Source organism: Pseudarthrobacter phenanthrenivorans (assembly GCF_036455295.1).
GTDB lineage: Bacteria > Actinomycetota > Actinomycetes > Actinomycetales > Micrococcaceae > Arthrobacter > Arthrobacter phenanthrenivorans_C.
Window position 1 is genome coordinate 1 of sequence record NZ_JAYXNX010000012.1, and the last position, 57,671, is coordinate 57,671.

At 63.6% G+C, this 57,671-nt stretch carries 52 protein-coding genes and 3 tRNA genes (1 of these 55 running past the window's edge); 25 read left to right on the top strand and 30 right to left on the bottom strand.

Going from position 1 to position 57,671, the window contains the following annotated elements:
• Positions 1–122 precede the first annotated feature (122 nt).
• Positions 123–908 (bottom strand): LysR family substrate-binding domain-containing protein, encoded by a 786-nt coding sequence (locus VXJ37_RS15300; RefSeq protein WP_440589825.1) that lies wholly within the window; start codon positions 906–908, stop codon positions 123–125.
• Between VXJ37_RS15300 and VXJ37_RS15305 the strand changes: the two genes are divergently transcribed.
• A complete protein-coding gene (locus tag VXJ37_RS15305) occupies positions 907–1,308 on the top strand; it encodes a DUF5997 family protein (RefSeq protein WP_141944755.1) in 402 nt (133 codons plus the stop codon). The two genes, VXJ37_RS15300 and VXJ37_RS15305, sit on opposite strands and share 2 nt — an antisense overlap.
• Before the next feature lie 89 nt (positions 1,309–1,397).
• Here VXJ37_RS15305 and VXJ37_RS15310 read toward each other — a convergent pair whose 3' ends face one another.
• Together VXJ37_RS15310 and VXJ37_RS15315 are read right to left on the bottom strand one after the other, a co-directional pair.
• A complete protein-coding gene (locus VXJ37_RS15310; protein ID WP_331323891.1) occupies positions 1,398–1,778 on the bottom strand; it encodes a VOC family protein in 381 nt (126 codons plus the stop codon).
• A 16-nt stretch (positions 1,779–1,794) separates the two neighbouring features.
• Positions 1,795–2,352, bottom strand: a complete 558-nt coding sequence (locus tag VXJ37_RS15315; RefSeq protein ID WP_331323892.1) for an NADPH-dependent FMN reductase — start codon at positions 2,350–2,352, stop codon at positions 1,795–1,797.
• A gap of 200 nt (positions 2,353–2,552) precedes the next feature.
• Here VXJ37_RS15315 and VXJ37_RS15320 point away from each other — a divergent pair, with 200 nt between their 5' ends.
• Entirely contained in the window at positions 2,553–3,179 is a 627-nt protein-coding gene (locus VXJ37_RS15320; protein ID WP_331323893.1) for a hypothetical protein, read from the top strand.
• Between the two features lie 60 nt (positions 3,180–3,239).
• The gene (locus VXJ37_RS15325) at positions 3,240–3,848 is read left to right on the top strand and encodes a DUF6919 domain-containing protein (RefSeq protein ID WP_331323894.1); all 609 of its coding nucleotides are present in this window, start codon (positions 3,240–3,242) and stop codon (positions 3,846–3,848) included.
• A 22-nt stretch (positions 3,849–3,870) separates the two neighbouring features.
• On the opposite strand, the gene VXJ37_RS15330 is transcribed toward VXJ37_RS15325, so the two are convergent.
• Positions 3,871–4,353 carry a pyridoxamine 5'-phosphate oxidase family protein gene (locus tag VXJ37_RS15330; protein ID WP_331323895.1) on the bottom strand — a complete coding sequence of 161 codons (483 nt, stop codon included), beginning with the start codon at positions 4,351–4,353 and terminating at the stop codon, positions 3,871–3,873.
• Positions 4,354–4,419: 66 nt separating this feature from the next.
• Complete coding sequence (locus VXJ37_RS15335) at positions 4,420–5,865, bottom strand: flavin monoamine oxidase family protein (protein WP_331323896.1); 1,446 nt, start codon at positions 5,863–5,865, stop codon at positions 4,420–4,422.
• Between the two features lie 81 nt (positions 5,866–5,946).
• Between VXJ37_RS15335 and VXJ37_RS15340 the strand changes: the two genes are divergently transcribed.
• A complete protein-coding gene (locus tag VXJ37_RS15340; protein ID WP_331323897.1) occupies positions 5,947–6,678 on the top strand; it encodes a TetR/AcrR family transcriptional regulator in 732 nt (243 codons plus the stop codon).
• A 4-nt stretch (positions 6,679–6,682) separates the two neighbouring features.
• Here the strand turns inward: VXJ37_RS15340 and rlmN are convergent, their stop codons facing one another.
• Together rlmN and VXJ37_RS15350 are read right to left on the bottom strand one after the other, a co-directional pair.
• Positions 6,683–7,915, bottom strand: coding sequence for a 23S rRNA (adenine(2503)-C(2))-methyltransferase RlmN (rlmN, locus tag VXJ37_RS15345; protein ID WP_331323898.1), 1,233 nt, complete (start codon positions 7,913–7,915; stop codon positions 6,683–6,685).
• A 184-nt stretch (positions 7,916–8,099) separates the two neighbouring features.
• Positions 8,100–8,182, bottom strand: a tRNA-Leu gene (locus VXJ37_RS15350).
• A 394-nt stretch (positions 8,183–8,576) separates the two neighbouring features.
• Between VXJ37_RS15350 and VXJ37_RS15355 the strand changes: the two genes are divergently transcribed.
• Genes VXJ37_RS15355 through pknB form a run of 7 tightly spaced genes read left to right on the top strand, consistent with a single transcriptional unit; the run spans position 8,577 to position 18,048 of the window.
• The gene (locus VXJ37_RS15355) at positions 8,577–9,317 is read left to right on the top strand and encodes a DUF3662 and FHA domain-containing protein (protein WP_331323899.1); all 741 of its coding nucleotides are present in this window, start codon (positions 8,577–8,579) and stop codon (positions 9,315–9,317) included.
• The gene (locus tag VXJ37_RS15360; protein ID WP_331323900.1) at positions 9,314–9,796 is read left to right on the top strand and encodes an FHA domain-containing protein FhaB/FipA; all 483 of its coding nucleotides are present in this window, start codon (positions 9,314–9,316) and stop codon (positions 9,794–9,796) included. The genes VXJ37_RS15355 and VXJ37_RS15360 overlap by 4 nt, the downstream gene beginning before the upstream one ends.
• A gap of 2 nt (positions 9,797–9,798) precedes the next feature.
• On the top strand, positions 9,799–11,502 hold the full coding sequence (locus VXJ37_RS15365) for a PP2C family protein-serine/threonine phosphatase (RefSeq protein ID WP_331323901.1): 1,704 nt from the start codon (positions 9,799–9,801) through the stop codon (positions 11,500–11,502).
• A complete protein-coding gene (locus VXJ37_RS15370) occupies positions 11,499–12,887 on the top strand; it encodes an FtsW/RodA/SpoVE family cell cycle protein (RefSeq protein WP_331323902.1) in 1,389 nt (462 codons plus the stop codon). Before VXJ37_RS15365 ends, VXJ37_RS15370 begins: the two co-directional genes overlap by 4 nt.
• Complete coding sequence (locus VXJ37_RS15375; protein WP_307305063.1) at positions 12,884–14,344, top strand: penicillin-binding protein 2; 1,461 nt, start codon at positions 12,884–12,886, stop codon at positions 14,342–14,344. The genes VXJ37_RS15370 and VXJ37_RS15375 overlap by 4 nt, the downstream gene beginning before the upstream one ends.
• Entirely contained in the window at positions 14,341–16,074 is a 1,734-nt protein-coding gene (locus VXJ37_RS15380; RefSeq protein ID WP_331323903.1) for a protein kinase domain-containing protein, read from the top strand. Before VXJ37_RS15375 ends, VXJ37_RS15380 begins: the two co-directional genes overlap by 4 nt.
• A gap of 15 nt (positions 16,075–16,089) precedes the next feature.
• Entirely contained in the window at positions 16,090–18,048 is a 1,959-nt protein-coding gene (pknB, locus tag VXJ37_RS15385) for a Stk1 family PASTA domain-containing Ser/Thr kinase (RefSeq protein WP_331323904.1), read from the top strand.
• Between the two features lie 27 nt (positions 18,049–18,075).
• Here the strand turns inward: pknB and VXJ37_RS15390 are convergent, their stop codons facing one another.
• Genes VXJ37_RS15390 through VXJ37_RS15400 form a run of 3 tightly spaced genes read right to left on the bottom strand, consistent with a single transcriptional unit; the run spans position 18,076 to position 19,678 of the window.
• The gene (locus tag VXJ37_RS15390; protein WP_331323905.1) at positions 18,076–18,717 is read right to left on the bottom strand and encodes an aminodeoxychorismate/anthranilate synthase component II; all 642 of its coding nucleotides are present in this window, start codon (positions 18,715–18,717) and stop codon (positions 18,076–18,078) included.
• Positions 18,714–18,884 carry a hypothetical protein gene (locus VXJ37_RS15395; RefSeq protein WP_331323906.1) on the bottom strand — a complete coding sequence of 57 codons (171 nt, stop codon included), beginning with the start codon at positions 18,882–18,884 and terminating at the stop codon, positions 18,714–18,716. Before VXJ37_RS15395 ends, VXJ37_RS15390 begins: the two co-directional genes overlap by 4 nt.
• A gap of 2 nt (positions 18,885–18,886) precedes the next feature.
• Complete coding sequence (locus VXJ37_RS15400; protein ID WP_331323907.1) at positions 18,887–19,678, bottom strand: class E sortase; 792 nt, start codon at positions 19,676–19,678, stop codon at positions 18,887–18,889.
• A 173-nt stretch (positions 19,679–19,851) separates the two neighbouring features.
• Here VXJ37_RS15400 and VXJ37_RS15405 point away from each other — a divergent pair, with 173 nt between their 5' ends.
• Complete coding sequence (locus tag VXJ37_RS15405; protein WP_331323908.1) at positions 19,852–20,103, top strand: cell division protein CrgA; 252 nt, start codon at positions 19,852–19,854, stop codon at positions 20,101–20,103.
• A gap of 53 nt (positions 20,104–20,156) precedes the next feature.
• Complete coding sequence (locus tag VXJ37_RS15410; protein ID WP_440589822.1) at positions 20,157–20,741, top strand: DNA-3-methyladenine glycosylase I; 585 nt, start codon at positions 20,157–20,159, stop codon at positions 20,739–20,741.
• Positions 20,742–20,960: 219 nt separating this feature from the next.
• Here VXJ37_RS15410 and VXJ37_RS15415 read toward each other — a convergent pair whose 3' ends face one another.
• From VXJ37_RS15415 to VXJ37_RS15425, 3 genes are all read right to left on the bottom strand, one after another.
• Positions 20,961–21,428, bottom strand: a complete 468-nt coding sequence (locus tag VXJ37_RS15415) for a carboxymuconolactone decarboxylase family protein (protein ID WP_331323909.1) — start codon at positions 21,426–21,428, stop codon at positions 20,961–20,963.
• Between the two features lie 545 nt (positions 21,429–21,973).
• Entirely contained in the window at positions 21,974–22,852 is an 879-nt protein-coding gene (locus VXJ37_RS15420) for a rhomboid family intramembrane serine protease (protein ID WP_331323910.1), read from the bottom strand.
• Positions 22,853–22,861: 9 nt separating this feature from the next.
• Positions 22,862–23,407: a peptidylprolyl isomerase gene (locus VXJ37_RS15425; protein ID WP_331323911.1), complete on the bottom strand. Its 546-nt coding sequence runs from the start codon at positions 23,405–23,407 to the stop codon at positions 22,862–22,864.
• A 155-nt stretch (positions 23,408–23,562) separates the two neighbouring features.
• Between VXJ37_RS15425 and VXJ37_RS15430 the strand changes: the two genes are divergently transcribed.
• Positions 23,563–24,492: a hypothetical protein gene (locus VXJ37_RS15430; RefSeq protein WP_331323912.1), complete on the top strand. Its 930-nt coding sequence runs from the start codon at positions 23,563–23,565 to the stop codon at positions 24,490–24,492.
• A 135-nt stretch (positions 24,493–24,627) separates the two neighbouring features.
• Positions 24,628–25,473, top strand: coding sequence for a glycosyltransferase (locus tag VXJ37_RS15435; RefSeq protein ID WP_307305042.1), 846 nt, complete (start codon positions 24,628–24,630; stop codon positions 25,471–25,473).
• A gap of 42 nt (positions 25,474–25,515) precedes the next feature.
• On the opposite strand, the gene VXJ37_RS15440 is transcribed toward VXJ37_RS15435, so the two are convergent.
• The 12 genes from VXJ37_RS15440 to dnaA form a co-directional block, all read right to left on the bottom strand.
• On the bottom strand, positions 25,516–26,454 hold the full coding sequence (locus VXJ37_RS15440; protein ID WP_331323913.1) for a DMT family transporter: 939 nt from the start codon (positions 26,452–26,454) through the stop codon (positions 25,516–25,518).
• Between the two features lie 85 nt (positions 26,455–26,539).
• Positions 26,540–26,615, bottom strand: a tRNA-Ala gene (locus VXJ37_RS15445).
• Between the two features lie 71 nt (positions 26,616–26,686).
• A complete protein-coding gene (locus VXJ37_RS15450; protein ID WP_440589823.1) occupies positions 26,687–26,836 on the bottom strand; it encodes a DLW-39 family protein in 150 nt (49 codons plus the stop codon).
• Positions 26,837–26,874: 38 nt separating this feature from the next.
• Positions 26,875–26,948: transfer RNA gene (locus VXJ37_RS15455), tRNA-Ile, on the bottom strand.
• Positions 26,949–27,045: 97 nt separating this feature from the next.
• Positions 27,046–27,696 carry a DUF3566 domain-containing protein gene (locus tag VXJ37_RS15460; RefSeq protein WP_331323915.1) on the bottom strand — a complete coding sequence of 217 codons (651 nt, stop codon included), beginning with the start codon at positions 27,694–27,696 and terminating at the stop codon, positions 27,046–27,048.
• The gene (gene gyrA, locus VXJ37_RS15465) at positions 27,689–30,367 is read right to left on the bottom strand and encodes a DNA gyrase subunit A (RefSeq protein ID WP_331323916.1); all 2,679 of its coding nucleotides are present in this window, start codon (positions 30,365–30,367) and stop codon (positions 27,689–27,691) included. The genes VXJ37_RS15460 and gyrA overlap by 8 nt, the downstream gene beginning before the upstream one ends.
• A 55-nt stretch (positions 30,368–30,422) precedes the next feature.
• Positions 30,423–32,510: a DNA topoisomerase (ATP-hydrolyzing) subunit B gene (gene gyrB / locus VXJ37_RS15470; RefSeq protein ID WP_331323918.1), complete on the bottom strand. Its 2,088-nt coding sequence runs from the start codon at positions 32,508–32,510 to the stop codon at positions 30,423–30,425.
• A gap of 378 nt (positions 32,511–32,888) precedes the next feature.
• Complete coding sequence (locus VXJ37_RS15475; RefSeq protein ID WP_141944805.1) at positions 32,889–33,443, bottom strand: DUF721 domain-containing protein; 555 nt, start codon at positions 33,441–33,443, stop codon at positions 32,889–32,891.
• Positions 33,433–34,638, bottom strand: a complete 1,206-nt coding sequence (gene recF / locus VXJ37_RS15480) for a DNA replication/repair protein RecF (RefSeq protein ID WP_331323919.1) — start codon at positions 34,636–34,638, stop codon at positions 33,433–33,435. The genes VXJ37_RS15475 and recF overlap by 11 nt, the downstream gene beginning before the upstream one ends.
• 45 nt (positions 34,639–34,683) lie before the next feature.
• Positions 34,684–35,568 (bottom strand): phosphogluconate dehydrogenase (NAD(+)-dependent, decarboxylating), encoded by an 885-nt coding sequence (gnd, locus tag VXJ37_RS15485; RefSeq protein ID WP_331323920.1) that lies wholly within the window; start codon positions 35,566–35,568, stop codon positions 34,684–34,686.
• Between the two features lie 117 nt (positions 35,569–35,685).
• Positions 35,686–36,810, bottom strand: a complete 1,125-nt coding sequence (gene dnaN, locus VXJ37_RS15490) for a DNA polymerase III subunit beta (protein WP_141944811.1) — start codon at positions 36,808–36,810, stop codon at positions 35,686–35,688.
• A 535-nt stretch (positions 36,811–37,345) separates the two neighbouring features.
• Positions 37,346–38,767, bottom strand: coding sequence for a chromosomal replication initiator protein DnaA (gene dnaA / locus VXJ37_RS15495; protein WP_331323921.1), 1,422 nt, complete (start codon positions 38,765–38,767; stop codon positions 37,346–37,348).
• Between the two features lie 468 nt (positions 38,768–39,235).
• Between dnaA and rpmH the strand changes: the two genes are divergently transcribed.
• The 8 genes from rpmH (at position 39,236) to VXJ37_RS15535 (ending at position 44,948) form a co-directional block, all read left to right on the top strand.
• Positions 39,236–39,373, top strand: a complete 138-nt coding sequence (rpmH, locus tag VXJ37_RS15500) for a 50S ribosomal protein L34 (protein WP_003800212.1) — start codon at positions 39,236–39,238, stop codon at positions 39,371–39,373.
• Between the two features lie 40 nt (positions 39,374–39,413).
• Positions 39,414–39,824, top strand: a complete 411-nt coding sequence (rnpA, locus tag VXJ37_RS15505) for a ribonuclease P protein component (RefSeq protein ID WP_331323922.1) — start codon at positions 39,414–39,416, stop codon at positions 39,822–39,824.
• Positions 39,817–40,209, top strand: a complete 393-nt coding sequence (gene yidD, locus VXJ37_RS15510) for a membrane protein insertion efficiency factor YidD (protein WP_331323923.1) — start codon at positions 39,817–39,819, stop codon at positions 40,207–40,209. The genes rnpA and yidD overlap by 8 nt, the downstream gene beginning before the upstream one ends.
• A gap of 15 nt (positions 40,210–40,224) precedes the next feature.
• Positions 40,225–41,190 carry a membrane protein insertase YidC gene (gene yidC / locus VXJ37_RS15515; protein WP_331323924.1) on the top strand — a complete coding sequence of 322 codons (966 nt, stop codon included), beginning with the start codon at positions 40,225–40,227 and terminating at the stop codon, positions 41,188–41,190.
• The gene (locus tag VXJ37_RS15520) at positions 41,190–41,753 is read left to right on the top strand and encodes a Jag family protein (protein WP_331323925.1); all 564 of its coding nucleotides are present in this window, start codon (positions 41,190–41,192) and stop codon (positions 41,751–41,753) included. Before yidC ends, VXJ37_RS15520 begins: the two co-directional genes overlap by 1 nt.
• A gap of 16 nt (positions 41,754–41,769) precedes the next feature.
• Complete coding sequence (gene rsmG, locus VXJ37_RS15525) at positions 41,770–42,420, top strand: 16S rRNA (guanine(527)-N(7))-methyltransferase RsmG (protein WP_141944819.1); 651 nt, start codon at positions 41,770–41,772, stop codon at positions 42,418–42,420.
• Positions 42,421–42,509: 89 nt separating this feature from the next.
• Positions 42,510–43,592: a ParA family protein gene (locus tag VXJ37_RS15530; protein ID WP_331323926.1), complete on the top strand. Its 1,083-nt coding sequence runs from the start codon at positions 42,510–42,512 to the stop codon at positions 43,590–43,592.
• 66 nt (positions 43,593–43,658) lie between these two features.
• Positions 43,659–44,948, top strand: a complete 1,290-nt coding sequence (locus tag VXJ37_RS15535; protein ID WP_331323927.1) for a ParB/RepB/Spo0J family partition protein — start codon at positions 43,659–43,661, stop codon at positions 44,946–44,948.
• Between the two features lie 4,316 nt (positions 44,949–49,264).
• On the opposite strand, the gene trxA is transcribed toward VXJ37_RS15535, so the two are convergent.
• From trxA to VXJ37_RS15560, 5 genes are all read right to left on the bottom strand, one after another.
• Positions 49,265–49,591 carry a thioredoxin gene (gene trxA, locus VXJ37_RS15540; RefSeq protein ID WP_331323928.1) on the bottom strand — a complete coding sequence of 109 codons (327 nt, stop codon included), beginning with the start codon at positions 49,589–49,591 and terminating at the stop codon, positions 49,265–49,267.
• A gap of 40 nt (positions 49,592–49,631) precedes the next feature.
• On the bottom strand, positions 49,632–50,588 hold the full coding sequence (gene trxB / locus VXJ37_RS15545; RefSeq protein ID WP_331323929.1) for a thioredoxin-disulfide reductase: 957 nt from the start codon (positions 50,586–50,588) through the stop codon (positions 49,632–49,634).
• A gap of 223 nt (positions 50,589–50,811) precedes the next feature.
• Positions 50,812–52,533, bottom strand: coding sequence for an ABC transporter substrate-binding protein (locus tag VXJ37_RS15550; protein WP_331323930.1), 1,722 nt, complete (start codon positions 52,531–52,533; stop codon positions 50,812–50,814).
• 153 nt (positions 52,534–52,686) lie between these two features.
• Complete coding sequence (gene murJ / locus VXJ37_RS15555; protein ID WP_331323931.1) at positions 52,687–54,828, bottom strand: murein biosynthesis integral membrane protein MurJ; 2,142 nt, start codon at positions 54,826–54,828, stop codon at positions 52,687–52,689.
• Positions 54,829–54,888: 60 nt separating this feature from the next.
• Positions 54,889–55,389, bottom strand: a complete 501-nt coding sequence (locus tag VXJ37_RS15560; RefSeq protein WP_331323932.1) for an NUDIX hydrolase — start codon at positions 55,387–55,389, stop codon at positions 54,889–54,891.
• 208 nt (positions 55,390–55,597) lie between these two features.
• Here VXJ37_RS15560 and VXJ37_RS15565 point away from each other — a divergent pair, with 208 nt between their 5' ends.
• Both VXJ37_RS15565 and VXJ37_RS15570 read left to right on the top strand, forming a co-directional pair.
• Entirely contained in the window at positions 55,598–57,106 is a 1,509-nt protein-coding gene (locus VXJ37_RS15565) for a CCA tRNA nucleotidyltransferase (RefSeq protein WP_331323933.1), read from the top strand.
• A protein-coding gene (locus tag VXJ37_RS15570; protein ID WP_141944834.1) for a histidine phosphatase family protein crosses the window boundary here: on the top strand, positions 57,103–57,671 show its 5' portion. It continues 16 nt past the right edge of the window; the window shows 569 of its 585 coding nt (coding positions 1–569); the start codon lies at positions 57,103–57,105; its stop codon lies beyond the right edge, outside the window. Before VXJ37_RS15565 ends, VXJ37_RS15570 begins: the two co-directional genes overlap by 4 nt.

Here is a 57,671-nt window from a genome sequence, read left to right on the forward strand (position 1 = left end):
AAAGACCACGCAACAGACGCCAAAGACAACATCCAAAACACCTAGCCTGCGTGGCTGACCAGTAACACCAGTGAAGCCGGTCCGCACCCTGCGGGCCGGCTTCACTGCTGCTCAAGGCCGGGCTAGCGTTTACCCTTTTTCCGTGAACCCCTGCCGCGGCCCTTGTCCGGGTTGGGCGCATAGCGCTGCGCCACCTTGGGCGCTTTTTTGGCGCCGGTCCCCCTGCGGTCGGGTTTGGGCTCCTTCTTCACCTTTGCCGACTGGGCGGAGGGTTGGCGCGAACTCTGCGCGGTACGCCCGCGCACGATGCCGATGAACTCCTCAAGTACCTCGTCGGTGGCCTCCGCGGGCCACGCCAGCGCAATCCCGGTGCCGCCCGCGCCTGTGAGCCTTCGCGCCACGGTGTCCTTGACGTTGAAGTGGCGCGCCACGGACATGGGGAGGATCACCAGGCCGGCGCCCGCAGCAACCACCTGCAGCGCAGCCTCCGGTCCACCCAGGGTCCCGACGTCAAGGAAGGATTCCTGGTCAAGGTCGCCAAGGGCCACTTCCTCGAACACCGAGATCTCGTGGCCTTTCGGTGCCACCACCACCGGTTGCTCCTCATAGAGGGGGATGACACTCAGGCCCTCCCGCTCCACGGGAAGGCGGACGAAGCCCATGTCCGCGCTGCCATCGCGGAGGCCGCCAATTTGGGCTCCGTCGTCGACCATGAATGCCTGAAGAGGAATATTGGGCATCCGCTCCTCCCACCGGCGGATCCACTTGCCGGGCGTTACCCCTGCCACATAGGTGATGCGGAGCACCCGCGGCGCCGCCTCGTCAGGGGCGGCTTGGGCATCAGTCGTGGGGGAATCGTCGGCGGGCACGTCTTCACAGTACCCGCCGCCCGGATACCCTTGAAGCATGACCTCTGCAAACTCCCAGTCCATGAAGCCGGCCACCGTAGCCAAGAAACTTGGCATCTACCTGCCGGCAGCTCCGCAGGAGTTCCAGGATTCAACCATCACCCGCGAGGAATTCGCCGAACTCCAGGCCAACCCGCCGGAATGGCTGGCCGAGCTGCGCCGCAACGGTCCCCACCCCCGCCCGGTTGTCGCCCAGAAGCTGAATGTGTCCATCAGCGGCCTTGCCCGCGGCGGGGTTGAGGAAGCGTTGACGACGGCGGAGATCACCGCGCTGCTCCAGGCTCCCCCGCAGTGGCTGGTCACCGAGCGGGCCACGCACGCGGCCGTCCGCGCCGAAGCCCAGCGGGTCAAGGAAGAAGCCGCAAAGAAGCAGGCCAAGAAGGACCGCGCCCAGGCCTGATAGCCCGCAGCCGCATTTCAGAAGCTTGTTCGCCCGCCTGGCCCCTGGACGTCCGGACGCGCGAACAGGCTTCTGTTGCGTCCGGACCGTTAGTCCTGGTGGATCTGCACGTAGTTGCCGCAGCCGTCGTCGAACACGGCGCTGGTCCCGAACGGATCCGTGGCAGGCGGGCTTTTGAAGCTGACCCCCGCGGCCACCAGCCGGTCATACTCCGCCTGAACGTCCGGAACCCCGAAGACGATGGCGGGAAGTCCCGCCTCCCGCACCGCGTTCATGTAAGCGGCTCCGATGGGATTGTCGCTGGGTTCCAGGAGCAGCCCCACCGAGCCGTCATCCGCTCCGGGATCCTTGATGATGTAGAGGTTGTGCTCCGGCATGGCCATAAGGGTGTCAAAGCCGAGCGTCCCGGTATAGAAGGCGTGGGCGGCCGCGGGATCCTGGACGTGGATGCTGCACATTTTGATTCGCATGCTCCCACGGTACCGGTCAGGCCCTGACGGCCTGCAGGGCTTCCGACCACGAAATCAGCTGGTCAAACAACGTCTGCAAAGCCTGTTCCGCGGTCTCGGAGGGGGTGAAGGCCGCGTAACCCTGGAACTCCGTGGCGAACGGCAGGGATACCTGGGCCCGGACGTCGGCCATCTGGAGTTCGGCCGCAATAAGCCTGAGGTGTTCCACGGCCCGGATGCCGCCGGCGCTCCCGTAGCTCACAAAGCCGGCAGCCTTGTTGTTCCATTCCGCGTACAGGAAGTCCAGCGCGTTCTTCAGGGCGCCGGGCACGGAGTGGTTGTATTCGGCCGTGACAAAGAGGTAGCCATCAAACCCGTTGACGGCCGCGGCCCACCTTTTCGTGTGTTCGTGCTGGTAGTTGCCCCGCGACGGCGGCATTGGCTCGTCCAGGAGGGGAAGATTGAAATCCGCAACGTCCAGCAGGTCGAAGGTCGCGCCGGCGCGTTTCCCCGCGCGCTGGAGCACCCAGTCCGCCACCTGCCTGCTGTGCCGCCCGGGACGGGTGCTGCCCGCCACTACTGCGATCCGTACCATCACCGTCCTCCTTTCCGGACAGGACCGTGGACCTGTAGGGGAAGGCCCATATTAAGCAAAATGTCCGGCTGGCCGGCTTTTATTCCAGCGCGCCAGGGCATTGACCCCCCTGTCGGAAGGCGGTCCAATGGAAGGACCAGCCCGGGCTTTCCGGCCGGGGCCGGGCCGTTAAGGGGAATGGCGGGCACTGGAGGTGCGGGATGTCAGTCGTGGCGGAATCTGTGATGAACGGGCTGCTTCAGGGTGCGTGGGCGGTCCTGCTGTGCGGTCCCGTGCTGGTCGCCGGCGTGGCGGGCACCGTCTTCGTTGTACGACGCCGGACGCTGGCTCCAACGGGCAGCGCGCCGGAGGCTCCGGACCAGGTGTTTTGGGACGTGTTCCTGGGCTCCTGCGTGGTCCTCCCCGCATTGATCATTTCCTCGCTGGTCTCGCAGTGGGCGGGCCTGCTGCTGGCAGGGGCGGGCGCCGTTGCCGGGATTGCGGCCTACCGTGGCAGCCCGCATTTCCTCACTTGGTGCGGCGCCCGGCGTGAACAGCGGCAGCAGCTTTCAGCGCACCGGGCTGCCAGCGCGCAGCATGATGAACTGATAGTGCGCTGGCGCCGTTACGAACTTAATCCCGCCTACAGCATCGACTATCCGGCACTGTCCGACGTCCGGCTGCCTGAAACATCGGCACTGATCAAGGCCATGCGGACGGCGGACCGGCTGCGGACGGCCGGGCACAGGGGTTACCCGGACGCCGTGGGGAGCCTGGCCGCTTCCCTGGCCGCGGCGGAACGGTCTGCGGGACTTCCCGCCGCCTTGTCTTCGGAGCAGGCCGGTTGAGGTTAACTGCTGTGTCGGCCGGGTTGCGGCCGCCCCGCGGACCGGCGGTAGCATCCCAGGATGAAGCCTGAGGAATTGCCGGTCCATGACGAGTACGGCCGCCGGCTGGAGGACCGCGGTGTCTGGCGGCAGGCCACCACCCTGGAGGCTGCCGGCGAGTTGACTGCCCGCTGGCTGGAGGGCGGCAGTTCCTATCAGCCGGGACATTTGGCCGCGGAGTTCGACGACGAGACCAGGCCGATCGCCCCGGCGCTGGCCGGCCTGAACCGCAACGGACTGTTCACCAAGGAATCGCAGCCGGGCATCCTGGCCGAGGGGGCGGCGCAGCGTGAGTACGTCACCGGTTTTTGCAGCACAGCGGTTGCAGGCCAGTTGCTGGCGCTGTCCATCCGCACCGACCTGGTGGCCGTTGCCCATGCGCCGGGCGAGGCCAGCAGTGCCGCCATCCCCGTGACGGTCGCAGGAGCTGAAATCACCACCGTGCTGGGGTCCAGCGAGAACCCCGTGGAGGAGGCGCAGATCCGGGACTGGGCAGAGGAAACCAATGATGCCCTGGCGCTGCTGCTCGCGCACTCCTGGTATGTGGAAATCCTGGACCCGGTCTGGGGGCGGAGCGGCGTGCTGTTTCCGGCGGTCCTCCAGGCATTGAAAGGGGCGGAGCAGCCTTAGCCGCCCCGCCCACCATCCGGAACTAGAGTTCCACGGTGCCGCTTTCGCCGACACTCATCCGGTCATGGGTGACCTTGGACTTGACCCATTGCAGGACCGTGGCAGCCGTGCCGCCCGGGCTGGTCCAGTACTCAGCGGAGTCCGAGTCGATGTGCAGCAGGCACACCTCGGGGGTGTCCGGTCCGTCCGGGAACCAGGCTTCAACGGCCTGGTTCCACAGCTCGCGGATTTTGGCCCGGTCCGTGACTACCTCTGCTGTGCCGGCCACGGAAACCCACTCCGTGTTCTTGCCAAAGGAGACGTTAACGCGCGAATCAGCCCGGACATGCGCAACCTGGGAGGTGCCAAGGCCCGTGAAAAACCACATGTCGCCGTCGTCTTTTACCTCCTGGACGGCCAGCGGCCGGCTGACGAGGGCGCCTTCTTCATTGATGGTGGTAACCATCCCGATCCTGGAATCGTTGATGATCTCCGTAACCTTGCTGATGCTCTGGGCGTCAGTCATGCCTCACCTCGTTCGTCTGAAGTCGGGGACGCTCCCCGCCGCCAGCCTATTAGTAAGCATGCTTATTTACCAGTCGGCGGTCACTGGAATCTTCGCCATCTCCACGATGCGCGCCGCAGTGATGCGGCCCATGCGGATGGCGCCGTCAACGTGCTGGTACCCCTCGGCAGCAAGGTCGGACGAGGACCAGTAGATGGGGCCTACCGGAGCATGCTGGTCTTTGCCGTAGCGGTGGAGGCCCCCCAGGTCATAGCTGGCCGCGTAGGCGCCGCGGGTCCATTCCTCCGAGCCCCAGTCCGACTCGTAGTAGACCTCCGGGGTCAGTGCCTCCTCGCCCAGGTAGCCGGCGATGGATTCCAGGATGGCTTTGCGGCGGTCTTCGGCGCTCAGCTCGAACATGGCGTCGGCCTTCTCGTCCGAGACGAAGCCCACCAGGGTGCCCCGCGCGTCTCCATGGTTGGTGTTGTCGTAGACCTCCTGGACCAGGGCATCGGCGCCGAAGCCTGTCCCGGACAGGCCCTTTTCGCGCCAGAACGGGGTGCTGTAGACGGCGTGCACCTTGATGACCAGGCCCAGGGACTGGTGCTGGTGCATCTGGTGCTGCCGGCGCGGCAGCGGCGGGTTAAAGGAGACGCGCGAGTAGAGGTTGGGCGGCACGGCCATGATCACGAAGCGGGCGTTGACAGTGGCCCGGTCCGATTCCACGGTGGCGCGGTGGCCGCCGTCGGCGTCCGGCTCCCAGTTGATGGTGCGAACCGGCGAGTTGAGGACGACGTCGCCGCCCAGCTCCTGCGCCTGCAGCAGGGAAACCTGCTGCATCCCGCCCACCACGCGACGGTCCAGGATGAAATCCTCGTCCGTCAAATGGGTGAACGAGCCCGCGGATGCGGCCATCAGGATTGCCTGAAGAGCGGAGAAGGCATGCGCAGGCTTTGTGAGCATCCCGCCGGCGATGAACAGGCCGATATTCCTGCAGGCTTCCTCGTTGGCTGAGTTCTGCCGCAGCCAGTGATGGAAGGAAATGGTGTCCAGCTCGCGGGCTTTGGGGTGTGCCCACGGCTCTGTTGGTCCGATCTCGGCGGCAAGTCCGTCAAGGAGGGCCACCAGGCGGTCCATTTCGACGGCGGTCTGGGCGTCCACGGGGAAGGTGTCGCCCGTGTAGCGAATGGCTGAGCCGTCCGTGCCGATGTAGATGGACTCCCCGTCGCGGTAGCGCGGGTAGGTCTCAAGGTTCAGTTCCTCCAGCAGCTCCAGGAGGGCGGTCTGGTCAGGGGAAACCCACTGGCCGCCGATTTCGAGCATGGCGCCGTCCACCGTGTCCGTCCAGGTGCGGCCGCCCACGCGGTCGCGGGCCTCAAGCACGGCGACCGTGAGGCCCGCCTTCTTCAATTCGCGGGCGGCCGTGAGTCCGGACGGTCCGGCTCCAACGACTACGACGTCGCGGTTCAGGTTCAGCATGATGTCCTCTCTGCGGCCCTTCGTGACGGGGACCACTAAATGAATGCCATTCATTTATTAGAACTATAACCGGTGCCTGCCGGGAGCGGAAGTACCGGGTGGAATAATGCAGGGGACGTCAACGAAAGGGCAGCAATGCCGGCAGTATCAGCCGCACGGGAGCGCCCCACCAGCAACGGGGCAGGGCAAAGAAGACGGGCCGGGCGCCCGTCGGCGGCGGTGCTGGACAAGTCGGGAATCACGGCGGCAGCGCTGGAACTGGTCAGCCGCAAGGGCTATGAAGGGCTCACCATGGCAGCCCTGGCCAAGATCCTCGACGTGGCGCCGTCCGCCCTTTACAACCATGTCGCCTCAAAGCAGGACGTGCTCCTGCTGGTGGAAGACCATCTGATGTCGCTCGTGGACGTTTCAGCCTTCGCGGCCGGAAGCTGGGAGGACGCGGTCCGCACCTGGGCCTGGAGCTACCGGAACGTCTTCGCGGAGCACACTCCGCTGATCCCCGTCATTGCAGTCCTGCCGGTCACGGACGCGCCCCAAACGCTGGCCATGTACGAGACCGTCAGCAAGGGCTTTTCCGACGCCGGCTTCCCGCAGGAGCGCATAGTTCCCGCGATCGTGGCGCTGGAGTCGTTCATCTTCGGCTCTGCATACGACGTCACGGCACCGGAAGACATCTTCGAGTCGGGGTCGATGGCCGACGCCACGCCCTATTTCACCGCAGCGGTGCGGAGTTCGGCCCGGGACGCGGACTCGTCGGGTGGGCGCCCTGAAGCTGACGTACAGGATCTGGGCCGCCCTGCAGACAAGGCATTCAGGATGGGCCTGGAGGCCTTGATCTCCGGGCTGGGCGCGCTGCGGGACCGGTAGCTGGCTAGCCCTCGGCCGCCGCGAGCTGGCCACAGGCGCCGTCGATTTCCTTGCCCCGGGTGTCGCGGAGGGTGCAGGGCACCCCGGTGGCACGGAGCCGCGCAATAAACTCCTGCTCCACCTCCTTGTCCGACGCAGTCCAGATGGACCCGGGGGTGGGGTTGAGTGGGATGGGGTTAACGTGTACCCAGCCGCGTCCGCGCTGGTTCAGCTTCTTGCCCAGGAGGTCTGCACGCCAGGGGTGGTCGTTCATGTCCTTGATCAAGGCATACTCGATGCTGACCCGGCGGCCTGTTTTGCGGTAGTAGTCGTAGGCGGCGTCGAGCGCTTCATCCACCTTCCAGCGGTTGTTGACCGGAATCAACTCATCCCGGAGCTCGTCGTCGGGGGCATGCAGGGACAGCGCAAACGTGACTGGCAGGTCTTCGTCCGCGAGCTTGCGGATGGCAGGGACCAGGCCGACGGTCGAAACGGTGATATTCCGGGCCGACATTCCCAGGCCTTCAGGCGAGGGGTCCACGAAGCGGTGCAGGGCGGCCATCACGCGCTTGTAGTTGGCCAGCGGCTCCCCCATGCCCATGAAGACGATGTTGGTGACCCGCTCGTCGTCGTGCTCCTTCGGGCCCAGCTCGCCTGCCGCGATGACGCGGTTCGCAGCCACCACCTGGTCAACGATCTCCGCTGTGGACATGTTGCGGGTCAGTCCGGCCTGGCCGGTGGCGCAGAAGGGACAGTTCATGCCGCAGCCGGCCTGCGAGGAGACACAAAGGGTGATGCGGCCCGGGTAGCGCATGAGGACGGACTCCACCAGCGCCCCGTCGAAGAGCCGCCAGAGGAACTTAATGGTGTCCCCTTTATCGGTGCGGTTGCGCCGCACCTCGGTGAGTAGCGGCGGGAACATCTGGGAGACAAGCTCCTCCCGGCCTGCCTTGGGCAGGTCGCTCATGCGCTCCGGATCCACGGTCCAGTGCTGGAAGTAGTGCGTGGAGAGCTGCTTTGCACGGAAAGCCGGGAGGCCAAGCTCCTTCAACTTTTCACCGCGCTCCGCGAGGGTCATGTCAGCCAGGTGAACCGGCGGCTGCTTTACGCGGGGGGACGCGAACTGCAGGAGCGGACGGCCTTCGACCGTACGGGCCTGTTCCCAGCCCTCGGCGGTGGGCAGGACCTGCGGGCGCGCATCGGCGGCTTCCCGGGGCGCGCGAACAGGATTTCCAGAAGGAGAAGTGGGGGAAGTCATCCCCTCTATCATCCCACGGCAGTCAAACCGCCGCCGTCGTAAGCGGGACTAGGCGCCAAAGCACCCGCCACCGGACAAACCCCCAGGGAACCCGTGGGTGCAATGTCCGGCCCGCGGTGCAATTTGTCAGATGCCGGAAACGCAAAAGAGCCCCGGTCCTAAGACCGGGGCTCTTTCATCTGCGTGCGCGAGGGGGGATTTGAACCCCCACGCCCTTTCGGACACTGGCACCTGAAGCCAGCGCGTCTGCCGTTCCGCCACTCGCGCGCAACTTCTTCCACTCAGCCGGACCGTTTTCCCGCATCCGCGCCTCGTAAAAGCAGCGAGATCAAGCATAACGGACATGAGCGGGAAATTACCAATCGGCCTCCACCGGCGCTCTGTGACAGTGTGCAGAGCGTGCAGAAACCGGAAAGAAGCGGGGGTCCGCAGGACCATTGGCAGCAGCAGCAAGGCGCGCGGCCAGCACTCGGCAGTGCCGGAATCGGGCTTTTGACGGCGGCCGGCCGTTGCGGATTAAGGTCATTCACAGAGGTGGCAAGTAGTATCGGATGTAGGAGTGGGCACTGCCGGCGGGTCAACCGCGCAGGGGTGGACTGCCCTGCAGGTGCTGGTCAGCAACAAACTACTGCCCCGGAGCCGGGGGGAAAGGAGAAGCACCATGGGTCTGCTGGACAAGGTTGAACGTGGCATTGAAAAGGCCGTCCGCGGCGTCTTCTCCACCGGTTCCAAAGCCCAGGTTGAACCTGTGGAAATCGCCAGCCGGCTCCGCCGGGAAGTGGACCACAAGGCCCTCACAGTAGCGGCCGGGCGCACCCTGGTACCCAATGTCTTCGATGTCCAACTCAGTGATGACGACTTCGGCCGGGCCCAGGAATGGGGTACTCCCCTGGCCGAGGAACTCTGCGATGTGGTGATCAACCATGTGCGCAGCCAGGGCTACATCCTCCAGGGCCCCGTGCGGATCTCCTTCCGCCGGGATGCTGGGCTTCGCGCCGGAGTTTTTGAGATTGCCTCCACCACAGAGACGTCCCAGGGCGGGGCCGCCCCGCAGCCCAGGCCGAACGTCCCCGCAGCTCCAAGCAGGCCGCCTGTCAGGCTCCAGCCCGTGCTGGACATCGATGGCCAGCGCTATTCGCTGAACGCTCCCTCCATTATCCTGGGCCGGTCATCCGACGCAGACATCCACATCGAGGACACTGGCGTATCCCGGCGACATCTTGAGATCCGCACGGCGAACGGCGTTACGAGCGCAGTGGACCTCGGCTCCACCAACGGCAGCTACGTCAACGGCCAGAAAGTCTCCGGAAGCACGGAACTCACTGACGGCTCCACCATCACGATGGGACGGACAAAGATCATTTTCCGCCTGCTTCCTGCCAGCCCGGGTGGCCACGCATGAGCGACCTGACCATCACCGCGTTGCGGTTCGGCTTCCTGCTGCTCCTCTGGGTGCTCATTTTCAGCATCGTCTCGGCCATGCGCCGGGACCTGATGCTGGGCCGGAAGGCAGCGGCCGGCGCACCCACGGCCCGGCAGATCCGCCGGAACCCGGAACTTGCCGAGGCGCCACCGCAGCCGGTGAAACAGCAGGCGCGGCAACTGGTGGTGGTTGAAGGTCCGCTCAAAGGCAGGACCCTGCCGCTGGCAGCCAGCCCCATCCTTCTGGGCCGCGCCCAGGAAGCCACACTGGTACTGGAGGATGACTACGCGTCCGGCCGCCACGCACGGCTTTTCCCGCAGGGCAGCCGCTGGTTCATCGAAGATCTTGGCTCCACCAACGGGACCTACCTTGGAGACCAGCAACTTACCCGTGCCCTGCCGGTCGAGCCAGGGGTACCCGTGAGGATCGGCAAGACGGTCATTGAATTGAGGCCGTAACCGTGGCCGTGCCTGAAAACCCCGCAACCGGCTCCAGTCCGGCTGAGCGGCCCCTTATCATGCGCTTCGCGGCGCGGTCCGACGTCGGCCGGATCCGTTCGAAAAATGACGATTCCGCCTACGCGGGCCGCCATCTGGCTGTTGTGGCGGACGGCATGGGCGGCCATGCCGGCGGTGACGTCGCCTCCGCCGCTACCGTCCTGGACATGATCCACCTGGACAGTCCCGACCACGGTGACGAGGCCGGGACGGTCCTCGCCGACGAAATCCAGACGGCGAACTCGCTGCTTTCGGAACTGGTGCACATCAACCCCAAACTGGCGGGCATGGGCACCACCGTTACCGCACTCCTCCTGGCAGACGGCAAACTGCACTTCGCACACATTGGCGACTCACGTGCCTATCGCCTCCGCGACGGCGAATTCAAGCAGATCAGCGTGGACCATACCTTCGTCCAGCGGTTGATCGACGAAGGCAGGCTGCGCCCAGAGGAAGCCGAAACCCACCCGCACAAGAATGTCCTCATGCGGGTCCTCGGCGATGTGGATGCCAGCCCTGAGCTCGACCTGGACACCCTTGACGCCCGGGCCGGGGACCGCTGGCTGTTGTGCTCCGACGGGCTCAACTACGTGGCCGGCCATGCCGTGGAACGGACGGTCCGCGAGACGCATAACCTGCACGAATGCGCGGAAACCCTGGTTGAACTGACGCTTGAGGCGGGTTCGCCGGACAACGTCACCGTGGTCGTGGTGGACATCGTGGAAGAAACGCCCGACGACGTCAGCACCGCCGCCGTCGATGTCGTCCGCCCGCTTCAGGGCAGCAAGCCCGCTGCCGGGGCAAGTGCGGCCGCGCCGGCCTCCGCAACCCCTCCCGCCAGTCCGGCCGGGGATAAAGAGACCGCCCCCGCTGCGGCCCCCGGCGCCGACGCTGCGGGGAAGGCCGGTGGCACCGGGAATGACCAGGATGCTGACGCGGACACCGGCGACGGCGAAGCCACGGAATCCGGCAGCACTGACCCTAATTTGGGGGAACATCTTTCTGCCGAGGTCCTCCGGGAAGAACTTGCCTCCCGTCCGCATGAACTTGTCGGGGCGGCTGCGGCCGCCGCCGAATCCGGATCAATCCCTACCGTGGCCGGCCGTACGGTGGCCCGGCGTGCCGCTACTCTCCTAACCCATAAGGCAGAACCTTCGGGCGACGGTGAGGACAACCTTGTGCAGCTGCGGCCCCGCCGGTGGGTTGCGTGGTCCGTGGCCGCGGCCGTGGTGGTTGTGGTGGCGGTTGGTCTCTGGCTCGGCTACGCCTGGACACAGACCCGATACTACGTGGGCGAGTTCGATTCCCGGGTGGCCATTTTCAACGGCGTCTCCCAGAGGCTTGGCCCCATCCAGCTGTCCTCCCTGGAAGCCGTGACTGACATCCGCATGGACTCCCTGCCGCCGTTCTCGCAGCAGCGGGTCCGCCAGACGGTTCCGGCGAATGACCTCTACGACGCCCAGCGGATCGTGAAGAACCTCGAACTCACGGGAACCACGTCCCCGGAAGAGGAGTGCCCCAAGCCATCGGGCTCAGCCACTCCCTCCGCACCAACCCCCAGCGCACCTCCTGCCAGCGCCGCTGCTCCGCCGGCCCCGAATGCCTCCGCACCTCCGGCACCTTCGCCCTCCCCCACCCCCACCATCACCTGCGAGGCGGCCAAATGAGCCAGGTAAGCACTACGCCCAAGCCTCGCCGCAATGTCGAACTGGCGCTGCTGTTGCTGGCCCTGGTGGTGGGCATCGGCGCCAACATGCTGGTGGGCGTTGACCAGGAAAAGGCGTTTGACTCCGACTTCTGGTTCCAGTCCAGCCTGTTGGCCGTCGCCGCCTTGGCGTTCCACGCCGTACTGCGCTTCCGTGCTAAATATGCAGATCCGGTAATACTTCCGATCGCCGTCGCCTTGAACGGGCTGGGCCTTGCGATGATCCACCGCCTGGACCCTCCGGGCGGCGACACGGGGAACAACCAGCTGCGGTGGACTCTTCTCGCCATGGCGGTCTCCATCGCAGTCGTGTTCTTCCTGAAAGACCACCGCATTCTGCGCCGGTTCACCTTCATCTCCCTTGCAGCCTCCGCTCTGTTGCTGATCATGCCGCTCCTGCCAGGCATCGGAGCCGGCGAAATCCTCGGTGCGCAGGTGTGGATCAAGCTCGGATCCATGACATTCCAGCCGGGTGAAGTGGCAAAAATTACCCTGGCTATATTCTTCGCCGGTTATCTTTCATCGAACCGGGACCTTATCCTGCTCGCGGGCCGCAAGATCGGACCCATGCAGTTTCCACGGTTCAAGGACATGGGCCCGATGATCACCGCATGGCTGGTCAGCATTGGGGTGCTCGTCTTCCAGCGGGACCTCGGTTCGTCGCTGCTGTTTTTCGGTCTGTTCATCGTCATGATCTACGTGGCCACGAGCCGGATCAGTTGGGTGGTGATCGGTGTGGCCCTGATCATTGGGGGCGGATTCGTTGCGGCACAGGTGTTCTCCCACGTGCAGCAGCGCATCTACGGATGGCTCAACGCCTTCTCGCCCGATGTCTACGAGAACGGCAGCCGACAGGTGATCGAGGGGCTGTTCGGCATGGCCAACGGCGGCCTGGTGGGAACCGGCCTGGCCCAGGGCCGGCCCGACCTCGTTCCCTTCGCCAACAGTGACATGATCATCGCCTCCCTCGGCGAGGAACTGGGCCTGATCGGCCTGTTCGCCATCGTCCTGCTGTACCTGATGTTCTTCACCCGTGGGTTCCGCGCAGCGCTGGGCACGCGCGACTCATTCGGCAAGCTCCTCGCCTGCGGCCTGTCCTTCGCGGTTGCCCTCCAATGCTTCGTCGTGATCGGCGGCGTGACCCGGCTGATTCCGCTAACCGGCCTGACAACTCCGTTCCTTGCAGCCGGCGGATCATCGCTGCTGGCCAACTGGATCATTGTCGGACTGCTGCTGATGATTTCCCATGCCGCGCGCGGCCCGGTGGACACCACACCGCTTCCGCCGGCAGGAACGGCAGCGGCAACAGGAATTGATACTCCAACTGAGGCGGTGAAGCAGGCATGAACCAGGCAATACGTCATTCTTGGGTCGCCGCCGTTGCGATGTTTGCCCTGATCTTCGGCGCCATCAGCTACGTACAGGTGGTTGGTGCTGACGATCTCAAAACCAACCCGCTGAACCAGCGTGCCATCCTGCAGAACTACTGCAACGACCGCGGTGCCATTATCGTGGGCGGAACCCCTGTGGCCGAGTCGGTGGACACCGGATCCGAGACCTGCAAGTTCCAGCGAACCTACGCCCAGCCTGAACTGTACGCAGGGATCACCGGATACTTTTCGAAGAACTACGGAGCCACCGGCCTGGAACAGGCCATGGGCGCCGAACTGGCGGGCAACTCCGACCAGCTCTTCCTTGACCGGGTGGGCCAGCTCTTCCTGGGCAACCAGCCCAAGGGCGCATCAGTGGAACTAACCATTGATCCGCAGATCCAGCAACTCGCCTACAGCCTGATCCCGGACGGACAGCGCGGATCGATCGTGGTGAGCAATCCCAAGACCGGTGCCATCCTGGCAATGGCCTCCAAGCCGTCCTATAACCCCAACCTTGTTGCCACGCAGGACCCCGCGGCCGAGGGTGCCAACATGAACGAGCTGGTCAAGGTTCCGGGCATCAACCTGAACCAAAACGTCAGCGGGCCTACAGGTGAACTCCTCGCTCCCGGTTCTGTCTTCAAGCTTGTGGACACCGCAGCGGCCCTGGCCTCCGGGAAGTACAACAAGGACAGCGTCCTGCCCAACCCCGCCGAGATGCCCTTCGACGGCATCCAGTACAAGCTGCCGAACTATGCCGGCGGCAACTGCTATACCCGCGACACTGCCAGCTTCGCCTTCGCCCTGCAGCAGTCCTGCAACACCCCGTTCGCCAGCATCGCGCTGGACCTTGGGCGCAACGCTATAGCGGACCAGGCCAAGAAGTTTGGCTTCGGCGAGGATGTCGGGGACCAGCTGAAGCTCGGCCATGCGCTGGGCAACGGGTTCCCGGACAACCTGGACAAACCAGGCCTTGCCCAGTCGGCCATCGGCCAGAAGGACGTCCGCGTCACGCCCCTGCAGGTCAACATGATGACGTCGGCAATCGCCAATGGCGGGGCACAGATGGCGCCCACCTTGGTCAAGACGCTGAGGTCCCCGGACCTGCGGGTGATCGACGAGCCTAAGCCGGCGCAGCTGAGGACCTCCACCACTCCCGACATCGCCAAGCAGATCACCGAATGGATGACCAGCGTGGTCACCGATGGCATTGCCAAGTCCGCAGCAGTCCCCGGCGTCCAGGTGGCCGGCAAGACCGGCACCGCCGAACTGGGCAATGGCCTGAACAACTCGTGGTTCACCGGATTCGCCCCCGCGGACAACCCCAAGGTCAGTGTCACGATCGTCATGGAAGGCGTAGACATCTACGCGGGCGCAAAGCTAACCAGTCCTAACGCGAAGAAGATTTTTGAGGCGGTGTTGAATAAGTGAGGCCTACAACGGGAATCACCCTCGGCGGCAGATTCCAGCTGACCACGCGGATCGCGATCGGCGGCATGGGGGAAGTCTGGAAGGCCAAAGACCTCGTCCTGGGCCGCATCGTCGCCATCAAGGTGCTGAAGGAGGAATACACGGGCGATCCCGGCTTCCTCCAGCGTTTCCGTGCCGAAGCCCGCCACACCGCCCTCCTGAACCATGTGGGGATCGCCAACGTCTTCGATTACGGCGAAGAAGAAGGCTCGGCCTACCTGGTCATGGAACTGGTCCCTGGCCAGCCGCTGAGCAGCATCATCGAGCACGAACAGGTCCTGTCGCCGGACCGTACACTCTCGATCATCGCCCAGACCGCGCGCGCCCTGGCAGTCGCCCACGCCCAGGGCCTGGTCCACCGCGACGTCAAGCCCGGCAACCTCCTCATCACCCCCGACGGCCGTGTGAAAGTCACAGACTTCGGCATCGCCCGCCTGGCCGACCAGGTGCCGCTCACGCAGACCGGACAGGTCATGGGTACAGCGCAGTACCTGGCCCCTGAGCAGGCCACCGGCCAGACGGCCACCGGCTCTTCGGACATCTACTCGCTGGGCGTCATCGGATACGAGTGCCTCAGCGGCCACCGGCCGTTCTCCGGTGAGTCGCAGATTGCCATCGCACTGGCCCAAGTGAACGACGCACCGCCTCCACTTTCGGAAAGCCTGCCTGCTCCTGTGCGCGCGCTCCTGATGTCGATGCTGGCCAAGGACCCCAAGGACCGTCCGGCCAATGCCATCAAGTTGGCCGAAGCTGCTGAGGCCATCCGCAACGGCGATATCAGCGCAGCACGTGCCGCTGTGCCCGGAATGCTTCTCTTCGACGCCGACACCGGTCCCATCACTGCCCCCGTTAGCACCGCCACCGCTCCCACCGGCGTCATCGGCACCCACCGGGAGTCACCCACCGCCACCTCCGCCCTGCCGGTGCTGGGGGCCGGTGCCGCCGGCGCTGCCGCCGCAATGGCTGCCGGTGCCCACAGTGCGTCTGCGGATGGTGCGGAGCGTGCGACGGGACCGCTTGCCCGGGCCAACGCATTGGCTGCGGAGCGCAACTGGGACCAGGAGGAGGAGACGTACGACGACGAGCCCTCCGATGAGCCCCGCCGCAAGGGCCGCAGCCCCTGGACATGGCCACTGATCGCCCTGATCCTGCTTCTCCTGTTTGCGCTCGTGGGTTTCCTCCTGAACCAGGCCGGCCTCTTTTCGCCTGCCGGCAACCCCACGTCAAGCGCCACACCCAGCAGTACGCCCACGGCGTCGCCGACCCCCACCCCGACCACTCCATCGGCTACGCCTACCCAAACGCGGAACACCCCCACTCCCACTCCCACGCCGACGCCCACGCCCACGCCGGCCACCGTGAACGTGATTCCGGCCGCGTACCTGGGCAAGGACTACCGCCAGGTCCAGTCGGCCCTGGCGGGCATGGGGCTTCAGGTAACGGTCCTCCCACAGGAGAGCACTTCCGCTGCCCCGGGAACCGTACTTCAGTTGAACCCGACCGGAACGGTGCCCAAGGGATCCCTGATCACTGTCGTCTACGCTACCGCCCCGGCTCCTGCCCCCACCACGGCGGCACCGACGCCTGCCCCAACATCCTCGTCCCCGGTGGCGGGGCCCACTCCCATCTCGCCCCTGCCCACCTGCGCGGCCGGCCAGACGCCTGGAACGCCTCCGACCTGCGCACCGTAAGCTTCGGGATCACCAGTGAATGAGTCACCACGCACTCCGTTGCACCGGGAGGACAGCCTTCCGGTGGACAACCGGCGTGTCCTGAGCGGCCGCTACGAGCTGGGCGACCTTATTGGCCGCGGCGGCATGGCGGACGTCTACAAGGGGACCGATACCCGCCTTGGCAGGACAGTTGCCATCAAGCTGCTGCGGCCGGACATGGCCCGGGACCCACAGTTCCAGGCCCGGTTCAAGCGTGAAGCCCAGGCGGTGGCAGCCCTGAACCACCCGTCCATCGTGGCCATCTTCGATACCGGCGAGCATCTGGTCCATGAGGGCACCGGCGAGGACGTGCGGGTGCCCTACATCGTGATGGAATACGTTGAAGGCAAGACACTGCGCGATCTGATCCGTGCCAATGACGTCACCATCGACCAGGCCATTGACTACTGCCTGGGCGTGCTCGGAGCCCTTGAGTACAGCCACAAGGCAGGGATTGTGCACCGGGACATCAAGCCTGCCAACGTGATGTACTGCCAAGGCACCCATTCTGTGAAGGTCATGGACTTCGGCATCGCCCGCGCCATCGCCGATTCCTCCGCCACCATGACCCAGACGCAGGCAGTGGTGGGAACGGCGCAGTACCTTTCACCGGAACAGGCCCGGGGCGAAACCGTGGACGCCCGCAGCGACCTGTATTCGGCTGCATGCCTGCTCTACGAAATGCTGACTTCGCGGCCACCGTTCGTTGGGGACAGCCCTGTATCCGTGGCCTACCAGCACGTCCGGGAAATTGCCGAACCGGCCAGCAGCCTGAATCCACAGGTGACACCTGCGCTGGACACCGTGCTGGCCAAGGCCCTGCAGAAAAACCGGGACGACAGGTTCCAGGATGCCGCAGCCTTCCGGCGGGCCCTGCGCGCCGCCAAGGCCGGCGTGGCCGTACCGCCCGTCCCGGCTTCCGAGGCACCCACCGATCCCAACGACCATGTCCCCGAGGCCGCGCCGCCCACCGAGGCTTTCGGGGCAGCGGGGGCTGCTTTCGCCGATGAGGCGCCCACAGGCCGCCTCGCTGCCACCAGCCTTTTCCATGACGACGGCGTCCCGGCGGCTCCGCTGGAGCTGGCAGACGGGCACGGAGCTGACGATGAGCTCCCGCTCGGCTTCCCCCAGGAACGTGAGCGGACAACCCATCAGAAGTCACGGCGTCGTGCCTGGATTGCCACCTTGGTGATCTTCACCCTGCTGATCCTCGCGGGCGGTGGCTTGTGGCTCTACCAGACGGTCAACCGTCCTGTACCGGCGGCGCCCAAGATCCAGATCCCGTCGGTGGCTGCCATGACGGAAACCGCGGCGCTGCAGGAACTGTATAACGCGGGCCTCCGCCCGAAGATCGCGCGGTCGTCAAACGACACCGTGCCGAAGGGAACCGCCATCGGGACGGACCCTGCGGCCGGGGCGTCCCTGGATCCGGGTGCTGAAGTTATCCTCAACGTTTCCCAGGGACCCAGCTCAGTGAAGGTTCCGGATGCCCTCCCCGGGAAGACGGAGGCGGCTGCCCGGGACATCCTGCGCCAGGTGGGCCTGGTGGGATCACCGTCCACCACCACGGCCAACAGTGCCACGGTACCGGCCGGAATAGTGATCACTTCCAACCCGGCCCCGGGTCAAAGCGTTGGCGTTGGCACCAGCGTGGAGCTCATTGTTTCCACCGGAAAAGTCGTGGTTCCGGAACTGCGAGGCCTCGGCCGCGACGAGGCCGAGGCTGCCCTGAAGCAGCTGGGCCTGGTCCCATCGGTGGTGGAGGCGGAGAACTCGCAGGTGGAGCCGGGGAAGGTCACGGACCAAAGCGACCCCGCCAATACGGCGGTTGACCAGGGAAAGACGATCACCATCGTTGTGGCCAAGGCACCGGCACCGGCACCGACACCGTCCCCTACGGACACCCCGACGCCGTCATCCAGCCCGACGCCGAAGCCCACCAAGAAGGGCTGACAGCCCTTTTGCCCGGGCTGGTCCCGGCTAGTGCTGGATCAGCGGGCTGAGCTTCGCTGCCCTGGCGGCTGCGCCCTTCATTCCCAGCGACTCCAGCCAGTTCCCGAGCATTTGGTATCCGCCCTCGGTGAGGACCGATTCGGGATGGAACTGCACTCCGCACAGCGGCGCAGTCCTGTGCTGCAGACCCATGACGACACCCGAAGCCGTTTGCGCCGTGACCTCCAGGACATCGGGGATGGATTCCCGGACGGCCGCGAGCGAGTGGTAGCGGGTAGCGGTGACGGGGGAAGGGAGCCCGGCGAAAACACTGGTGCCGATGTGCTCCACCTGGGAAGTCTTGCCGTGCATGAGCTCAGGGGCGTGGGTTACCTTGCCACCGAAGGCCTCCGCCAGTGCCTGGTGGCCGAGGCATACGCCGAACATGGGAACGCTGTTCTCACCACACCACTTGATCAGCTCGATGCAGACCCCCGCCTCAGCAGGGTTGCCCGGGCCGGGAGAGATAAGGACGCCGTCCCGGGTGCTGGCAAGCTCAATTGCCTCTGCCAGCGTGACGTCGTCATTGCGGACCACGGTGGTCTCGGCCCCGAGTTCCTGGAGATAGCCCACCAGGGTGTAGACAAAGCTGTCGTAGTTATCCACTACAAGGATCTTGGTTGCGGTCATGGCTGGTCTGTGGAACCAATCGTCGAGTCGGTGAATTGGGTGAAATGGGACATCCAAGGGAAAAGGAACTGGACCATCAGTACCAGGGCAACAAACACCAGTACCAGCGAGATGAAGATCCTGACCCAGAGCGGCCCGGGGAGGTGGCGGAATATCCAGGCGTACACTGTCAGCTCCTTCCGGTGGCTGCCGCAACCTGTGCAGCGATCTCAGCCGGCGGTCCCGCCGCTGCAGGGCGCCAGCTGTCCAGCAGGGCGTAGGCGATGATACGTTCTTCCGCACCGAAACGGGGGTTGCAGCTGGTCATGGTCAGGTAGCTTTCGGTGGGCGCGACGCCGGGCTGGGTGGGCACCGGATCCAGGACGTCGGTGCGGGAGGGCATGACGATCTGGTTGTTCCGGAAGACGTAGATGTAGTAACCGTCCTTCGTCTGGACGTAGATCTTGTCACCGGGCACCAGGGTGTGGATGTTGTCCAGCACCGCTCCGTGGGTTTGGCGGTGTCCTGCAACGGCAAAGTTGCCAACGGCCCCCGGCATAGCCGTATTGCTGTAGTGGCCGATTCCCAGGGTGTCCAACACGTCCTGGCTGGTTCCCTGCACGATGGGGCGCGTATAGGTGGCACCGAACCGGGGGATGTACATGATGCCGATGGTTCCCGCGTGGCCGGGAGCGGTTCCCACGACAGGCTTGCCGAAATCTTCAGGGGCAGGCGAACCGGGCTGGGCTGTTGCCGTAGGAGCCGCGGCCGGGGTGCCCAAATCCTGGGCAAATTGCTTGATGACCTGGCTCTGCTTGGCATCTGATTCCACATTGGTCCACCACAACTGCCAGGCTACGAAGAGCAAGAGGATAACGCCTGCGGTAATCAACAGCTCGCCCAGCACCAGTACCGTGCCGCGCAGCAGGGCACGACGGGGTGCGGGCGCGGTGGCGGCCCCCGCCTTCTCCTGCAATACCACGCGTTCTCCTCCGGGCGTTCACCCTGGGCACTGGTTGCCCATCAACTGCGGCTAGAATTGGCTGCTAGTAAGAATCCAGATTTGACCAAGATCGCGCAGACCGCTGGCAATTTCCTTCTTGCAGGATACCAAGCCGCGGACGCCGAGCTTGCCCAGCCCGCCAAGGAGAGCCAGTGCCCGAGTCAAGGCCTCGCAAGAAGACTGCCCGCACCGCCCAACCGGCTTCCCAGCAGGCCTACAAGCCCAACCCGGTGTGGTTCAAGCCGGTCATGTTCGGCCTCATGATTATCGGCCTGTTTTGGATCATTACGTTTTACATCAGCGAAGGCCGCTTTCCCGTCCAGGCCTGGCAGTCGTGGAACATCGTGGCAGGCTTCGGCATTGCCATCGTTGGGTTCCTGATGACCACCCGCTGGCGTTCCTAGCACGCCCCGGAACCGTTCCGAGGAGGACTGCACTGGCTCCCGATGCAACCGGCGTGATCATCGGCGAGGACGGCCTTGCCCGGCCCGCCTGGGCAGCCACGGATCCCCTGATGCGCATGTATTACGACCAGGAATGGGGGCTGCCCGTCACGGATGAGCAGGGCCTCTACGAGCGGATTTGCCTGGAGGGCTTCCAGGCAGGCCTCTCCTGGGCCACCATCCTGCGCAAGCGTCCCGCGTTCCGTGCAGCCTTTGCCGGCTTCGATCCGGACATCGTCGCCTTGTTCGACACCACCGACGTGGAACGGTTGATGCAGGACCCCGGCATTATCAGGAACCGTTTAAAAATCCTTGCAACGGTAAAGAACGCGCAGGCCACCCTGGAGCTCCGCCAGGACGGCGGCCTGGTGGACTTCGTATGGAGTTTCCGCCCGGCCTGCACCCCCCGACCCCTGGCGGTCACGGACATCCCTGCCCAGTCACCGGAGTCCATTGCTCTCTCCAAGGCCCTGCGGAAGCGCGGATTCTCCTTCGTTGGGCCCACCACCATGTTCGCCCTCATGGAGGCCGTTGGGATGGTGGACACCCACCTCCTGGGCAGCCACCGCCGCGGCTCGTCAGGGATTTGGCCCGGCTAGAACACGGACCGCCGGCCCGCTACCTCGCGGTTATCCCCAGCTGTTGGGAAAGTTATCCACAGTGTGGAAAACCAAGGGTTCTGCCACGCGAATCCTCTGCCCGCCCCTATGTCGCAGCTTCGGGAAGCTAAACCCACCCCGCACATGCCGTTATTAACAGTGTGGAACACCTGTGGATAACGGGGGGCACGCATGCAGAAGCGCGCCGGGTTCCGCAGCCTACGGCCGGTCCCGCCTGACGGGGTGGTGGCTGGTGATGGACACCCGGTTGAACGCATTCATGGTCACGGCCACCCAGCTCACGGCCGAGAACTCTTCCGCCGAAAGGCACTCCCGCGCGAAGACTTCTGCATGCTCACGTTCGCGCTGGTCGGGCAATTCGGTAATGCTTTCCACCAATGCCAAAGCAGCCCGCTCTTTGTCCGTGAACAGTGTTGTCTCACGCCATGCGGGCAGTACCGCCAACCGCTGGGCACTTTCCCCCGCTTCACCGGCCCGCCGCACGTGGAGGTCCAGGCAGTAAGCGCAGCCGTTGATCTGGGAGATCCTCACGTTGAGCAGTTCCAGCAACCCCCGCCCCAACCCGGCTTCTTCGGCAGCTTCCTGCACCTTGAGTCCCAACCCGCTGATCGACTTCCACAGGGCCGGATGCTGTTTGTCCAGGTACAGGTGCTCGGTAACGCCCACTGGTGTCCTTTGTCGGTAGAACGGCTTGGCAGGCAACCATCATAGGCAGGACGAGGCCACGCCCGGGCGCGGCTCTTATCCACTTACCAACAAGGCAATACCCACAAGTTATCCACAACTGTGGGAAACTCCGTGGAAATCCTTCCGGAAAAGCCGACCCAGCCCTACTGCCGTGGGATTAACGCGCCGGGGAACTACACCCCTGTCACTTATTAACAGTGTGCAAAACTCTGTCGATAACCCCGTAGTAAGCCATGATTTTATGTTGCCGCAGGCCGGCGCGGGCCTGCTTGTCCACAACGGTGGCCCGGATGCGCTGCTTATCCACTTACACACATCGATATCCCCAATAGTTATCCACAGGTGTGGAGAAATGCCGTTGACACCTGTCCGGGACCGTCACCAGCGCCTGCGTACCAGGCATAATCCCGGGAACTACAACTGTGTAAGTTACGCACACTGTGGATAAGGGGTGTGGAAAAGCCAGCCGCCCCCACACCCGAAGGTGCAAGGGGCAGCTGACTTTCACAAAGAGGGGAGGGGGTTTAAAGCGTCACCCTGAGCCAGCTCACGGCAATGAGCAGTGCGAGGACGGCGGCCAGGCCGAGCGCCTGGATGAGCGGCTGCCGGGGGCCACGCGGCGCGTAGGCGATGACGGCCGCACACAGGCCGCCGGTAACCAGTCCACCCAGGTGCGCCTGCCAGGCGATCTGTGGGACCAGGAAGCCGATGACCCCGTTAATGGCGATCAGCACCCACAACTGGCGGGTGTCCCCACCGCGCTGCCGCTGCACCAGCAGCATGGCGCCGAAGAGGCCGAAGATCGCCCCGGACGCCCCCACGACCCCGAAGAGTTGCTGGCCGGGAACATAGAGCGGAGTCAGCAGGAGGTATCCCACGGACCCGCCCAGGGCGGAGATAAGGAACAGCGCCAGGAACCGCACGCGGCCCAGGATCGGTTCGAGGGCCTGGCCGAAGATCCACAGCGTGTACATGTTGAGCAGAATGTGGAGCAGGTTGTCCGGGGAGTGCAGGAATGCCGAGGTGAGCATCCGCCACGGTTCGAACTCGCCGTACTTGGGTTCTGCGTAGATGTTGGCGAAGGCCAGGGTCTGGTAGACGCCCTCATTGGGAATGATGAACTGCAGGACCTGGAGTACCGCACAGACCGCAATGATTGCGAACGTAACCAGTGGTCTGCCGGTGGCCACGGCACCGCCGTAGACGGTCCGCACCTCCGGCGTCGTGCGTCTTGTTTCGTTGACGCAGTCAACGCATTGGAATCCGACGGCGGCCGCCCGCTGGCAGTCGGGGCATGCCGGCCGCCCGCAGCGCTGGCAACGCACATAGGACGGCCGGTCCGGGTGCCGCGGGCAAACCGGGACCTGGGCGGACGGCTCGGCCGACGGAATTCCGTAACTCATGGTGGAGCGTTACAGCTGTTCGATGTCGATGCTGTTGATGGTGACGTCCTCAACGGGGCGGTCGCCCATGCCGGTGCGGACGCCCTCGATGGCGTCGACTACCTTCTTGGATTCCTCGTCAGCCACTTCACCGAAGATGGTGTGCTTGCCCTGGAGCCAGTCAGTGGGAATGGTGGTGATGAAGAACTGGGAACCGTTGGTGCCCTTGCCCATTTGGATGCCGGCGTTGGCCATGGCCAGCTTGTAGGGCTGGTTGAAGCTCAGTTCCGGGTGGATCTCATCGTCGAAGCGGTAGCCGGGGCCACCGGTTCCACGGCCCAGGGGATCGCCGGCCTGGATCATGAAGTCCTTGATGATCCGGTGGAAGATTGTTCCGTTGTAGAGCGGCGTGCCGGTCTTGTCCTCGCCCGTTTCCGGGTGGGTCCACGCCTGGTCGCCAGTGGCGAGGCCAATGAAGTTCTTGACCGTCTTGGGCGCGTGGTTGCCGAAGAGGTTGACCTTGATGTCGCCGAGGCTGGTGTGGATGGTTGCTTTTGCGGTTGCGATGGCAGTCATAGGCCCCATTCTCCCATGCCGGTCCGGGCCGAATACGGCTCCGGAGGCAGTTCCGCGCTGGGTGAAATCCCCCTAAAATCCGCAGAGTGAATAGCCCGCGAAGATCTGGGCACGTAGGCTAGCGACAGAACCGTCACATTAATCGGGAGGTAGTTGTGAAGAAATCGGATCGTATTGCCCGGGACCTTGAGCAGTCGGTGACCAGTGCCGTGGTGAACGCGAAGGATTGGGCGGCGCCGCGGGTGGAAGCCGCTGTGGACTGGGCCGTTCCCCGCCTCCAGCAGAGCCTGGACACTGCATCTCCCAAGATCCAGGAAGGCCTGAAATCGGCCGCGCACAACCTGGCCGACGGTGTTGCCACCGTAACTCCACGGATCCAGGACGGGCTGGCACAGCTGGCACCCAAGATCAACGACGTCGTCGAGGGGGCTTCGCCCAAGCTGCACGAAGCCCTGGACAAGGCAACGCCCGTTGTCCTGAATGCCCGCGACCGCGTAGTGGTGGAATACCTGCCCAGGCTCTCGGACCAGATCGGCGTCGCGTCGGACGCAGTTCACCGCACACTGGAAAACACCCCGTCCCGCGTGGACGCGGTGGCGCAGAAACTGGGGGATGTGGGACTCATCCACGCCCTCCAGGAACAGGCCCAGGCAACCGGAACCCAGCTGAAGGCAGCAGCCGCCGGCGCCAGCCGTGCAGTTGATGTCCAGCTGGCGCAGCCGCAGCCCAAAAAGAAGCGCGGCTGGCTGGTGTTCGGCGTCGTGGCAGCTGCCGTTGCCGCCGGTGTTGCAGCATGGAAGGCATCCAAGCCGGTGGAGGACCCCTGGAAGACTCCTTCCCCGGTGACGCCGACACCGGCCCCCGTTCCTGCCACCACGGTGAGCGATGTCAAAGACACCGCCGCAGAGGCCGCCGACAAAGCTGCAGCTGCAACGGGTTCTGCTGCGGCTGCCGCAGCAGACAAAGCCGGCGACGCAGCGGAGAGCGTAAACGACAAGTCCGCGGACGCCGCCGAGAAGGCCAAGCACGTGGCCGACGACGCCAAGCCCGCCACCAAGGACGACAACGGCAGCAGCCAGGCCTAGTCTTCCCACCGCATACAAAAGGGGCTCCGTTTCACGACGGGGCCCCTTTTGTGTGCCTGTGTTCGGCCGCGGGCAGGAAACGCCCGGATGCTAGATTTGAAGTGATGCCAGCCAACCGATCCTCTGGGGATTTTCGTGAATGACGCAGCCGTACAGCTCCGCGTGTCCATCGTCATCCCGGCGTACAACGAGGAGAGCGTTATCAGGCAGTGCCTGATTGCCGCCATCTACCAGAGTGTTCCTGCGCACGAGATCATCGTTGTGGACAATCTTTCCAAGGACCGGACTGCTGAGATCGTCCGCCAGATGCAGCTCGAGTATCCGGAGAGTCCCATTATCCTGCTGAGCCAGGACCGTGAGCAGGGGCTGATTCCCACCCGGAACTTTGGCCTGGACAGCGCCACCGGGGACATCCTGGGGCGCATCGATGCGGACTCCATTGTCGAACCCGACTGGGTGGAGCAGGTGCAGAAGGCTTTCGCGGACCCCTCCGTCCAGGCTGCCACCGGCCCCGTGGTCTACTACGACATGCCTATGCGCCGCTTCGGGCTCAAGGCGGATGACAAAATGCGCCAGCTCATGCTGAAGCTCGCCAAGCACCAGTACCATTTCCTGTTTGGCTCGAACATGGCCCTGCGTGCCACCGCCTGGGAGACCATCCGCCCGGAGACCTGCCGGGACGAAAAGGACGAGATGCACGAGGACATCGATTTGTCCCTGCACCTGGCCGACCATGAGCTCCCCGTACGCTACTGGCCACAGATGGTGTCCGGGATGTCCGCACGGCGCCTGGAGGATTCCCCGCGGGACTACCGCTACTACGTCACCCGCTTCGACCGGACCTACAAGGCGCACAACGTCAAGAAAATGGCGCTCAAGGCCCCCATGGTCGTCTTCTTCTCGGTGTACTTCCCTGCCAAGCTCCTCAGGGCCATTCACACCGTCAACACCGCCCAGCCGGTGCGCCGCGGCGGTCAGTAGCCCTCGGGCCCTTCAGTAGGGCACAGGGTCGTTCAGCAGGCCTCAGTCGGTCCCCAGTTCCGCGAGGCGTTCCGACGGCGGTTCCTCCCGGGGCGCACTTGCGCGCCTTGCGCTCCTGCCGGTTCTTTGACCCAGGACGACGACGGCGAGCCCCGCCAGAATGAGGCCGAGTCCCGCATAAGTGCCTGCCGGCAAGGTCTCGTGCAGGAAGAGCGCCGCCAGCAGCGCTGCTCCCGGGATTTCAAGGAGGATGATCATCGAGACGATCAGCGGGCTCATGGTGGCAAGCAGGTGGTTGAAGGCGGTATGGCCCACCAGTTGGGCGCAGACGGTGATGGCTGCGATGCCGAGCCACCCCGCCGGTTCGAACCCGGACAGGGGTTGGCCGGCGCAGAGGGCCAGCACGGCCACAAGGGCGGCGCACATCCCATAACAAAGCGTCGTGTAGGTTCCGGTGGTCATGCTCTGCCGGGCTTTGCCTCCGGCCAGGGTGTACAGGCCTGCAAGCGCCCCTCCGGCCATCGCCAGCAGATCACCGGTGAGGGCCCGGGGTGAGGTCCCCAAGTCAAAGCCCGTAATCGCCACCACTCCGCCGAAGGCAATTCCCAGCCCGGCCAGTACCTGCCACCGGTGGCGGGTGCCGCGGAACAGCTGGAACACGGCGATCCAGGCTGACTGCAGGCACACCAGGGCGGTAGCAGCGGCTACCGAGGTGAGCTGGAGTGAGGTGATGAAGCAGGCAAAGTGCAGGGCAAGGGCGACGGCGGCCAGCGACGACCAGCGGAATTCCCTGCCGGTTATCCTGCCGAACTGCCGCGGTTCGCGGACCAGGGTGGGGGTAGCCATGACAGCGGCGGCAATGGCATTGCGCCAGAAAGCGATGGCAAGGGCGCTGACGCTGGTTGCGCCCAGGGTGGCTGCGATGAGGGGCCCTGATGAGGCCACGCCCAGGACGCCCAGGGCCGCGAAGAAGAAGTTCACTGCAGCCCCCTTGATGCTGGTTTTCGTCTGGCGATGGAAAGCGAAAAGTCCCGGTCAGCGTTTTACGCTGACCGGGACTTTCTTATGGTGGAGGCACGGGGACTCGAACCCCGAACCCCCTGCTTGCAAAGCAGGTGCGCTACCAATTGCGCCATGCCCCCATAAGAAGCAACCCGTCCATCATACCCTAGAACCTGGGGGCTTCTGACCGCCCCCGGCGCGGGCATCCGGGCTAATCCACCGTATCGGTTGACTTGCTCCAGACCGTTTTCCGGGCTTCGGATTCCTGTGCTTTGCGGTAGACCAGGAAACCCGCGACTGCCGCTGCCAATACAAGCAACTTCTTCACGTGCTCCCCGTTCCGGCCGTGTACCGGACGCATCCGGACCCAACCTCCATTTGAAACCTGCACAGGTTCCGTGGGCGTACCAGGACTTGAACCTGGGACCTCTTCGTTATCAGCGAAGCGCTCTAACCGCCTGAGCTATACGCCCCGATCCCTCATCGGGCCGAGACATGACTTTACAGCACACCCCGGCCCGATCTCAAATCGGGCCTTTCCGCCGGCATGGAGCCGGCGGAAATGGCTTCCTAATCGTCAGTGAGGGTCACGCCGATGCCGCCCACCAGGGTGGCAGAGATGTTGTAGAGCACAGCGGAAAGCATGGACAGCGCGGTCAGCAGGACCACGTTGACCACTGCGATGATGGTGGCGAATGATGCCACCTGTCCCAGCGAGGCAACCTTCTTCAGCTCGAAACCTCCGCTTTCAGAACCGGCGAGCGTGCCGAGCAGGCTGTCCACCTGGTCAAAGATGCCGGTCAGGTCAAGCACGGTCCAGAGGACGATGGCTGCCACCACGGTGACGATGCCCAGTGCCACCGAGAGCAGGAATGCCATCTTCAGGACCGACCAGGGGTCCACCTTGCTGATCAGCAACCGCGCCCGGCGAACCTTTGCCTTGGGTGCCGGCTTGACCAGGCCGGGGGTGCCCTGGCTGGAAGATCCGGGCGCAGGTCGCTGCCCCTGCTGGCCCTGGAAAGGCCGCTGGCCGGGCTGCACGGGTCGATCGCCCTGCTGTGGCCGCTGGGACGGGACAGCAGGCCGCTGGCCCGGCGCCGCGGCGGGGGTTGACGGGCGCTGCTGCGGACGGACAGGTGCGTTCACGCGGGGCGCCGCTGAGGGCCGGTTCCCGTCGGGAACAGTGCTGTTCGGCTTGGGAAATGAGTCGGAATTACTCACTCGTTACCTCCGTGTTGTCTTCGTTCGGCTCAGCGTCGCCCGAGGCGTCCTCTGACTCAACGGCCGGTGTTTCTTCTGCCATTGCTGGCGCGGCGGATTCCCCAGCGGTCCCGCCATCTTCAGCCAACGTTACGTCATCGCCGGCGGATTCCTCGTCCTCGAGACCGCGTTCGCTGTTGCGTGCCACCTCGATGATGCGGTCATTCTTGTCCGGCTTGGCAAAGATGACGCCCATGGTGTCACGTCCCTTTGCAGGAACACCGGCAACGGAGGACCGGACAACCTTGCCGCCCTCCATGACCACCAGGACTTCATCTTCTTCCTGGACGATGAGCGCGCCCACCAAATGGCCGCGTTCCTCCTGGTACTTGCCCACCTTGATGCCCAGGCCGCCACGGCCCTGGAGCCGGTATTCCTCCACCGCCGTGCGCTTGGCATAGCCGCCCTCGGTGACGATGAACACGAACGAACCGTCCGTAACGACGTCTGCGGCGAGCAATTCGTCGTCTTCCCGGAACTTCATGCCGGTGACGCCGGATGTTGCCCGTCCCATGGGGCGCAGGGCGTCGTCGGTTGCCGTGAACCGGATCGACTGGCCCTTGCGGGACACCAGGAAGAGGTCGTCGGTTTCCGAAACGAGCTGGGCGGAGACCAGTTCATCGCCGTCACGCAGGTTAATGGCGATCACACCCGCGGACCTGTTGGTGTCGTAGTCCTCAAGCCTGGTCTTCTTCACCAGCCCCCTCTTGGTGGCCAGCACCAGGTACGGCGCCTGCTGGTAATCCTTCAGGTCCAGCACCTGGGCGATATGTTCATCAGGCTGGAACGCAAGCAGGTTGGCCACGTGCTGGCCCTTGGCATCCCGCCCGGCTTCCATCAATTCGTATGCCTTGGCGCGGTACACGCGGCCCAGGTTGGTGAAGAACAGGAGCCAGTGGTGGGTGGTGGTGACGAAGAAATGCTCCACCACGTCATCGCCGCGCAGCTGGGCACCCTTGATGCCCTTGCCACCGCGCTGCTGGGACCGGTAGTTATCGCTCCGCGTGCGCTTGACATAGCCACCCCGGGTGATGGTGACCACCATCTCCTCTTCGGGAATCAGGTCCTCCATGGACATGTCCCCGTCGTAGCCCATGAGGATCCTGGTGCGCCGGTCATCGCCGTGCTTGTCCACGATCTCGCCCAGCTCAGCGCTAATGATCTCGCGCTGGCGCTGCTCGGAGGCCAGGATTTCCCTGTATTCGGTGATCAGCGCTTCCAGTTCCGCGTGCTTTTCCTGGATCCGCTGGCGCTCCAAGGCGGCCAGGCGGCGCAGCTGCATGTCCAGGATTGCCCGGGCCTGCAGTTCGTCGATATCCAGCAGCTCCATCAGCCCGTCCCGGGCGGCCTCGGTGGTGCTGGACGCGCGGATGAGGGCGATAACCTCGTCCAGCATGTCCAGCGCCTTCAGCAGGGCGCGGAGGATGTGCGCTTCTTCCTCTGCCTTCCGCAGGCGGTACCGGGTACGGCGGGCGATGACATCCATTTGGTGCGTCACCCAGTGGCGGATGAAAGCATCGAGGCTCAGGGTGCGGGGCACGCCGTCCACGATCGCCAGCATGTTGGCGGAGAAGTTGCTCTGCAGTTCGGTGTGCTTGTAGAGGTTGTTCAGCACCACCTTGGGCACCGCGTCGCGCTTCAGCACGATCACCAGGCGCTGGCCGGTGCGGCCGGATGTTTCGTCGCGAAGGTCGGCAATGCCCTGGATCTTGCCGTCCTTGACCAATTCAGCGATCTTGATGGCCAGGTTGTCCGGGTTGGCCTGGTACGGAAGTTCGGTGACCACCAGGCAGGTGCGGCCCTGCAGTTCTTCCACGGCGACCACGGCACGCATGGTGACCGAACCGCGTCCCGTCCGGTACGCGTCCTCGATGCCCTTGTGGCCGAGGATCGTGGCGCCGGTGGGGAAATCCGGACCCTTTACCCGTACCAGCAGTTCCTCAAGGAGTTCCTCCCGGGTGGCACCCGGGTTGGCCAGGTACCACTGGACACCGTCGGCCACTTCCCGGAGGTTGTGGGGCGGGATGTTGGTGGCCATGCCCACGGCGATGCCGGAGGAACCGTTTACCAGGAGGTTGGGGAACCTGGCCGGCAGGATGGTGGGTTCCTGGTTCTTGCCGTCGTAGTTGTCCTGGAAATCGACCGTTTCCTCGTCGATGTCCCGGACCATCTCCATGGCCAGCGGAGCCATCTTGGTTTCGGTGTACCGGGGCGCGGCGGCGCCGTCGTTACCCGGGGAACCGAAGTTGCCCTGTCCCAGCGCCAGCGGGTAGCGCATGGTCCAGTCCTGGATAAGGCGCACCAGGGCATCGTAGATGGCGGTGTCACCGTGAGGGTGGTACTGGCCCATGACCTCGCCCACCACGCGGGCGCACTTGTTGAAGGAACGCTCGGGACGGTAGCCGCCGTCGAACATCGCGTACAGGACGCGCCGGTGCACGGGCTTGAGCCCATCGCGGACGTCCGGGAGGGCGCGGCCCACGATGACGGCCATGGCGTAGTCCAGGTAGGAACGCTGCATTTCCGTCTGCAGGTCAACCTGCTCAACGCGGTCGATCAGCACATCGCCTTCAAGAACGGTGTCCGGTTCTCCAGCCTCAGGGCCGGGAATCTCGGGTGTTTCGTCGCTCATTCTTTATTTTCCGTTTCAGGTATATGTCTGGTTCCGAATATTTTGGAGCGGATCCTTAGATATCCAGGAACCTGACGTCCTTGGCGTTCTGCTGGATGAAGTTGCGGCGCGACTCCACGTCTTCGCCCATGAGGACGGAGAAGATCTGGTCGGCGGCAAGGGCGTCGTCCATGGTCACCTGCAACAGGGTGCGGTGGTCCGGGTCCATGGTGGTGTCCCACAGTTCGGTGTAGTCCATCTCGCCGAGGCCCTTGTAGCGCTGGATACCGTTGTCCTTGGGAATACGGCGTCCGGCCGCCTGGCCTGCAACGAGCTTGGCGTCGCGTTCGCGGTCGCTGTAGACGTAGTCGTGCGGCGCGTTGGACCACTTGATGCGGTACAGCGGGGGCTGGGCCAGGTACACGTAGCCGTTCTCGATCAGCGGCCGCATGTAGCGGAACAGCAACGTCATCAGCAGGGTGGTGATGTGCTGGCCATCCACGTCGGCGTCGGCCATCAGCACGATCTTGTGGTACCTCAGCTTGGCAAGGTCGAAGTCCTCGCCGATGCCCGTGCCGAAGGCGGTGATCATGGACTGGACCTCGGCGTTGCCCAGGGCCTTGTCCAGCCGGGCACGCTCCACGTTCAGGATCTTGCCGCGGAGGGGCAGGATGGCCTGGGTTTCGGGGTTACGGCCGCGCTTGGCCGAACCGCCGGCCGAGTCGCCCTCCACGATGTAGACCTCGCACTTTTCCGGGTCCTTGGAGGAGCAGTCGGAAAGCTTGCCGGGCATGCCAAAGGATTCCAGCGGGCTCTTGCGCCGGGCGTTGTCCCGGGCCTTCCGCGCAGCCATCCTGGCCTGCGCAGCGGAGATGGCCTTGCGGATCACGTCGCGGGCGGGCCCGGGGTTGCGCTCCAGCCAGTCGCCGAGTCCGTCGGTGACGACGCGCTGGACGAAGCCCTTGACCTCGGAGTTGCCCAGCTTGGTCTTGGTCTGGCCCTCGAACTGGGGTTCGGCCAGTTTGACGGAGATGACGGCGGTGAGGCCCTCGCGGATGTCATCGCCCGTGAGGTTGTCGTCCTTCTCCTTGATGATGCCCTTCTCCCGGGCATACCGGTTGATGAGGGACGTCATGGCGGCGCGGAAACCCTCTTCGTGGGTGCCGCCCTCGTGGGTGTTGATGGTGTTGGCGTAGGTGTGCACGCTCTCGGAGTAGGCATTGGTCCATTGCATGGCCATTTCCAGGGCAATGCGGCGTTCCTTGTCCTCGGTTTCGAAGGCGATGACGTCCTCGTGGACCACCTCCACCTTCTTGCCCGAGTTCAGGTGCTTGACGTAGTCCAACAGGCCTTCGTCGTACTGGTACACCACCGTGCGGTGCTCGGCGCTGACCTCACCCTCGGTGCTGAGGTCATCGAGGTCCAGGTCGCCGTCAGCTTCACCCGATGCGGCATCGCGCTCGTCCGTCAACGTGATGCGCAGGCCCTTGTTGAGGAAGGCCATCTGCTGGAAGCGGGCGCGCAGCGTCTCGAAGTCGAATTCGGTGGTTTCGAAGATCGCAGGATCCGGGTAAAAGGTCTGGCTGGTGCCGGTGGCATCCGTCTCTTCGCCCTTGACCAGGCTGCCCTGGGGCTTGCCGCCATCGGCGAACGACATCCGCCATACGTGCCCCTGGCGCCGCACCTCAGTGTCCACGCGGCTGGACAGGGCGTTAACCACCGAGATGCCCACACCGTGGAGGCCACCGGACACGGCATATCCGCCGCCGCCGAACTTGCCGCCCGCGTGCAGGATGGTCATGACCACCTCGACGGTGGGCTTGTGTTCAGTGGGATGCATGTCCACGGGAATGCCACGGCCGTCATCGGTGACTTTGACGCCGCCGTCGGCCTGCAGGACTACTTCGATATGGCTGCAGTAGCCGGCCAACGCCTCATCCACGGAGTTGTCCACCACTTCGTAGACCAGGTGGTGGAGGCCGCGGGGGCCGGTGGAGCCGATGTACATTCCGGGGCGCTTGCGCACAGCCTCAAGGCCTTCGAGGACTGTGATGTCGCTGGCGCCGTATTCCCGCGGTGTGGCCGCCGCAGGCGGGGTATCAGGGGCGCGGCCATCCTCGACTGCTGTATCTGCTGCCAGAATATCTGTATTGTCGTTAGCCACAGGCGCTGCGACTCCTCTGTTCTCGATGACGGCCGGCCGGTTTCTCTTCCCCAGGGAAAAGCCACCCGCCAAAAGGCACAAACTTATGGCGCCGGTGACTTGCTGACGGTAGTGATCCATGCTCCGCACACGGTAAGTGCGCGGAGAACGGACTGAAGTCAACGTTTCATCCGCGCCCAGTTATCTTCTGCTATTCTACCGCGAACAGGCACATATCCCCGCATTCCAGGGCCTTCGCTGCCAGCGAATTAGGCCGTGCGAGGCGCTCCGCCCGGCCTAGGGCGGCCCAGCGGTACCGCCTCCGGGTGCCTATACACCCTTCGGTCCTTACAGGGCCCTACACGGCCTTGGACGCAGTTTCAAGGGTTGGTGTCCCGGCTATCCGTACGTATCCCGGGGGCCGCGTCCGTTGACACTGCGCCCACCCTTGCGCCAGCTGGGTGCCGAAGGGCCCAGAACCTGGATGCTGGTCACCACGCCGTCACCCAGCTCACGGCGGAACTTCTCCAGCAGGCTGCTGCTCAAAAGCCTCAGCTGGGTGGCCCATGCCGTGGAATCGCACCGCACGTGCAGGGTGGTGTCGGTGAAGCTCTCGGGCGTGCAATGGGCCGAGATTTCCGGCCCCACCAAGGTGGCCCACTCCGCCATCACTGAACCCACGGCCACCGGCGAGGTCCAGCCCCGCTCCGCCACGAGCCGGCCCACAACCTTCCCAAGGCCCAGCGGATCCCGGCCCGTGGCATGGAACTGGCTGAAGCCGCGGGTGTCCCGGATGCTGCCTTTGGACTTTGCTGAACCGGGCCGCGCCACTTTCCGGCGGACTTCGCCGCGGGCAGCCGCGGCTTCCCGCATCCGGTTCAGCGCCGCCTGCGGGGCATCGATGTTGTCAGGCTCGCGGCCCGGCCGGGGGCCGCCGCCCTGGTCACTGCTCATCAATACCTCCCGGGATGACCTTCACCCGCCGCCCGGAAAGTTCTTCCGGGATATCGGCGTCGACGGCGGCGGTCACCAGGACCTGTTCCGCGCCGGAGACTATTGCGGCCAGTTTACGCCGCCGTTGCACGTCCAGTTCGGCGAACACATCGTCAAGGATGAGGATGGGAGCCGAGCCTCCGGTCCGGGCGTCGTCCAGCATGACGTAGTAGGAGGCCAACCGGAGCGACAGGCACATGGACCAGGTCTCGCCGTGTGAAGCGTATCCCTTGGCGGGTGCCTGCCCGAGCATCAGTTCCAGTTCATCGCGATGCGGTCCAACGAGGGAAATTCCCCGTTCCAATTCCTTCCTGCGGGACTCGGCGAATGCCTGCACGTACAGCTCGGTGAGTTGGTCCACCGAAAGACCGCGCAGGTCATCCTGTTCCCCCGAAGAACCTCCGCCGGGGCTGCCCTGCACGCTCCCGGCCGGGACGCCGTCTTCGTCCATCTGGTTCTGAAGCGTTGAACGGTAAGTGGCGTCAGCGGGTTTGGACGCATCCGTGAGCTCAGCGTAGGCGCGGGCCAGATGGGGGCGAAGCCGTTCCACCAGTTCCAACCGGGCATGCAGCAGTTCCGCCCCGGCCCGGGCCATGTGCTGGTCCCACACGTCGAGGGTGGACTCATGTGCGGCCGTAAACCGGCCCGCGCGTGCTGATTTGAGCAGGGCGTTGCGCTGTTTCAGGACGCGGTCGTAGTCGCTGCGGGTGGCTGCATGGCGCGGGATAAGGCTGGCCAACAGCTCATCCAGGAAACGGCGCCGGTTGGACGGGTCTCCCTTGACCAGGGCCAGGTCCTCCGGAGCGAACAGGACCGTCTGGCAGATGCCGAGCAGGTCCCGGGCACGGACGGGGTTGCTGCGGTTTATACGTCCACGGTTTGCGCGGCCGGCGTTGATTTCCAGTTCAAGTACCGTGGTTTGGCTGCCGCGGACCAGCCTGGCGCGGACCAAAGCCCGCTCAGTTCCGAACCTCAGCAGCGGAGCATCGGAACTCACCCTGTGTGAGCTCAAAGTGGCCAGGTAACCAATGGCTTCCATCAGGTTGGTTTTGCCGATGCCGTTGGAACCAACCAAAACGGTGACTCCGGGTCCCAGGGTGAGGTCGACCTGGGCGTAACTGCGGAAGTCGGTCAGTGAAAGGTGTTCCAGATACACGCGGTTTTCGGCAATTCCGGGAACGCTGCCGGTTCCCTGTGGGTGCTACTTGGAAGGGCGGGTTGCGTGGCCACCGAACTGGTGGCGCAGTGCGGAAACCATTTTCATGGCAGGCGACGTGTCTTCCCTCGATGCAAAGCGGGCGAAGAGTGCAGCGGTGATGGCCGGTGCGGGCACGGCGTTGGCAATCGCCTCTTCCACGGTCCACCGGCCCTCGCCGGAGTCCTCCACATAGTCATCGATCGAAGCCAGGCCGGGATCCTCGTCCAGCGCCTTGACCATGAGGTCCAGCAGCCAGGAACGGACCACCGTCCCCTTCTGCCAAGCCCGGAACGTACCCGGCAGGTCGGTGACAATGTCCTTTGCGGCGAGCAGTTCGTAACCCTCGGCGTACGCCTGCATCAGGCCGTATTCGATTCCGTTGTGCACCATCTTGGCGTAATGGCCGGCCCCAATGCCGCCAACATGGACAAAACTGTCCGCCCTTTCGCCTTCCGGCCGCAGCGCATCAAAGACGGGCAGTGCCCGCTCGATATCTGCGGCATCGCCACCGGCCATCAGTCCGTAACCGTTCTGCAGCCCCCAGACTCCACCGGACACGCCGCAGTCAGCGAAACGGATGCCCTTGGCGGCGAGCAGTTCGCCATGTTTCTGGTCTTCCGTGAAGCGAGAGTTGCCGCCGTCGATGACAAGGTCTCCTGGCTGCAACTTTTCGCTCAGGTCAATGATCACGGCGTCCGTGATGGGTCCCGAGGGAACCATCACCCAGATGATCCTCGGCGCGGGGACGGCGGCGATGAGGTCATCGACTGTGGCGGCGTCGGTGACGTCAGGATTGCGGTCGTACCCGGTGACTTCCAGGCCTCCCTTGCGCAGCCGCTCACGCATGTTGAATCCCATTTTGCCGAGGCCGATCAGTCCAATGTGCATGGTGGAACTCTTTTCTGCGCTAGTGGGAGGAACGGGGTTGGCGGCGGGAGCCGATGGGTGGGCCCACGCCGCCCGGGTTCCCTGGCCGAGCTTGCGAGGCAAGGGAGGCGGCGGGGACTAGTTGGGAAGGCGGACAGGCATGACCAGGTAGCGGTAGTCGTCCTGGTCCTCGCCATCGGCGTCTGCCTGCGCGGTGATCATGGCGGGCTTTGGTGCCGTGGTGAAGGAGAACCGGACAAATTTGGTCTCAATGACACTCAGTCCCTCAATGAGGTAATGCGGGTTGAATGCGACTGTGATGTCATCACCTGAAAGCTGCGCCTCCAGCTCCTCGGATGCCTGGGCGTCTTCACCGGTGCCCGCGTCCAGGTTCAGCAGGCCGGCAGTGAAGGCGAGGCGGACCGGGGTGTTGCGTTCGGCCACCAATGAAACACGGCGCACGGCCTCGACCAGCTCCTGGGTCTGGACCGTGGCATGGATGGGCGTTGATTCGGGGAACAGCGAGCGGATCTTGGGGTAATCGCCGTCCACCAGCAGGGAGGTGGTGGTGCGGCCCCCGCTTTCGAAACCAATGAGCCGGCTGTCATCATCCGACAAGGCCAGGTTGATGTCCCCGCTGTTGCCCAGGGTTTTCGCTACCTCATTGAGGGTCTTGGCCTTGACCAGGGCACTGGTGGAGATGCCCGGGGTGACCGGCTTCCACGGTACTTCGCGCATGGCAAGCCGGTAGCGGTCCGTAGCCAGGAGCGTGATGAGGTCGTCCTCGATCTCCATGCGTACGCCAGTGAGGATGGGCAAGGTGTCGTCCTTGCTGGCGGCGATGATGACCTGGGATACGGCCTGGGCGAAAGCGTCTCCCGGGACGGTTCCGCTGATGGCCGGCAGGGCCGGCAAAGGAGGATATTCAGCTTCCGGCATGGTGGCCAGGTGGAAGCTGCTTCGGCGGCAGGTGAGGGTGACCTTGTTGCCATCGGTTTCAACGTCCACCGGGGCGGAAGGCAGGCTGCGGCAGATATCGGCAAGCAAGCGGCCCGAGACCAGGATAGTTCCCTCGTCCCTGATGTCGGCAGTGATCTCAAGCCGTGCCGAGGTCTCGTAGTCAAAGCTGGAGAGGCTCACGGTTCCAGCTTCGGCTTTCAGGAGAAGGCCGGAGAGAACGGGTACCGGCGGCCGCGGAGACAAGGACCGGGCTGTCCAGGTGACGGCTTCTGCCAGGACGTCCCGATCAACTCTGAACTTCACGGAAGGGTGCCGCCTTTCATTGCTGCTGCCATGTAAACCCGGGAATCTCGCAGGGAAACTCCGGAAGAAGTAGGGCGCACCCCGGCTGGTGCATGGTCCATGAAGACGGAAACCACACGAAAACCCAGGGATGGGAGCGCTGCTGACAGCTTAGCCGGAAGAACGGGGATTAACCCATCCCCCAGGAACAGGCCCGTCCCTTCCTGGGGCCGGCAGGCCCCTTGACGACGGGCGGATCGATCTTGTTGTTTGAGGGATTTCAATTTTTTGGGATTCGTAGTGTTAATAACTGCTGTGGAAACTGTGGATAACCCCCTCCTGCCCCACGGATCCGCGGTTAAGCCCTGTTCACGGTGTGTGCGTTACCTGGGTTTTAAACAGGGTGTGGATGGGGACAACGCGAAACCGCATTTTTAACGATCCACAGACGGCTTAAGGGTTTTAAGCCCATTAACCGCGCTTGTCCCCTTAAGTATCCACAGGCTTATCCACATGCCCCTGTTAATAAGGTATAGAGTGCGGGGCGCGCTGTGGATCAGGAGTCCCGCTGCTGCTGCTTGATCCGGTTGGTCAGCTCTGTGACCTGGTTGTAAATCACACGCCGTTCGGCCATCAGTTCCCGGATCTTCCGGTCGGCGTGGATCACGGTGGTGTGGTCACGGCCACCGAGCTCCTGCCCGATCTTGGGAAGCGACATGTCCGTGAGCTCCCGGCAGAGGTACATTGCGATCTGACGCGCCGTGACCAGGGTGCGGGTACGGGACTTGCTGCAGAGCTCTTCCATGCTGAGCTTGAAGTAGTCAGCGGTCTGCTGGAGGATCTGGGACGACGTGATCTCCTGCGCACCGTCGTCGGTAATCAGGTCCTTCAGCACCATCTCGGCCAGGGCCACGTCCACGGGCTGGCGGTTCAGGCTGGCGAATGCCGTTACGCGGATCAGTGCGCCTTCAAGTTCGCGGATGTTGCTGGAGATCTTGGACGCGATGTACTCCAGGGCATCATCCGGCGCGGAGAGGCCCTCGCTCAGTGCCTTCTTGCGGAGGATGGCGATCCGGGTTTCCAACTCCGGCGGCTGGATGTCGGTCAGCAGGCCCCACTCGAAGCGGGACTTCATGCGGTCCTCGAATCCTGCCAACAGCTTGGGCGGCTGGTCCGAGGTGATGACCACCTGCTTGTTGTTGTTGTGCAGGGAATTGAACGTGTGGAAGAACTCCTCCAGCGTCCGGTCCTTGCCGGCCAGGAACTGGATGTCATCGATCAGCAGGACATCCACATTGCGGTACGTGGTCTTGAAGCTGGCGCCCTCATCGTCCCGGATGGAGTTGATGAAGTCGTTGGTGAATTCCTCTGAGTTGACGTACCGCACCCGGATGCCGCTGTAGAGCCGCCGGGCGTAGTGCCCAATGGCGTGCAGGAGGTGGGTCTTGCCCAGCCCGGAGTCTCCGTAGATGAACAGCGGGTTGTAGGCCTTGGCCGGAGCTTCAGCGACGGCGACGGCGGCGGCGTGGGCAAACCGGTTGGAGGAACCGATCACGAAAGTATCGAAGACGTATTTGGGGTTCAGCCGGCCAAATTCGTGCGAAGTGCTGGGCAGCATGGGCTGCGGCTTCTGCTCGATCAACTGGTCAGGCGCGTACGCCGGCTCGACGACGGGTTCCGGTTCCTCGTGGATGGGAACCAGGTCAGTGTCGACGTCGATGGCGCAGCGGATGTCCTCTGAGAACACATTGTGCAGCGCGTCGTCGAGCGCATCCTTGACCTGGGTCTGCAGCACTTCACGCGTCAGCTCATTGGGGACAGCCACCAAGAGGGTGGAGCCAATGAGCCCCTGCGCTTGGGCAAGAATGACAAAGCCCCGCTGACGTGGGGAAACGCGGTGGTCCTGTTCCAGCAGGCTGACAACCCGGCGCCAGGAACTTCCGACAGTATTGGCGTGGTTGGCTTCGTCTACTGTCATCAATCGGTTCCCTCAAAACTTGCCGTGCCTGCGTTGTTTGCAGCCCAAGTCCGGAACCAGGTCCTGGCCCAACTTCATCCACAGGGTTATGCACAGCCCGTGGATAATCGGCTACTGGGACACTCTAGGTGATGAAAAGCCTAGAAGATAGCTGGCTATCCGGCTGTGGATAATTACACCGCTGTTGTTCTCCAGACAGCCTTGTGAGCCACTTCATCCACAGGCTGTTGGGGATACTTAGGCACAGCTGGGGACATCCCGGCGCGGCCCCTCTGGTTTGACTCCGCGCATCGGATTGCCCTAACGTTGTGAAGTCCTTTGTGTCCGCTTTTCGGCCCCATTTGAACTTTCCAGGTGCAGTGCGCCTGGGCAGCCCGGGGTAAGCGTGCACATACAAAACTTAGCGTCGGCCAGTTCTTCCCCATACTGATCGGGTGGGCGCACCTTTGATCCACTGGAGTAACTAACGTGAGCAAGCGGACTTTTCAGCCGAATAACCGCCGTCGAGCCAAGAAGCACGGCTTCCGCCTTCGTATGCGTACCCGTGCCGGCCGCGCCATCCTGGCAGCCCGTCGTGGCAAGGGCCGCACCGAACTGTCGGCCTAAATAACTGGCTTGTCGGTAGACATCCCTTTGCGAGTTTAAGGTGCTGGCCGCCCGCAACCGCTTGAGGACCTCAACCGATTTTTCAACAACTGTACGTTCCGGTGTCCGCAATGGGCGCCGGAACGTAGTGTTATATGCGGCAGCCATTGCTGCCGACGAACCGAGCCGGATCGGATTCATTGTTTCCAAGAGTGTAGGGAACGCTGTTGTCAGGAACCTCGTTAAGAGGAGACTGAGGGAAGCAGCTGCCGCCTCGCTGGGCGAGCACGGCACGGGACTCGCTGTCGTGGTGCGGGCACTTCCCGCGTCCGCCAATGCCAGCTGGGACCAGCTGCTGTCGGACTACAACGCTGCACTGGGCTCTACGCTGACCCGGCTGGCCGGCCGCCCTTCACGGGCTGCCGCCACAGGTTCGGCCGGTACAACACAGGAGGGGACAACGCGTGCCTAACGCCACCGCCGTCGTCGCCCGTTTCCGGAAGGTGCTGGCCGCCGTCGGGAAATTCCTCTGGAACCTGCCCCGGAATATCCTCATTCTTCTGCTGATGGCCTACCGCAAGGTGGTTTCTCCCTTGTATGGCCCGGTCTGCCGGTTTTTCCCTTCATGCTCGGCGTACGCCCTTGAAGCGGTCACCGTCCATGGTGCCGTCAAGGGAAGCTGGCTGGCAGTCCGGCGCCTTGGCCACTGCCACCCATGGAATCCCGGCGGAGTGGACCACGTCCCCGCCGGGCACCGGGAATGGCCCGAGGGCCGGACCCCCACAATTGTTGTGCTGAACAATCCGGACAGGTACCTGGTTGTTCGGACTGATGAAGAAGGCCGCAGTGCGGCCTGACGAATAGGGATAAGTATGGACATCTTTGGGACAATAATCGCCCCGTTCAAGTGGCTGGTTTCGTTCATCATGGTGGCGTTCCACGACGGGCTGAGCAGCATTGGCATGCCCGCCGCGAACGGCTGGACCTGGACGCTGGCCATCATCGGGCTGGTGCTGGTTATCCGTGCCGCGCTGATCCCGGTATTCGTCAAGCAGATCAAGGCCCAGCGCGGTATGCAATTGCTGCAGCCGGACCTGAAGAAGCTGCAGGAAAAGTACAAGGGCAAGACCGACCAGCTGTCCCGCCAGGCCATGGCCCAGGAACAGATGGCAATGTACAAGAAGCACGGGACCAACCCGTTCTCCGCCTGCCTGCCCATGCTCATCCAGATGCCCTTCTTCTTCGCCCTGTTCCAGGTGCTTTCGGGTATCTCGCAGGCCAAGGACCAGGGTGCCGGCATCGGAGCCATGAGCCACGAGCAGGTTGTCGAGTTCGACGCGTCAAGCATCTTCGGTGCCCCGCTGTCCGCAGCCCTGCTGCACGGCGGTGCCGGCAACGTTGCCGTCGTGGTGCTCTCGATCGTGATGATCCTGGCCATGACGGCCTCCCAGTTCATCACCCAGAAGCAGATCATGGCCAAGAACATGTCTGAAGAGGCCATGGCCAGCCCGTTCATGCGGCAGCAGAAGATGATGCTCTACATCCTGCCCCTCGTGTTCGGTGTCGGCGGCATCAACTTCCCCATCGGCGTCCTTATCTACTGGACCACCACCAACCTCTGGACCATGGGCCAGCAGTTCTTCGTCATCCGCCGCATGCCGACGCCGGGTTCCCCGGCAGCCAAGGCCCTTGCCGAACGCCGTGCCGCCAAGGGCCTGCCGGCGCTGTCCGTCCTGAGCGGCAAGCGGGACGAAGCAGCCGACGCCGCCGCGGCTGCCGCACTTGAGATCAAGGGACAGCGCGTCCAGCCCCAGCGCAAGAACAGGAAGAAGAAGTAATGTCTGCCGAGAGCACCGAGCACGCCCTTTCTGAAGAGATCGAAGATCAGGATGCTTCCGTGAACCAGGATGCTTCCGCCGCCAAGGTTTCCGCCGTCAGCCGCCTCGAGGAAGAGGGGGACGTCGCTGCAGACTACCTGGAAGAACTTCTGGACATTGCCGATATTGATGGTGACATCGACATCGAGGTCCGCAACGGCCGCACGTACATTTCCATCGTGGCCGAAGATGAAGCTGAAGGACTGGAAGGTTTGGTTGGAGAGGACGGCGAGGTCCTTGAAGCCCTCCAGGAACTGACCCGGCTTGCCGTCCTGTCTGCCACGGAGAACCGTTCCCGTCTGGTCCTGGACATCAATGGGTACCGGCAGGAGCGCACCGGGCATCTGCAAAAGATTGCCGAGGACGCCGCAGCTTCCGTCAAGGAAACCGGCAAGTCCGTCGCGCTGGAACCGATGAGTGCCTACGAACGCAAGATTGTGCATGACGCCGTTGCCGATCTTGGACTGGTCAGTGAGTCCGAGGGCGAAGGCGCCGGACGCCATATTGTTGTTTCCGCAGACTAGGGAATGCTTGCCCATAATGGTTGACATCACGGCAGCAGAGCTGCGCGCCGCCGAGAAAATCTTCGGCGACCGCCTGGACCTGGCAAAGCGCTACGTCGAGCATTTGGCCACGTCGGGAACTGAACGGGGCCTGATTGGCCCTCGCGAGGTGCCCAGATTGTGGAGCCGCCACGTGCTCAATTGTGCGGTCATCGAAAGTGAGATCCCACAGGGAAGCCACGTTGCCGACGTCGGAAGCGGGGCCGGGCTGCCGGGCCTTTGCCTGGCTATCGCCAGGCCCGATCTTGAACTCACGCTTATCGAGCCGCTGGAGCGCAGGGTGATCTGGCTTCAGGAAGTGGTGGACGATCTTGGCCTGGACAACGTCACGGTGATGCGTACACGCGCAGAGCTTGCTGTGGGTCACGTGGACGCTGACGTGGTGACGGCCAGGGCCGTCTCGGCCCTGACCAACCTTGCCGGCCTCACCATTCCGCTGCTCGGTGGCCGCGGCGAAGTCGTGGCCATCAAGGGCCGCAGCGCCGGTGAGGAAATTGAGAAGGCAGCCAAAACCATCCGCAAGTTGGGTGGCGTGGAGACCTCCGTGCTCACTGTGGGTGACAACCTCCTGGAAGAACCCACCACAGTGGTCCGCATCGTGGTGGACAAGCCCCAAAAGAAGTCCTGATGCGGGCCTGCTGACGGCTGTCAGCAGGCCGGAGCGGTTAGGCTAGAGAACGGCAGCAAAATTGGCTGAACGAGAGTGAGTGTGCCCCAGTGACCAGTAGTGAAGCCTCCGCACAACGGATCCCGCCGTTTGTGTCCTTGGGGTCGGCACGTTCTGTCGCTGGGTCCGGCCTCGCAGGGACCGCCATGGCACCTGGGAGGGGTGGAAATCACCCCAAAGCGGTTTCGTCTTCTTCTCCAAGTAACGCGGTTTCACGTGAAACAACCTCGGCGGGTCGATCCAACGTCATCGACGCTATCGACGATTCCAGCCCTATTGCCAGGGAGCTTGCGCACGAGACCAAGCGCCGTGAGCGGTTGATGGGGCGCCAGCTCCCTCGCCCCAAGGAAACCCGCATCTTCACGGTGTCCAACCAGAAGGGCGGGGTTGGGAAGACCACCACCACTGTAAACATCGCGGCCGCCCTGGCAGCCGCGGGCCTGAACGTCATGGTTATTGACATTGATCCCCAGGGCAACGCCTCCACCGCATTGGGTATCGAACACCATGCTGACGTTGACAGCATCTACGACGTTTTGATCAACGACGTGCCCCTTGCTGACGTGGTGGCTCCGTGCCCCGATATTGGCAAGTTGATTTGCGCCCCGGCTACGATCCACCTTGCAGGTGCGGAGATCGAACTCGTCTCCCTGGTGGCCCGCGAGCAGCGGCTTCGCCGCGCCATTGACGTCTACGCGAAGACGCGGGAGAAGAACGGCGAGGAGCGGCTGGACTACGTCTTCATCGACTGTCCCCCCAGCCTGGGCCTGTTGACCGTCAATGCTTTCTGCGCGGCAAGTGAAGTGCTGATCCCGATTCAGTGCGAGTACTACGCTCTTGAGGGTCTTAGCCAGCTTCTTAAGAACATCGAGATGATCCAGAAGCACCTCAACGCTGACCTTGTGGTTTCTACCATCCTGCTCACCATGTACGACGGCCGCACCAATCTCGCTGCCCAGGTTGCGGCGGAAGTACGCCAGCACTTCCCCGACCAGGTGCTCTCGGCCGTCGTCCCGCGGTCTGTGCGGATTTCCGAAGCTCCGAGCTACCAACAGACGGTCATGACTTACGACCCCTCGTCTAGTGGGGCCCTGTCCTATTTGGAAGCCGCTGCTGAAATAGCGGAACGCTAGAATCTTCAATACCGCAACGCATCGGAGCCGGGCTGTACCCGGCTCTACCACTGGAGGGATTTACCCATGAGCGAAAAGCGACGGGGCCTAGGCCGCGGTCTTGGCGCGCTGATTCCAAGTTCCGCCGCATCCAATGGGTCCGGGAACAGTGGGGCGGTATCGCGGCCTGTGGATTTGTTCTTCCCTGAAGGCCGCCGAAAGACGGACCCGTCAGAGCAGGTTCCGGCGGACACCGCGGATGCAGCAGTAAAGGCGGAGGACAGGGATGCGGAAGCCCCTGCTGCCCGTTCGTCTTCAGGCAAGGCTGCCGCCTCCAAGCCAGTCCCGGAAAAGGGCAGTGACGAGAAGAAGCCGGTTTCCACTGCTCCGGTGAAAAAGACAGCTGCACGTAAGTCCTCGCCGGCCAGCACCAAATCCGCGGACGCGGACCCGGCTGCGGAAATTCCTGCTGTTGCGCAGCCTTCGGATGTTCCGAGCCTTTCCGAGCCGATCGTTGAGGAAATGACGTCCGGTGACTCCGGCGTTGAGCTTGTGGAAGTTCCGGGTGCCCGGTTCGCCGAGATCCCCGTGGCTGACATCCACCCCAACCGGAAACAGCCGCGAAGCGTCTTCGATGAGGATGACATGGCTGAGTTGGTGCACTCGGTCCGCGAAATCGGGGTCCTGCAGCCTATTGTTGTCCGCACCTCAACCGAATCCGGTAGTGAGCCATACGAGCTGGTCATGGGCGAACGCCGGTGGCGTGCTGTACAGGCTGCAGGGCTTGACACCATCCCGGCGATTATCCGTGACACCACCGATGACGACCTCCTCCGCGATGCACTGCTGGAAAACCTGCACCGCAGCCAGCTGAACCCCCTGGAAGAGGCTGCGGCGTACCAGCAGCTCCTCGAGGACTTTGGTACCACCCACGAACAACTGGCGGACCGTATCGGCCGTTCACGGCCGCAGGTGTCCAACACACTGCGTCTCTTGAAGCTGCCCCCGCTCGTGCAGCGGCGGGTTGCAGCGGGAGTGTTATCCGCGGGTCACGCCCGTGCGCTTCTTTCACTCCCTGATGCCGCCGCAATGGAACGTCTGGCCCAGCGAATTGTCGCAGAGGGCATGTCTGTGCGTGCCACGGAGGAAGCCGTAACTCTTTATCAGGATCCCGCCAAGGCCCCAAAGAACAACATTCCGCGTCCGGGTGCGCGGCACGAACGCCTGGACTACCTGGCGTCCTCGCTCTCAGACCGTCTTGATACCAACGTCAAGATCTCGCTCGGAGTCCGTAAGGGCAAGGTCAGCATCGAATTCGCCAGTGTAGAGGACCTGAACCGCATCATGGACGTTCTAGCGCCTGGTTCTACCAACTAGTACACTTTCTGAGGCTCCGTTCACCACGAACGGGGCCTCAGGTGTCTCTACTGCCTTCTGAGTTCCCTCTGTTCGGCGGTTCTTGTGCTTGCAGGCTTCATGGCTGCGCTGCCCAGTGCAGGCGCGCAGACCCGCTGGTGCACGCTTGTTCCGTGTTTTCGGTGAATGCAGTTGAAGCGCAGTTGCAATGCCGTGCGCATGTCCTTGGCAGCCCTACAGGTAGCCGCTGCAGATTGGGAAGACCCTGCGATTCCCTCGCGCCCACGACAGCGTGAACGAGAAGACTTGCGTTTTCCTTCAACATAACAGCGGTACGGCTTCTTCACCGTTCAGGGGGCCGCGGCCTGGTGCTGATCCGGGTTCACGCCCATTTTTATGCGCCATCCTGCTGAACGTCCTTGTGCCGATCCGCGTCCACGTACGTTTCACGTGAAACTGTCCCCCGTCGGGGGGCATAAGGCACAACGCGAGCCACGCATATGGCTGCATTCACGAGCAAATTGTGGCTTCTACGCCGGTCTCACGGCCACAACTTATGCCGATTCCTTGCAGATCGTGGATCCCGCCACGTGATAGTCATCCGAATAAACGAAGACAAACCAGCGGTCGACTCCTGTGATTGGCGGCGCGGTGTTGGATGTGCCACTTCGAGTACCCCGGATCTTGATCTGCGCCCGTTCGGCGCCGCCGCCCAGAGGTTACCCAGTCCCTTCCGTATGTCTCCTATTGTCTTCGTTTCGTCCATGCCTAACAAGCGACCCCGAGTTGCTCATGCATCTCTTGCGGCCAGGGCATGTCATGCCGCATGTGACATATCGGCCTGAGTCAGGTCTTGAGATCGATTACCGCCGGAGGACTATCCGTACCCTGACGCCCTCGCCGGCACCTTTCCCGTGTTGGTTCAGGTCCTGAGGGCGATTCGCTGCGAATTGGGGTATGCACGGCACCGAGATCACCGACAGACTGTGCAGCGTCGTGATCATGCGGTGCCGATTTATCACGATGAAAGTTAGTTCCTGCCTATCGTGTTGGGGGGAAATCTTGGATCTGGTATGTCCGACGGCTGGTCCAGGGTAGTTCCTGCAACGAGCATGCGCCGTTTCACGTGAAACATTTTGCTGTCCTGCAATCCACAGATGACTCCCCCAAGGCGTACCCGATTTCGCGGGCTTCAGTGGGCCTTGCCATAGGAAGCACTGCAAGTTTCTGTTTCGCGTAGACGTGCACTTGTACCGCGGTCCGGGGTGCTCACATCTCCCTGAAGCGGGTCTTCCTGCTTCCCAATGAGCATCTGAGAAAGTAGTAGCGCGCGTTGCTGTTTCACGTGAAACGGTCCGCAGGGCGGCGCTGCGCGAAGTGGCACGATGCCGGCGCCCGGGTTTACCTGACTCTCACAGCCATCAGTGACGCAAGGAACCCCGCAACTGGCCGTTTCACGTCGAATGGGCAACAATGGGACGTGCTCCTGCGTGGAGGGCCGTGGGACCAGGCGTGCCGGTGGGACCGCGACTCAGCTGTCCTGGTGACTTCCGCTGGCTGGCTAATCTACGCCCCTTGAACCTCTAACCCCACCCGTAGGCGTCCAGGGTTTTGCGATTTACAGCGACGAAGACAGCGGTACGGATCGCTAGGACTCGCGCAGTTGGGCGGTGCCACCCGCTGGCAGTGCTATACCGACGCACCCATGTGGGAGGTGGGTAACTGCGTCTACTCCATATCTGCCTTGGCTTGCCTTTACGTCTGTTGTTGCCTAGCACTGAGACCCAGAGGCCGGAGCTTTGTGTATGGAGTCGCGGTTGTAAGGCAGTAGTGTCTGGGTGGTCCAGGAGCTGACGACGCTCCCCCGTCGCTGCTGACTTCGGCAGAATGCGGGCCTCTGTTGGTAAGCCAACACTGTTTCTTTCGGCGGTCATTTCTTCCCGTCCAGCCCTCGCCTGCCTTTCGCAACTTTGCCCACTTCGGACAGGGCTGACATGTGCCTACGTGCCGTGCGCAGGACCACTCAACGACCTTCCAAGCCGCCGAGCGTGCGCGTCATCGATAACATGCCGGCAAAGGCTTTCGCGATGATCACGCCCACAAGGACACATCGAACGCCGTCAGGTGAGGTGGATAACCCTGTGGATAAGTGTGTGGATAATCACCCGGTGTTTCTGTGGATTCGTCAGCGGCGTGGCCCCATCATGAGGCGCTGTTCATCGGATTATCCACCTGCGCCCCGCCAGCTTGTCACCCAAGAGGCAGGGTTTCACGTGAAACAATGCGCCAAGCGGGGGCAGTAAGCTGTGCGCCTGCCAATTGGACCGCTTGTTGTCATCTTTATCCGGGTGAATAGACCAGCGCTGGCCGCTCTACGAGGAGGATCGGCAACGCCAGCGCCTATTTGCGTGAGCGGATCCCGCTGCGATAAACCACGACCAGTGCCTCCGGGGGAAGCTCTGGGCACTAAATAGCATGAGGATTCCCCATGACGTCGCCTGTGGACAACCTTGTGGATAGGCCGGCCGGGTCCTGTGGATAACAGTGTGGATATAGTTGACGCTGTGTCACCGATAAGTGGAGCCAGCTAGGCCGTCCTGGGAGGGGCTTAGGGCCAATGGGGTCACCACGGCTAAGAGCAGCAGCGGAGAAGGTCGTCTATATTCTTGCCTCGCAGTGGCTTCGGCACCGGCTAACGTATCCCCTGGTGCTACCTGGTGGCCGGCCCCTCTGACGTCCGATGGTCGAAGCGCCCGTTGGAGGAGTGGGTGGCCGTCGCTTCACGGTGCTGGCGATCGTCAGCCTTGTCTTTCTCCCTTGCAACGGGGCCGACATCGCTCCAGGTCCTGTGATCATGTGTCGGCGCCTTGTACGGCCTAACCCCCCTTTGCCGCGAAGTCGGCGGCCGTTGTTCTTACATCCTCTACAAGAACCAGGGATGAGCGGCCACTGGTACTAGTCTGAATTGGATGCGACCCCCGCATGCTGCCACACATAGCGGGAGGCTTAGTACGGTGGACACTTGGCGTCACGCCCCGACTCAGACGCGATATGGACATGGCCTCCCAGCGGTTTGGGCTGATGTTTCACGTGAAACAGAGGGCACTGTGGGTGCAGACTGCGAGCCGCAATCCCCCTGCCTGCCGGGCATGGACAGAGCGGCCCGATTCCGCAGGGGTAGTTACCGCGTGAACACGTAACAACGGGTGCTGATGTCGTTCGGTACTGGCCTGCTCACGAGGGACGCCTCCGAACAGTAGATCTTGCAGAGCTGTCAGGGATGAGACACAAGATGCATCTGTTCGTGTTTCAGCGTTGCGTGCAGGGCCATCGGGTATGAACTGCAGTCGACGCTGTTAGTTCCGGGGCTCTAACGACGGCTGCCCATGTCGGGCCACTTACCGGTCTTTCTGCGAGCTGCACTGGTCCAGACGGCGAGATACTGCTTACATTCACCGCCTCTGCCGCCCGCTGGCCAAGCCGAGGCACGGATGTTGCGCCGAAATACTATGGGTTTTCCCAGGAGGCAGACCTCGATGAGGGCGTCTGCGCATCGGCTGCGGAGGTTAGGTGTATGCGTATCCAGAGTGTCCGCGGGCAGCTAGGCTGCAATGCCCTTTCCGCGGTCTCCTTCGACCCATGGATTCCTCATCTGCCGGTCAAAGTGCCGAGGACTTGGGGGGGGCTAGGGTCGGGGTCGCCCCACAGGTGTTAGCTTCCGCGTGGGGCAGGCTTGTGGTTAGTGAGCTGCTGTGACCGTTCAGTCCCTGTGCCGCTGAAATCGTTGCGAGAAGATCAGTATTCGCGAAACTACCGGACGTGTCGAGCCTATCCGTGGTTGCGCGCGTCTATTCCAAGGACCGGACGCTACGTGTGCCGGTGTTTCACGTGAAACATGACCCGCCCATCCGAGGCCTGGTATTGGACTCCTCGTAACTCTCGATCGAGCGGCCATAAAGGATGGGGCCGTTGTTTGCGCTTCGACTTGGTAGAACTCCGCATAACATCACTGCTGACCGTGCTGCGCTTCGCAGGTGGTGCAACGCATCGGTTGCTCCGCACCGCACCACCGCCGTCCTGACAGTTTATGGACGTGGAGGGCCGGCTCTTGATTGCGTCGAAGAGTCGGCCTCCGCCCGGACCTACGGTTCCGTTTCACGTGAAACAGGACCGAAAACGGAAGCGAACCGTGGCCTTCCTCCCCTATACCGGGTTACAGACCAATCGGTCCAGCAGTGGGGAACGGACTGTGACAACAAAGAAGCGGCCACATCCCTAACGGGAAGTGACCGCTTCTTGTCCGATGCCGAACCCTGCTCCCCTTGCGGGAAAGCTGATTAGGACAGAACGTCGGAGAATTCCTTCTCGAAGAATTGCTTCGGCTTGGCGCCGATCACCGTGTTCTTCACTTCTCCACCCTGAAACAGATAGACGGCAGGGATGGATGTAATTCCGTACTGGGCGGCGATGGCAGGGTTGTCGTCTACATTGACCTTGACGACATCGACCTTTTCGCTATATTCGACGGAAATTTCATCCAGAATCGGACCAAGCTTGCGGCAGGGACCGCACCACTCTGCCCAGAAGTCAACAATTACCGGCTTCTCGGACGAAAGGACATCTGTGCTGAAACTCGCGTCAGTTACATCTTTAGCGTTGCTCATAACCTTATCTTTCTCTTCGGATAACAGCGGCGCAGCCGGGTCAGGACTGCAGATCTGCCAAGTAGTGCTCAACATCAATGGCGGCCACGCAACCAGAGCCCGAGGCCGTGATTGCCTGGCGGTAGGTTGGGTCGACCACATCGCCGGCAGCGAAGACCCCGGGGAGGCTTGTCCTGGAGCTTCGGCCCTCCACCGCGATGGTCCCGGCTTCGGTCAATTCCAGTACGTCTTTGACGAGATCGGTACGGGGATCATTGCCGATGGCGACGAAGGCACCCGTCACGGCCAGGTCTGACAAAGAACCGTCCAGGAGGTTCTTCAAACGGAGGCCGGTTACCTTGTCGGTTCCCAAGACGTCGTCCACGGTACTGTTCCAGATGAACTTGATCTTGTCATGTGCCAGTGCCCTGTCCGCCATGATTTTTGAGGCCTTGAGTGAATCGCGCCGGTGGACAACCGTTACCGACTTGGCAAACTTGGTGAGGAAGAGGGCTTCTTCCATGGCGGAGTCACCGCCTCCGATGACTGCAATGTCCTGGTCTTTGAAAAAGAAACCGTCACAGGTTGCGCACCAGCTTACGCCGTGTCCCGAAAGCCGCTTTTCGTTGGGGAGACCCAGCTCCCTGTATGCCGAACCCGTGGACAGGATGACTGCCTTGGTCCTGAAGGTCTCCCCCGTGGCGATCGTGACAGTCTTGACCGGGCCCTTCAAATCAAGGGAGGTTACATCCTCGAACTGGATTTCAGTGCCAAAGCGTGCGGCCTGCTTCTCGAAGTTTTCCATGAGGTCCGGACCCATGATGCCCTCGGGGAACCCCGGATAGTTCTCCACGTCCGTGGTATTCATAAGTTCGCCGCCTGCGGTCACAGATCCAGCCAACAGCAAAGGCCTAAGGTTTGCCCTGGCGGTGTAGACAGCTGCCGTGTAGCCCGCCGGGCCCGAGCCCACAATGATGACGTCACGAACGTCGGACGCCGTCTTTTCTTCGATGGTCACTTACCGTGAACCTCTTCCTTATCCGACTCGCCCCACCGTGGAGGCCGGGCACATGTGACAACTATGTGCGTGTTGTGAATATTCCAACGCCCGGGCGCGGTGTACCACTCGGCAGTGCACGAGACCGGCCCCGCGGGACGCATGTTCCAGAGTACATTCCAGCGGCGTATACCTCACGGCAGGAGTGACGAGCTGCAGTCATATGTGCTGGGGAAAGGAAGGGCTACTGGACCTTGATCTCAGCCAATCGGATGCCGTAGCCGTAACGGGTTTTCGGAGCCGCCAGCTTGGGGAGGGAGTTGATGGAGATAATTACGTACTGTGCCTGCACGGGTTCAGCCAGGGGCATGTTGAGGTCCGTCGAGGTGAAGCTGTTGGAGCCCACAACCTTGGCGCCGTCGGTGGACGGCTTGTCATTGGTGTAAACCGTGATGTTGCCGCCGGATCCCCCGAGCTGGGAAAGCGTGATGGACGAAATAGTGGACGGGCTCTTCAGCTTCACCACCAGCGGGACGCCCTGCGGCGCCAAGCCACCCCAGTTCTCCGTGGCGAACTCCATGTCGGACCAGTAGCTGGCCGCATTGCCGTCGTACGCCTTGACCAGGTCGCCATCAAAGGTGGCCGCAAAATCGAAATTACCCTGCCGGGTCACGCTTTCGATGACGGGCGGAACTACGGGCGGTTTAGACGGAGCCGCCTGCGTTGCCGGCGCAGAAGCCTGCGCAGCGTTGGTGGTGGCCGGAGCAGCCGGAGGGTTGGCCTGGGGTTCTGATTTGAAGAGGCTGCCCAGATTGGTGACGGCGAAAATGAGGCCGGCGATCAGCACGACAGCCAGAAGTCCGCCTACGAGCCACCGCATGGAGCGGGGCTGCCTTTCGGGCTCATCGTGGTCGTCGTCGTAATCATCGCGGTCTGCGAAGGAGACCCCCGCCGCGGCGGGTGCTGCCGCACGGGCGAAGAGCGCGGATTTACTCTGGACCGGGCGTACCTCCTGCGGGGCGTCCTCATTGTCCCCGTAGTGGTCCTGGTCCCGGGTCTGCGCATAGTCGTCCTCGGACCACAGGGAAACCTTCGGCTTCTGTTCGGGCGCGGACGGTTGCGCCGACGGCTGGGCCTGGGTGGATGGTGCTGACTGAACGGACGGCTGGGCCTGGGTGGCAGCAGCAGCCGTGTCGTTGGGCCCCGTGTCCACCTCTGCGGAGCCGCCCCGCGCGGAAGGCGATGGAGCGCCCTCCGCTATGGGCTGGGCGGCTGTTGCGTCGGGATCAAACCGGGACGCACCGGATCCCGCCTTGGCACCGGCGGAAGGGCCGGCAGCCGGACCAACTGAGGCTGCAGCACCGCCAACCGCCGCAGCGCCGCCAACGGCGGCAGCACCGGCAGCCGCGGCACCGGTACGGCCCTGCGGGGAAACCTGCGGAGCCGGCTGCCGGGCAGCAGGACGATCGGCCGGCCTGGGCGGCACGGGCGGAGCGGATGGGTACGGATCTACCTGGCTGGGGTGTGAATCGGCGTAGTTGATGTATCCCGCCTCGACGTGGTCTTCCTCGTCGTACGGCTCAGGTTCGTGCGACCGCGGCTGCCCAAAAATTTCACTGCCCAGGGTGTCCGTGAAGAAGGGCTCCACATAAGGCGGATTGGGTGCGACCACCAGGTCCAGCAGATCCGCTGCGGACGTGTGGTTGGTGATGAGGTAGGTGGCATCCTCTGTGACGCCCAGGTCCAGGACCTGCACAGTCCCGGGGCGTTCCCCGGTGGCAACCTCACGGGCGCTCTGGGCAACCTGTTCGGTGTTTTCCGGTCCGGCAACCAGGATGCTGACCGGGCGGTTGAGGACCTGGTCCACACCGTCCAGCACCAGATCGTGGTCATGCGAGGTCAACACTGTGGCGGTGACCTTGTAGCGGCCGCCCAGTACTGATCCGACATCGATCGGGTTGGACACGTGTTCCTCCTAGACTGTCCGGGATTGCCGGCCTTGATGATGCAACCGCCGTTCAGGCGCCGCGGACGGCCCACCCTGAATGCAACTACCCCTGTACCTGTTCGATCCTAGCCGATCCGCCCCGCGCGGCTGTGGAGAAGACGGGTACGGGAGTCACTTTTTGCGCTGGCTCCGGGACTTGAAATATGGGTTCTCGCCGGCCTTCCCCTGATAGGTGCGGCGCCCCGGAAGCGGAATCTGTTCGCTGAGCAGGCCGCCCCGTGCCGTGCTCGGCTGGTCCTCACCCGGCAGGTAGGCGGCATCGGCACCGGGCTGCGTCCCGGCGTCGTACGTTTCCGTACGGCGGCCACCACGCTCCGGATCCGGCCCGGCACGGAAGGAGACGGCGTCAAATTCCCCGGAGATCCGGGGAATCAGGCCGGTGTCCACGGACGTCGTGGCACGTTCAGGACGCTGTCCGCCGTCCCTGTCCGTTCCGTTGGCAGGAGCGGCCGACGGCGCGTCCCCGGCTTCAACAGCGGCGGCTCGGCCGCCGCGTCCAAGCCTTCCCAGCAGCGGCCGGAGCATGTCGCTGAGCTCGGAGACCCGGAACAGCCTGAGGAGGACAAAGTAGACGGCCAGCATGACCGGCCCGACCACGACGAGCGTCACGAGCGCAGTAAGCCGGTTCTGCCACGCGAAGCCATCCGGGTTGTAGCTGCCCATCAGCCAGAGCGCGCCCGCCCCGGCAATCGCAGATCCCAGGGCCGCATAGCCCATCCGGATGTACGAGTTGGCTATCCGCGCGCCATCCAGGTGGCCCAGCATTCGCCGGAGGAAGAACGCGCTGATGACCACGGAGAGGATGTTGCCCACCATGTAGAGGATGGCGATGGCGTAGATGATTTGGCCTACCGGCAGGAACTGGATGGCGAAGGCACCGACCACGTAGACCACCGCGAGCAGCAGTTGCACGTAGAAGGGGGTGCGGGCGTCCTCGTTGGCATAGAACACCCGGGACATCATGAAGTTGGCGCTCATGAAGGGCGTGCTGAGGGCCAGGATGGTGAGCGTCTGGGCCAGCATGACGCCGTCCTGCCGGCTGCCGCCCGAGAAGAACATGCCCAGTGGACCGGCCAGCGCAAACAGGGCCAGGGCGCCGAACACGGTGGCTACCGCCATGGTCCGCAGTCCGTGCGACAGGGCGTCGCGCAGTTCGGCACGGTTGCCCTCCTGCGAGGCACGGGTCATCCGGTTGAACAGCACAGTGGCCAGGGACAAGGCAATAATCGAGTGCGGCAGCAGGTACAGCTGGCTGGCCACTTCAAGGACCGCGTTGCCCGGAAGGGTGGAGGCGGAGGGGTCCCCCGCTTCCTGCAGCCGGATGCGTTCGGCGCCTGGAATGGTGGCGATACGCATGACGTAAAGGAAGGCCAGTTGCCCGACGGCGGCCGTCAGGAGCGTCCACACGCTGAGCCGGGCAGCGTGGCCCAGTCCCACGCCCCGCCAGCCGAACCTGGGCCGTAGTCCGAGCTTCAGCCGGAAAACCGGGACCAGCAGGATGGCAGTCTGGGACAACACGCCGATGGTGGAGAACCCCGCCACCAGCAGTGTCTGGTTCGATCCCCAGTTATCGATTGTGTGGGCGTTGGCCTCGTTCGTGCCGAAGATCCAGATGAACATGCCCAGCCCTGCGATGGCGACCACATTGTTCAGGATGGGTGCCCACATGGCGGGGCCGAAGGCCCCGTTGGCGTTCAGTACCTGCGTCAGCAACGCGTAGAGGCCGTAGAAGAAGATCTGAGGCAGGCACCAGAACGCGAAGGTGACGGCCAGGGCCTTTTGTTGCGGTGAGTAGCCCTGGGTGGTCAGTTCGATGACCCCCGGTGCCGCCAGGGTGACCAGCGCCGTCAGGCCGAACAGGAGCAGGACAGCCAGCGTCAGCAGCCGGCTGATGTAGTCCGCTCCCCTGTCCGGAGCCTTGCTCGCCTTGATGATCTGCGGGACCAGTACGGCGTTGAACACGCCGCCGGCCACCAGGAGGAAAATCAGGTTTGGCAGGTTGTTGGCGTTGATGAACGTGTCATTGACCGTGGAGCCAAGGCCCAGGGCGGTGCCGAGCATCCAGGTCTTGCCGAAGCCCAGGAAGCGCGAAACCAGTGTTCCGGCAGCCATGATGGCGCTGGACCGCGTCTCGCTCACGCCTGTGGCGGCGGGCTGGGAAACGTCCGGAGCCGCCGGCTCCGGGGGCATGCCGTCGGGCGCCGCGTCATCGGGCCGGCTGGACCGGTCGGAAGGGAAGTTGGTAGCTGACATCGACTTCATCGTCTCACCCGTGCGCACATAACACCGCAATGACGACGGCGGCGTCCGGGCTTAAAGGTGCCCGGGCAGGACTTCGCGGGCGAGGTCGGCAATGCGGCGCTCGTTGGGGAAGGACAGCTTCCTCGCCAGCTCCTGGATGGGCACCCATGCCACATCCACGGCTTCCTGGTCGGGGTCGTTCTCAATGGTGAGTTCGCCGCCCGTGGCCCGCAGGAGGTAATGGTGCACTGTCTTGTGGACACGGTGCCCACTGACTGTGAACCAGTAGTCGATGCTGCCCAGTGGCGCCAGGATGACGCCTTCGATGCCCGTTTCCTCGGCAATTTCCCGGACCGCGGCCTGTTCGTTGTTTTCGTCGCCCTCCGGGTGGCCCTTGGGAAGGCACCACTCGAGGCGTCCGCCCCTGTTAAGGCGGGCGATGATTGCCACCCTCAGTTCGGCGTCGGATGTGTCCACCACCACGCCGCCGGCGGAGACTTCCTCCACCGTAGGCAGCGACGCCGGTGCCGACTGCTGGGCAGGCGCAACGTGCGCACCGATTGCCGATGGCAATGGTGCGTTTGTCCTCCTGCCTGGAGCGCTCGGTACTGGATGGGCCATGAGGTCCACTCTAACGACTGTTGCCCTCCCGTGATGACCGGAACATGACACCAACATGGACGGGATATGACGTACTTTCCGGAAGGGAAGGCCAATCAGCGCGGATCGTGATGCCTTTTTGGACTGCCGGGGCGCAGGTTTCTGCCAAGCTTAAGGAACTATGTCGCACGCACAACGCAAGATTGATACCCACACTGTCGATTTCACCGTGGATCCCGTGGTCCTCGAGCTCGGACAGCGCTTCGTGGACGCCGGCCACGAGCTGTCTTTGGTGGGCGGTCCCGTGCGCGACCTGTTCCTGGGCCGGACGTCCCCGGACCTGGACTTCACCACCGACGCCACCCCTGACCAGACCGTTGCACTGATCAAGAAGTGGGCGGACAACTTCTGGGAGATCGGCAGGGCGTTCGGCACCATCGGCATGCGCAAGGCCGGGTTCCAGATTGAGATCACCACCTACCGGGCCGAAGCCTACGATCCCGATTCCCGCAAACCGGTGGTGGCGTTCGGCTCCTCCCTCACGGATGACCTGCAGCGCCGCGACTTCACCATTAATGCCATGGCGCTGAGGCTGCCCTCCATGGAGTTGGTGGACCCTTTCGGGGGCGTGCGGGATCTCCACGCATCGGTGCTGGCCACGCCCGGCGCCCCGGAGGCATCCTTCTCCGATGACCCGCTGCGAATGATGCGCGCCGCCCGCTTTGCCGCACAGTTGGGGGTTTCAGTCCGCGACGACGTCCGGGACGCCATGACGGGAATGGCGGACCGCATCAGGATCATTTCCGCGGAACGGGTGCGGGACGAACTGGTCAAGCTGGTGTGCGGCGCCCGTCCGCGGACAGGAATCGACCTGCTGGTCGAGACGGGGCTGGCTGAGCACGTGTTGCCGGAAGTGTCAGCCCTCCGCCTTGAATCCGACGAGCACCACCGGCACAAGGACGTTTACCAGCATTCCCTCCAGGTCCTGGAACAGGCGGCTGAACTGGAAACGGACGCCGAAGGCACCGTGCCCGGGCCGGACTTCGTCCTGCGTTTTGCGGCGTTGATGCACGACGTCGGGAAGCCGGCGACGCGCCGGTTCGAACCGGGCGGCGCGGTGAGCTTCCGCCACCACGACATGGTGGGTGCCAAGCTCACCACGAAGAGGATGAAGGCGCTGCGGTTCGACAATGACACCACCAAGGCGGTTGCACGTCTTGTGGAGCTCCACATGCGCTTTTACGGTTACGGCGATGCCGGCTGGAGTGACTCCGCCGTGCGCCGCTACGTCACTGACGCCGGTCCCCTGCTGGAACGCCTGCACCGGCTCACCCGCTCCGACGTCACCACCCGCAACCAGCGCAAGGCGGAACGCCTGGCTTTCGCATACGACGACCTGGAATCGCGGATAGCGGCACTGCGCGAACAGGAATCCCTGGACGCTGTCCGCCCGGACCTGGACGGCGCCAGGATCATGGCCCTGCTGGACCTCAAGCCCGGTCCGGTCGTGGGGCGCGCCTACAAGTTCCTCCTGAACGAGCGCATGGAACACGGACCGTTGCCCACGGAAGAAGCAGAGGCGCGCCTGCTCCGCTGGTGGGCAGAACAGCCTGAATCGGCACCTTCCGGACCCGCCGCCGAAACTTCTCCCGCCGTCGTCGAACCTTCACCTGCTGAGGAGTCCAAGTGACCAATTCCGCCTTTGCCCCGCGCCCCCAGCTGTGGATCCTCCGCCACGGGGAGACCGAATGGTCCAAAAGCGGGCAGTACACCGGCCTGACGGACCTGCCCCTGACCGTGGAAGGCGAACAGCAGGCCGTGGAGGCCCGCAAGGTGCTGGACGGCGTGGACTTCGACCTGGTGCTCACGTCCCCCCTGCGGCGGGCACGGCGGACGGCGGAACTCGCCGGCTTCCCCGATGCCAGGCACGAGCCGCTCGCCGTCGAATGGAACTATGGCGATTATGAGGGGATCAGTTCGGACCTGATCCGCAAGGACAATCCCGACTACCTGATCTGGACCCACGGCGTGCCGAACGGCGAGACGCTGGACGAGGTGGCCGCGAGGGCAGACAAGATCATCGGCCGGGTCCTGGAATCCGGAATGGACAATGTGCTGATCGTGGCGCATGGACATTTCTCCCGCATCCTCACGGCACGCTGGCTGGAATTGCCGCCCACGGAAGGCCGGCACTTTGTCCTGGGGACGGCCAAGGTCTGCACTTTGGGATGGGACAAAAAGACCCCGGCCATTGT

Bases quoted from the DNA above. Each gene is read 5' to 3' on its own strand.
- VXJ37_RS15305 (WP_141944755.1), top strand. From the start codon at position 907: ATGACCTCTGCAAACTCCCAGTCCATGAAGCCGGCCACCGTAGCCAAG.
- VXJ37_RS15300 (WP_440589825.1), bottom strand. From the start codon at position 908: ATGCTTCAAGGGTATCCGGGCGGCGGGTACTGTGAAGACGTGCCCGCC.
- VXJ37_RS15310 (WP_331323891.1), bottom strand. From the start codon at position 1,778: ATGCGAATCAAAATGTGCAGCATCCACGTCCAGGATCCCGCGGCCGCC.
- VXJ37_RS15315 (WP_331323892.1), bottom strand. From the start codon at position 2,352: ATGGTACGGATCGCAGTAGTGGCGGGCAGCACCCGTCCCGGGCGGCAC.
- VXJ37_RS15320 (WP_331323893.1), top strand. From the start codon at position 2,553: ATGTCAGTCGTGGCGGAATCTGTGATGAACGGGCTGCTTCAGGGTGCG.
- VXJ37_RS15325 (WP_331323894.1), top strand. From the start codon at position 3,240: ATGAAGCCTGAGGAATTGCCGGTCCATGACGAGTACGGCCGCCGGCTG.
- VXJ37_RS15330 (WP_331323895.1), bottom strand. From the start codon at position 4,353: ATGACTGACGCCCAGAGCATCAGCAAGGTTACGGAGATCATCAACGAT.
- VXJ37_RS15335 (WP_331323896.1), bottom strand. From the start codon at position 5,865: ATGAATGGCATTCATTTAGTGGTCCCCGTCACGAAGGGCCGCAGAGAG.
- VXJ37_RS15340 (WP_331323897.1), top strand. From the start codon at position 5,947: ATGCCGGCAGTATCAGCCGCACGGGAGCGCCCCACCAGCAACGGGGCA.
- rlmN (WP_331323898.1), bottom strand. From the start codon at position 7,915: ATGACTTCCCCCACTTCTCCTTCTGGAAATCCTGTTCGCGCGCCCCGG.
- VXJ37_RS15355 (WP_331323899.1), top strand. From the start codon at position 8,577: ATGGGTCTGCTGGACAAGGTTGAACGTGGCATTGAAAAGGCCGTCCGC.
- VXJ37_RS15360 (WP_331323900.1), top strand. From the start codon at position 9,314: ATGAGCGACCTGACCATCACCGCGTTGCGGTTCGGCTTCCTGCTGCTC.
- VXJ37_RS15370 (WP_331323902.1), top strand. From the start codon at position 11,499: ATGAGCCAGGTAAGCACTACGCCCAAGCCTCGCCGCAATGTCGAACTG.
- VXJ37_RS15375 (WP_307305063.1), top strand. From the start codon at position 12,884: ATGAACCAGGCAATACGTCATTCTTGGGTCGCCGCCGTTGCGATGTTT.
- VXJ37_RS15390 (WP_331323905.1), bottom strand. From the start codon at position 18,717: ATGACCGCAACCAAGATCCTTGTAGTGGATAACTACGACAGCTTTGTC.
- VXJ37_RS15420 (WP_331323910.1), bottom strand. From the start codon at position 22,852: ATGAGTTACGGAATTCCGTCGGCCGAGCCGTCCGCCCAGGTCCCGGTT.
- VXJ37_RS15425 (WP_331323911.1), bottom strand. From the start codon at position 23,407: ATGACTGCCATCGCAACCGCAAAAGCAACCATCCACACCAGCCTCGGC.
- VXJ37_RS15450 (WP_440589823.1), bottom strand. From the start codon at position 26,836: ATGCGTCCGGTACACGGCCGGAACGGGGAGCACGTGAAGAAGTTGCTT.
- gyrA (WP_331323916.1), bottom strand. From the start codon at position 30,367: ATGAGCGACGAAACACCCGAGATTCCCGGCCCTGAGGCTGGAGAACCG.
- VXJ37_RS15475 (WP_141944805.1), bottom strand. From the start codon at position 33,443: ATGAGCAGTGACCAGGGCGGCGGCCCCCGGCCGGGCCGCGAGCCTGAC.
- gnd (WP_331323920.1), bottom strand. From the start codon at position 35,568: ATGCACATTGGACTGATCGGCCTCGGCAAAATGGGATTCAACATGCGT.
- dnaA (WP_331323921.1), bottom strand. From the start codon at position 38,767: ATGACAGTAGACGAAGCCAACCACGCCAATACTGTCGGAAGTTCCTGG.
- yidC (WP_331323924.1), top strand. From the start codon at position 40,225: ATGGACATCTTTGGGACAATAATCGCCCCGTTCAAGTGGCTGGTTTCG.
- VXJ37_RS15520 (WP_331323925.1), top strand. From the start codon at position 41,190: ATGTCTGCCGAGAGCACCGAGCACGCCCTTTCTGAAGAGATCGAAGAT.
- rsmG (WP_141944819.1), top strand. From the start codon at position 41,770: ATGGTTGACATCACGGCAGCAGAGCTGCGCGCCGCCGAGAAAATCTTC.
- VXJ37_RS15535 (WP_331323927.1), top strand. From the start codon at position 43,659: ATGAGCGAAAAGCGACGGGGCCTAGGCCGCGGTCTTGGCGCGCTGATT.
- trxA (WP_331323928.1), bottom strand. From the start codon at position 49,591: ATGAGCAACGCTAAAGATGTAACTGACGCGAGTTTCAGCACAGATGTC.
- murJ (WP_331323931.1), bottom strand. From the start codon at position 54,828: ATGTCAGCTACCAACTTCCCTTCCGACCGGTCCAGCCGGCCCGATGAC.
- VXJ37_RS15565 (WP_331323933.1), top strand. From the start codon at position 55,598: ATGTCGCACGCACAACGCAAGATTGATACCCACACTGTCGATTTCACC.